48 protein-coding genes are annotated in these 53,839 nt (G+C 73.1%); 28 read left to right on the top strand and 20 right to left on the bottom strand.

The annotated features are described in order from the left end of the window. Positions 1-134 precede the first annotated feature (134 nt). Genes gatC through ACFU5G_RS08225 form a run of 4 tightly spaced genes read left to right on the top strand, consistent with a single transcriptional unit; the run spans position 135 to position 4,116 of the window. Positions 135-431: an Asp-tRNA(Asn)/Glu-tRNA(Gln) amidotransferase subunit GatC gene (gene gatC / locus ACFU5G_RS08240; RefSeq protein ID WP_020013625.1), complete on the top strand. Its 297-nt coding sequence runs from the start codon at positions 135-137 to the stop codon at positions 429-431. Position 432: 1 nt separating this feature from the next. Further along, positions 433-1,974: an Asp-tRNA(Asn)/Glu-tRNA(Gln) amidotransferase subunit GatA gene (gene gatA, locus ACFU5G_RS08235; RefSeq protein ID WP_377242603.1), complete on the top strand. Its 1,542-nt coding sequence runs from the start codon at positions 433-435 to the stop codon at positions 1,972-1,974. Then, positions 1,971-3,491, top strand: coding sequence for an Asp-tRNA(Asn)/Glu-tRNA(Gln) amidotransferase subunit GatB (gene gatB, locus ACFU5G_RS08230; RefSeq protein WP_377242601.1), 1,521 nt, complete (start codon positions 1,971-1,973; stop codon positions 3,489-3,491). The genes gatA and gatB overlap by 4 nt, the downstream gene beginning before the upstream one ends. 40 nt (positions 3,492-3,531) lie before the next feature. Continuing rightward, positions 3,532-4,116: a GNAT family N-acetyltransferase gene (locus tag ACFU5G_RS08225; RefSeq protein ID WP_377242599.1), complete on the top strand. Its 585-nt coding sequence runs from the start codon at positions 3,532-3,534 to the stop codon at positions 4,114-4,116. 90 nt (positions 4,117-4,206) lie between these two features. On the opposite strand, the gene ACFU5G_RS08220 is transcribed toward ACFU5G_RS08225, so the two are convergent. Then, a complete protein-coding gene (locus tag ACFU5G_RS08220; RefSeq protein WP_377242597.1) occupies positions 4,207-4,641 on the bottom strand; it encodes a CBS domain-containing protein in 435 nt (144 codons plus the stop codon). Between the two features lie 216 nt (positions 4,642-4,857). On the opposite strand from ACFU5G_RS08220, the gene ilvD reads away from it, so the two are divergent. The 5 genes from ilvD to ACFU5G_RS08195 all read left to right on the top strand — a co-directional run bounded on the left by ilvD (position 4,858) and on the right by ACFU5G_RS08195 (position 10,324). After that, positions 4,858-6,720 (top strand): dihydroxy-acid dehydratase, encoded by a 1,863-nt coding sequence (gene ilvD / locus ACFU5G_RS08215; RefSeq protein ID WP_377242595.1) that lies wholly within the window; start codon positions 4,858-4,860, stop codon positions 6,718-6,720. A 203-nt stretch (positions 6,721-6,923) separates the two neighbouring features. Further along, positions 6,924-7,595 carry a VOC family protein gene (locus ACFU5G_RS08210; protein ID WP_377242593.1) on the top strand — a complete coding sequence of 224 codons (672 nt, stop codon included), beginning with the start codon at positions 6,924-6,926 and terminating at the stop codon, positions 7,593-7,595. Between the two features lie 131 nt (positions 7,596-7,726). Continuing rightward, positions 7,727-8,545 (top strand): ABC transporter permease, encoded by an 819-nt coding sequence (locus tag ACFU5G_RS08205; protein ID WP_377242591.1) that lies wholly within the window; start codon positions 7,727-7,729, stop codon positions 8,543-8,545. Then, positions 8,538-9,362 carry an ABC transporter permease gene (locus ACFU5G_RS08200; protein ID WP_377242589.1) on the top strand — a complete coding sequence of 275 codons (825 nt, stop codon included), beginning with the start codon at positions 8,538-8,540 and terminating at the stop codon, positions 9,360-9,362. Before ACFU5G_RS08205 ends, ACFU5G_RS08200 begins: the two co-directional genes overlap by 8 nt. Next, positions 9,359-10,324, top strand: coding sequence for an ATP-binding cassette domain-containing protein (locus ACFU5G_RS08195; RefSeq protein ID WP_377242587.1), 966 nt, complete (start codon positions 9,359-9,361; stop codon positions 10,322-10,324). Before ACFU5G_RS08200 ends, ACFU5G_RS08195 begins: the two co-directional genes overlap by 4 nt. A gap of 24 nt (positions 10,325-10,348) precedes the next feature. Here ACFU5G_RS08195 and ACFU5G_RS08190 read toward each other — a convergent pair whose 3' ends face one another. The 4 genes from ACFU5G_RS08190 to ACFU5G_RS08175 are packed head-to-tail and all read right to left on the bottom strand — an operon-like array spanning position 10,349 to position 13,915. After that, positions 10,349-10,972, bottom strand: a complete 624-nt coding sequence (locus ACFU5G_RS08190) for a response regulator (RefSeq protein WP_377242585.1) — start codon at positions 10,970-10,972, stop codon at positions 10,349-10,351. Further along, positions 10,969-12,249, bottom strand: coding sequence for a sensor histidine kinase (locus ACFU5G_RS08185; protein ID WP_377242583.1), 1,281 nt, complete (start codon positions 12,247-12,249; stop codon positions 10,969-10,971). The genes ACFU5G_RS08190 and ACFU5G_RS08185 overlap by 4 nt, the downstream gene beginning before the upstream one ends. 6 nt (positions 12,250-12,255) lie before the next feature. Further along, on the bottom strand, positions 12,256-12,996 hold the full coding sequence (locus ACFU5G_RS08180) for an ABC transporter permease (protein ID WP_377242580.1): 741 nt from the start codon (positions 12,994-12,996) through the stop codon (positions 12,256-12,258). A gap of 10 nt (positions 12,997-13,006) precedes the next feature. Further along, positions 13,007-13,915 (bottom strand): ABC transporter ATP-binding protein, encoded by a 909-nt coding sequence (locus tag ACFU5G_RS08175; RefSeq protein ID WP_377242578.1) that lies wholly within the window; start codon positions 13,913-13,915, stop codon positions 13,007-13,009. A gap of 136 nt (positions 13,916-14,051) precedes the next feature. Here ACFU5G_RS08175 and ACFU5G_RS08170 point away from each other — a divergent pair, with 136 nt between their 5' ends. The 10 genes from ACFU5G_RS08170 to ilvC all read left to right on the top strand — a co-directional run bounded on the left by ACFU5G_RS08170 (position 14,052) and on the right by ilvC (position 27,520). Next, entirely contained in the window at positions 14,052-15,215 is a 1,164-nt protein-coding gene (locus ACFU5G_RS08170) for a 3-oxoacyl-ACP synthase III family protein (protein ID WP_377242576.1), read from the top strand. Beyond that, on the top strand, positions 15,209-15,988 hold the full coding sequence (locus tag ACFU5G_RS08165; RefSeq protein WP_377242574.1) for a glycosyltransferase: 780 nt from the start codon (positions 15,209-15,211) through the stop codon (positions 15,986-15,988). The genes ACFU5G_RS08170 and ACFU5G_RS08165 overlap by 7 nt, the downstream gene beginning before the upstream one ends. Next, on the top strand, positions 15,985-17,280 hold the full coding sequence (locus ACFU5G_RS08160) for a cytochrome P450 (RefSeq protein ID WP_377242572.1): 1,296 nt from the start codon (positions 15,985-15,987) through the stop codon (positions 17,278-17,280). The genes ACFU5G_RS08165 and ACFU5G_RS08160 overlap by 4 nt, the downstream gene beginning before the upstream one ends. Then, a complete protein-coding gene (locus tag ACFU5G_RS08155) occupies positions 17,277-19,193 on the top strand; it encodes a class I adenylate-forming enzyme family protein (RefSeq protein WP_377242570.1) in 1,917 nt (638 codons plus the stop codon). Before ACFU5G_RS08160 ends, ACFU5G_RS08155 begins: the two co-directional genes overlap by 4 nt. Continuing rightward, positions 19,190-20,164, top strand: coding sequence for an NAD-dependent epimerase/dehydratase family protein (locus ACFU5G_RS08150; protein WP_377242568.1), 975 nt, complete (start codon positions 19,190-19,192; stop codon positions 20,162-20,164). The genes ACFU5G_RS08155 and ACFU5G_RS08150 overlap by 4 nt, the downstream gene beginning before the upstream one ends. Positions 20,165-20,250: 86 nt before the next feature. Continuing rightward, complete coding sequence (locus tag ACFU5G_RS08145; protein ID WP_377242566.1) at positions 20,251-22,923, top strand: ATP-binding cassette domain-containing protein; 2,673 nt, start codon at positions 20,251-20,253, stop codon at positions 22,921-22,923. Continuing rightward, a complete protein-coding gene (locus ACFU5G_RS08140) occupies positions 22,920-23,684 on the top strand; it encodes a hypothetical protein (RefSeq protein WP_377242564.1) in 765 nt (254 codons plus the stop codon). The genes ACFU5G_RS08145 and ACFU5G_RS08140 overlap by 4 nt, the downstream gene beginning before the upstream one ends. 342 nt (positions 23,685-24,026) lie before the next feature. Further along, positions 24,027-25,904 (top strand): acetolactate synthase large subunit, encoded by a 1,878-nt coding sequence (locus ACFU5G_RS08135; protein ID WP_377242562.1) that lies wholly within the window; start codon positions 24,027-24,029, stop codon positions 25,902-25,904. 5 nt (positions 25,905-25,909) lie between these two features. After that, a complete protein-coding gene (ilvN, locus tag ACFU5G_RS08130; RefSeq protein ID WP_020013644.1) occupies positions 25,910-26,434 on the top strand; it encodes an acetolactate synthase small subunit in 525 nt (174 codons plus the stop codon). Positions 26,435-26,491: 57 nt separating this feature from the next. Next, positions 26,492-27,520, top strand: coding sequence for a ketol-acid reductoisomerase (gene ilvC, locus ACFU5G_RS08125; RefSeq protein ID WP_020013645.1), 1,029 nt, complete (start codon positions 26,492-26,494; stop codon positions 27,518-27,520). Positions 27,521-27,626: 106 nt separating this feature from the next. Here ilvC and ACFU5G_RS08120 read toward each other — a convergent pair whose 3' ends face one another. The 3 genes from ACFU5G_RS08120 to ACFU5G_RS08110 form a co-directional block, all read right to left on the bottom strand. Next, complete coding sequence (locus ACFU5G_RS08120) at positions 27,627-28,520, bottom strand: glycine betaine ABC transporter substrate-binding protein (protein WP_377242560.1); 894 nt, start codon at positions 28,518-28,520, stop codon at positions 27,627-27,629. A 64-nt stretch (positions 28,521-28,584) separates the two neighbouring features. Further along, the gene (locus ACFU5G_RS08115) at positions 28,585-29,508 is read right to left on the bottom strand and encodes an ABC transporter permease (RefSeq protein WP_377242558.1); all 924 of its coding nucleotides are present in this window, start codon (positions 29,506-29,508) and stop codon (positions 28,585-28,587) included. Further along, on the bottom strand, positions 29,501-30,769 hold the full coding sequence (locus ACFU5G_RS08110) for a glycine betaine/L-proline ABC transporter ATP-binding protein (RefSeq protein ID WP_377242557.1): 1,269 nt from the start codon (positions 30,767-30,769) through the stop codon (positions 29,501-29,503). Before ACFU5G_RS08110 ends, ACFU5G_RS08115 begins: the two co-directional genes overlap by 8 nt. Positions 30,770-30,973: 204 nt before the next feature. Here ACFU5G_RS08110 and ACFU5G_RS08105 point away from each other — a divergent pair, with 204 nt between their 5' ends. From ACFU5G_RS08105 to ACFU5G_RS08085, 5 genes are all read left to right on the top strand, one after another. Further along, entirely contained in the window at positions 30,974-31,720 is a 747-nt protein-coding gene (locus ACFU5G_RS08105) for an ASCH domain-containing protein (RefSeq protein WP_377242555.1), read from the top strand. A 188-nt stretch (positions 31,721-31,908) separates the two neighbouring features. Continuing rightward, on the top strand, positions 31,909-32,307 hold the full coding sequence (locus ACFU5G_RS08100) for a VOC family protein (protein ID WP_377242553.1): 399 nt from the start codon (positions 31,909-31,911) through the stop codon (positions 32,305-32,307). Positions 32,308-32,348: 41 nt separating this feature from the next. Next, positions 32,349-32,879 carry a pyridoxamine 5'-phosphate oxidase family protein gene (locus ACFU5G_RS08095; RefSeq protein ID WP_377242551.1) on the top strand — a complete coding sequence of 177 codons (531 nt, stop codon included), beginning with the start codon at positions 32,349-32,351 and terminating at the stop codon, positions 32,877-32,879. Between the two features lie 144 nt (positions 32,880-33,023). After that, positions 33,024-34,082 carry a 3-isopropylmalate dehydrogenase gene (locus tag ACFU5G_RS08090; protein ID WP_377242549.1) on the top strand — a complete coding sequence of 353 codons (1,059 nt, stop codon included), beginning with the start codon at positions 33,024-33,026 and terminating at the stop codon, positions 34,080-34,082. A 157-nt stretch (positions 34,083-34,239) separates the two neighbouring features. Beyond that, positions 34,240-35,370 (top strand): branched-chain amino acid aminotransferase, encoded by a 1,131-nt coding sequence (locus ACFU5G_RS08085; RefSeq protein ID WP_121384385.1) that lies wholly within the window; start codon positions 34,240-34,242, stop codon positions 35,368-35,370. Positions 35,371-35,389: 19 nt separating this feature from the next. Here ACFU5G_RS08085 and ACFU5G_RS08080 read toward each other — a convergent pair whose 3' ends face one another. After that, entirely contained in the window at positions 35,390-36,277 is an 888-nt protein-coding gene (locus ACFU5G_RS08080) for a GAP family protein (protein ID WP_377242547.1), read from the bottom strand. Between the two features lie 108 nt (positions 36,278-36,385). Between ACFU5G_RS08080 and ACFU5G_RS08075 the strand changes: the two genes are divergently transcribed. Together ACFU5G_RS08075 and ACFU5G_RS08070 are read left to right on the top strand one after the other, a co-directional pair. Continuing rightward, the gene (locus ACFU5G_RS08075) at positions 36,386-37,783 is read left to right on the top strand and encodes a sensor histidine kinase (RefSeq protein ID WP_377242545.1); all 1,398 of its coding nucleotides are present in this window, start codon (positions 36,386-36,388) and stop codon (positions 37,781-37,783) included. Continuing rightward, positions 37,780-38,460 (top strand): response regulator, encoded by a 681-nt coding sequence (locus ACFU5G_RS08070; RefSeq protein WP_377242543.1) that lies wholly within the window; start codon positions 37,780-37,782, stop codon positions 38,458-38,460. The genes ACFU5G_RS08075 and ACFU5G_RS08070 overlap by 4 nt, the downstream gene beginning before the upstream one ends. 1 nt (position 38,461) lies before the next feature. Here the strand turns inward: ACFU5G_RS08070 and ACFU5G_RS08065 are convergent, their stop codons facing one another. The 4 genes from ACFU5G_RS08065 to ACFU5G_RS08050 all read right to left on the bottom strand — a co-directional run bounded on the left by ACFU5G_RS08065 (position 38,462) and on the right by ACFU5G_RS08050 (position 43,319). Further along, on the bottom strand, positions 38,462-41,221 hold the full coding sequence (locus ACFU5G_RS08065; protein WP_377242541.1) for an FtsX-like permease family protein: 2,760 nt from the start codon (positions 41,219-41,221) through the stop codon (positions 38,462-38,464). Then, positions 41,218-41,955: an ABC transporter ATP-binding protein gene (locus ACFU5G_RS08060; protein WP_377242539.1), complete on the bottom strand. Its 738-nt coding sequence runs from the start codon at positions 41,953-41,955 to the stop codon at positions 41,218-41,220. The genes ACFU5G_RS08065 and ACFU5G_RS08060 overlap by 4 nt, the downstream gene beginning before the upstream one ends. Further along, positions 41,952-42,587 (bottom strand): PadR family transcriptional regulator, encoded by a 636-nt coding sequence (locus ACFU5G_RS08055; RefSeq protein WP_377242537.1) that lies wholly within the window; start codon positions 42,585-42,587, stop codon positions 41,952-41,954. The genes ACFU5G_RS08060 and ACFU5G_RS08055 overlap by 4 nt, the downstream gene beginning before the upstream one ends. A gap of 147 nt (positions 42,588-42,734) precedes the next feature. After that, positions 42,735-43,319 carry a DUF6069 family protein gene (locus tag ACFU5G_RS08050; RefSeq protein WP_377242536.1) on the bottom strand — a complete coding sequence of 195 codons (585 nt, stop codon included), beginning with the start codon at positions 43,317-43,319 and terminating at the stop codon, positions 42,735-42,737. Positions 43,320-43,518: 199 nt separating this feature from the next. Between ACFU5G_RS08050 and ACFU5G_RS08045 the strand changes: the two genes are divergently transcribed. Continuing rightward, a complete protein-coding gene (locus ACFU5G_RS08045) occupies positions 43,519-44,061 on the top strand; it encodes a hypothetical protein (protein WP_377242534.1) in 543 nt (180 codons plus the stop codon). 70 nt (positions 44,062-44,131) lie between these two features. Here the strand turns inward: ACFU5G_RS08045 and ACFU5G_RS08040 are convergent, their stop codons facing one another. Genes ACFU5G_RS08040 through ACFU5G_RS08010 form a run of 7 tightly spaced genes read right to left on the bottom strand, consistent with a single transcriptional unit; the run spans position 44,132 to position 51,744 of the window. Beyond that, a complete protein-coding gene (locus ACFU5G_RS08040) occupies positions 44,132-45,532 on the bottom strand; it encodes an alkaline phosphatase family protein (protein ID WP_377242533.1) in 1,401 nt (466 codons plus the stop codon). Next, on the bottom strand, positions 45,529-46,761 hold the full coding sequence (eboE, locus tag ACFU5G_RS08035; protein WP_377242531.1) for a metabolite traffic protein EboE: 1,233 nt from the start codon (positions 46,759-46,761) through the stop codon (positions 45,529-45,531). The genes ACFU5G_RS08040 and eboE overlap by 4 nt, the downstream gene beginning before the upstream one ends. 22 nt (positions 46,762-46,783) lie before the next feature. Then, the gene (locus ACFU5G_RS08030; RefSeq protein ID WP_377242529.1) at positions 46,784-47,668 is read right to left on the bottom strand and encodes a TatD family hydrolase; all 885 of its coding nucleotides are present in this window, start codon (positions 47,666-47,668) and stop codon (positions 46,784-46,786) included. Continuing rightward, a complete protein-coding gene (locus tag ACFU5G_RS08025) occupies positions 47,665-48,465 on the bottom strand; it encodes an EboA domain-containing protein (RefSeq protein ID WP_377242527.1) in 801 nt (266 codons plus the stop codon). Before ACFU5G_RS08025 ends, ACFU5G_RS08030 begins: the two co-directional genes overlap by 4 nt. Next, positions 48,462-49,355, bottom strand: coding sequence for a sugar phosphate isomerase/epimerase family protein (locus ACFU5G_RS08020; RefSeq protein WP_377242525.1), 894 nt, complete (start codon positions 49,353-49,355; stop codon positions 48,462-48,464). The genes ACFU5G_RS08025 and ACFU5G_RS08020 overlap by 4 nt, the downstream gene beginning before the upstream one ends. Then, positions 49,352-50,521 (bottom strand): SCO3242 family prenyltransferase, encoded by a 1,170-nt coding sequence (locus ACFU5G_RS08015; RefSeq protein WP_377242523.1) that lies wholly within the window; start codon positions 50,519-50,521, stop codon positions 49,352-49,354. The genes ACFU5G_RS08020 and ACFU5G_RS08015 overlap by 4 nt, the downstream gene beginning before the upstream one ends. Next, positions 50,518-51,744, bottom strand: coding sequence for an inositol-3-phosphate synthase (locus ACFU5G_RS08010; protein WP_377242521.1), 1,227 nt, complete (start codon positions 51,742-51,744; stop codon positions 50,518-50,520). The genes ACFU5G_RS08015 and ACFU5G_RS08010 overlap by 4 nt, the downstream gene beginning before the upstream one ends. A gap of 408 nt (positions 51,745-52,152) precedes the next feature. On the opposite strand from ACFU5G_RS08010, the gene cimA reads away from it, so the two are divergent. Continuing rightward, positions 52,153-53,784, top strand: coding sequence for a citramalate synthase (gene cimA / locus ACFU5G_RS08005; protein ID WP_377242520.1), 1,632 nt, complete (start codon positions 52,153-52,155; stop codon positions 53,782-53,784). The last annotated feature ends 55 nt before the right edge of the window (positions 53,785-53,839 follow it).

The following is a 53,839-nucleotide window of genomic DNA, read 5'->3' as shown; positions in this document are numbered from 1 at the left end:
GTGGAGCAGCAACCCGTCAGGGTTGTCTGCTCCACCCCCTACCTGCATTTCCAGGCCGTTTCCGGGGAAGATTTCACACCCGACGGCCGCGGATGCGGGAGATCGAACGCGCTCCGGCGACTAGACTTGCGGCCATGTCCACCATCTCCCGCGACGAGGTCGCGCGCGTGGCTGCGCTGGCACGGATCGACCTGCGACCGGACGAGGTCGACCGCCTAGCCGGCGAGCTCGACGTGATCGTCGAGTCGGTCGCTCGCATCAGCGAGGTCGCCACCGCAGACGTGCCCGCGACGAGCCACCCGCTCCCGCTGACGAACGTGTTCCGTGACGACGTCCCCGAGGCCCCGCTGCCCGTGGAGGACGTCCTGGCCGGAGCGCCGCAGCAGGAGAACGGCCGGTTCGCCGTCCCGCAGATCCTTGGCGAAGAGTGAGATGGGTACCAGCGACATGACGAACGACATCACCCGGCTCAGCGCGTCCGACCTCGCGTCCGCCCTGAGCAACAAGGACCTCACCAGCGTCGAGGCGACGCAGGCACACCTGGACCGCATCGCCGCCGTCGACGGCGACCTCAACGCGTTCCTGCACGTCGCCACGCAGGAGGCGCTGGCGACCGCCGCCGACGTCGACGCGCGGCGGCAGGCCGGCGAGGAGCTGCACCCGCTCGCGGGCGTGCCCATCGCGGTCAAGGACGTCGTGGTGACCAAGGGCCTGCCCACCACCGCCGGCTCCAAGATCCTCAAGGGCTGGGTCCCGCCGTACGACGCGACCCTCGTGGAGCGCATCAAGGCCGCGGGCCTGCCGATCCTCGGCAAGACCAACATGGACGAGTTCGCGATGGGCTCCTCGACGGAGCACTCTGCGTTCGGCAACACCAAGAACCCCTGGGACCTGGACCGGATCCCCGGTGGGTCCGGCGGCGGGTCCGCCGCCGCGGTGGCCGGCTTCGAGACGCCGCTCGCGATCGGCACCGACACCGGCGGCTCGATCCGCCAGCCCGGCGCCGTCACCGGCACCGTGGGCGTGAAGCCCACCTACGGCGGCGTCTCGCGCTACGGCCTGATCGCCATGGCCTCGTCGCTCGACCAGGCCGGCCCCGTGACCCGCACCGTGCTCGACGCGGCGCTGCTGCACGAGCTGATCGGCGGGCACGACCCGCACGACTCCACGTCGATCGACGAGCCGGTCCCCGGCGTCGTCGCGGCCGCCCGCCAGGGCGCCACGGGTGACCTCAAGGGCCTGCGCGTCGGCGTCGTCAAGGAGCTCTCGGGCGAGGGCTACCAGGCCGGCGTCTCCGCCCGCTTCGAGGAGTCGCTCGAGCAGCTGCGGGCGCTGGGCGCCGAGATCGTCGAGGTCTCCTGCCCCAGCTTCGCGCACGCGCTCGACGCGTACTACCTGATCATGCCCGCCGAGGCGTCCAGCAACCTGGCCAAGTTCGACGGCATGCGGTTCGGCCTGCGCGTCGAGCCCGCCGAGGGGCCCGTCACCGCCGAGCGCGTCATGGGCGCCACCCGCGGCGCGGGCTTCGGCGACGAGGTCAAGCGCCGCGTCATCCTCGGCACCTACGCCCTGTCCGCCGGGTACTACGACGCCTACTACGGCAGCGCGCAGAAGGTCCGCACGCTGATCCAGCGCGACTTCGCGGCCGCGTTCGCGCAGGCTGACGTGCTCGTCTCGCCCACGGCGCCCACCACGGCGTTCAAGTTCGGCGAGAAGCTCGACGACCCGCTGGCCATGTACCTCAACGACGTCGCGACGATCCCCGCGAACCTCGCGGGCGTCCCCGGCATGTCCCTGCCGAACGGCCTGTCGGACGACGGCCTCCCGGTCGGCTTCCAGATCCTGGCCCCCGCCAAGGCGGACGACCGGCTGTACCGCGTCGGCGCCGCCCTCGAGGCAGCCCTCGAGAGCGGCTGGGGCGGCCCCCTCCTGAACAAGGCACCCGAACTCAAGACCACGGAGCTCGCCCGATGACCGCACCGTCGACCGCCACGGCCAACAGCCTCGTCGCCTACGAGGACGCCGTCCGCCGCTACGACCCGGTGCTCGGCATCGAGGTGCACGTCGAGCTCGGCACACTCACCAAGATGTTCTGCGCGGCCGAGGTCGCCTACGGCGGCGAGCCCAACACCCAGGTGACCCCGGTCAGCCTCGGGCTGCCGGGCGCGCTCCCGGTGGTGAACGGCAAGGCCGTCGAGTACGCGATCCGGATCGGTCTCGCGCTCAACTGCAGCATCGCCGAGAGCTGCCGCTTCGCCCGGAAGAACTACTTCTACCCGGACGTGCCGAAGAACTTCCAGACGTCGCAGTACGACGAGCCGATCGCCTACGACGGCTGGATCGACGTCGAGCTCGAGGACGGCGCCGTGTTCCGCGTCGAGATCGAGCGCGCGCACATGGAGGAGGACGCCGGCAAGAACACCCACGTGGGTGGCGCGACCGGCCGCATCCAGGGCGCCGAGTACTCGCTGGTGGACTACAACCGGGCCGGCATCCCGCTGGTGGAGATCGTCACGCGGCCCATCGAGGGCGCCGGCGAGCGTGCCCCCGAGGTCGCGCGGGCCTACGTGCAGACCCTCCGCGACCTGTTCCGGGCGCTCGACGTGTCCGAGGCGCGGATGGAGCGCGGCAACGTCCGTGCGGACGTGAACCTGTCGCTGCGTCCGACGCCGGAGTCGCCCCTGGGCACGCGCACCGAGACCAAGAACGTGAACTCGTTCCGCTCGGTCGAGCGTGCCGTGCGCTTCGAGGTGTCCCGCCAGGCGGGCGTGCTCGACGCCGGCCTCCCGGTCATCCAGGAGACGCGCCACTTCCACGAGGAGGACGGCACCACGTCGTCGGGCCGCGTGAAGTCGGACGCCGAGGACTACCGCTACTTCCCCGAGCCCGACCTGGTGCCCGTGGCCCCGAGCCGCGAGTGGGTCGAGGAGATCCGCGCCGCGCTGCCGGAGCTGCCGACCGCGCGCCGCCGTCGGCTCCAGGGCGAGTGGGGGTACGCCGACGCCGAGATGCGCGACGTCGTCAACGCCGGCGCCATCGACCTGATCGAGGCGACCGTCGCCGCCGGCACGAGCGCGGCCGGCGCCCGCAAGTGGTGGATGGGCGAGCTGGCCCGCCGGGCCAAGCAGGACGAGGTCGCGCTGGAGGACCTGTCGGTCACCCCCGCGCAGATCGCACAGCTGCAGGGCCTCGTCGAGTCCGGCCGGATCAACGACAAGATCGCCCGCCAGGTGCTCGACGGCACCCTTGCCGGCGAGGGCGACCCGGAGGCGGTCGTCGTGGCGCGCGGCCTCGAGGTCGTGTCCGACGACGGCGCTCTGCTCACCGCGATCGACGAGGCGCTGGCGGCTCAGCCGGACATCGTCGAGAAGGTCCGCGGCGGCAACCAGGGGCCGGTCGGCGCCATCATCGGCGCGGTCATGAAGGCGACCAAGGGCCAGGCCGACGCCAAGCGCGTCCGGGAGCTGGTGCTGGATCGGATCGGCCAGTGACTGCCCCGGCTCTCACGACTCCGGCTGCGGGGCCGGGCCGGTGACCCGCGGGCCCCTCCTGCACGGCGACATGACCCGGTTGCGGCCCATCGAGGCACGCGACTCGGAGCGCCTGTGGGAGGCCGTCCAGGATCCGGAGGGCACCCGCCTGACGGGGACCACGGCCGTCTTCACGCGGGACCAGATCGACGAGTGGGCCAGCACGGTCAGCGACCGGCCCGGCCGGTACGACTGGGCTATCTGCCCGGGCGCGATGCGGGACGGCAAGCCGGTGAGCGACGACATGATCGGCGAGATCGTGCTCAACGACCTCGACGAGGCCGTCGGCTCGGCGAACCTCCGCCTCCAGCTCCTGCCGAACTACCGCGGTCGCGGCTACGGCCGGGAGGCCATCGACGAGGTCCTGCGGTTCGCGTTCGACGGCGTCGAGAGCGACGCGGGCCCGCACCTGCACCGGGTGAGCCTGGACGTGCTCAGCATCAACCCGCGTGCCGAGGCCCTCTACGAGTCGCTCGGGTTCCGGCAGGAGGGCCGGCTGCGGGACGTCTACCGCGACGGCGACACCTGGGCCGACGCGATCGTGATGAGCATCCTCGAGGACGAGTGGCGGGCGCTGCAGGGCTGAGCGTGCGCTGACGAGACAGGTCGGGACGGGCCGTGCGGCACAGCGCCGCGCGGCCCGTCGTGCCGTGCGGGACGGACAGCCCCGGAACCGCTACGGCCCGCCCGCGATGTACTCCGTGAGCTGGTCCCGCTCGGCCTGCACCTCGGCGATCCGGTGCTTGACCACGTCGCCGATGCTCACGATGCCGGCCAGCCGTGCGTCCACGAGCACGGGCACGTGCCGCACCCGGTGCTCCGTCATCACGGGCATGAGCTCGTCGAGCGTCGCGTCGGGGCCGCAGGTGTGCACGGCGGCCGTCATGATCGCCTCCACCGGGCCGTCCAGCACGGCGTCGCCGTCCGAGTGCAGCCGGCGCACGACGTCGCGCTCGCTGACGATCCCGTCGACGCCGACGCCGTCGTCGGACACGACCACCGCGCCGATCCGGTGCCGGGCCAGGAGGGCGAGCAGATCGCGCACGCTCCGGTCCCTGGAGATGGTGACCACCGAGCCGCCCTTGCGCCGCAATGCCTCTGTCACCCGCATCGGATACCTCCATCGAGTGCACGGCGGGGACCGCGTCCTTGCGACCCCCTGCTACGACGGTACGACACCGGGCGAAATTCAGACAGGGGCAATGCTCGTGCCAGGAGGGTCACCCTGTGGACGCTCGCTGTCGGACCCGGGGGAGCGGAGGTAGCGTGACGAGGCCGTTCGCCCGCATCGCGCACGGCCACCCAGCATCGAAGGAGCTGAACTGTCATGAGTCGTCCCCTGCGCTCCCGGACGTCCACCCACGGCCGCAACATGGCCGGAGCCCGCGCGCTCTGGCGTGCCACGGGCATGGGTTCCGAGGACTTCGGGAAGCCGATCATCGCGATCGCGAACTCGTACACGCAGTTCGTACCGGGGCACGTACACCTCAAGGACATGGGCGACCTCGTGGCCTCGGCCATCCGCGAGGCCGGCGGCGTCGCCAAGGAGTTCAACACCATCGCCGTCGACGACGGCATCGCGATGGGCCATGCCGGCATGCTCTACTCGCTGCCGAGCCGCGACCTCATCGCCGACTCCGTGGAGTACATGGTGCAGGCGCACACCGCCGACGCGCTGGTGTGCATCTCCAACTGCGACAAGATCACGCCCGGCATGCTCAACGCCGCGCTGCGGCTGAACATCCCGGTCATCTTCGTCTCCGGCGGCCCCATGGAGGCCGGCAAGGCCGTCGTGGCGAACGGCGTCGCGAAGACCCCGCTGAACCTGATCAACGCGATCAACTACTCGGCGGACGAGAACGTGGATGACGCCGCGCTCGGCCTGGTCGAGGAGAACGCGTGCCCCACGTGCGGCTCGTGCTCCGGCATGTTCACCGCGAACTCCATGAACTGCCTCACCGAGGCCCTCGGCCTGTCGCTGCCGGGCAACGGCTCGACGCTGGCCACGCACGCCGCCCGCAAGGAGCTGTTCCTCGAGGCCGGCCGAACCATCGTCGACCTGGCCCGCCGGTACTACGAGGACGAGGACGACTCGGCCGCGCCCCGCGGGATCGCCACCAAGGCGGCGTTCGCGAACGCGATGGCGCTCGACGTCGCCATGGGCGGCTCCACCAACACGGTGCTGCACGTCCTCGCGGCCGCACAGGAGGCGGAGGTCGACTTCACGCTCGCCGACATCGAGGACATCAGCCGCCGCGTGCCGTGCCTGTCCAAGGTGGCGCCCAACCACCCGGACTACCACATGGAGGACGTGCACCGGGCGGGCGGCATCCCCGCGCTGCTCGGCGAGCTCGACCGCGGCGGCCTGCTGGACCACGACGTCACCTCGGTGCACACGCCCACGCTGCGTGCGTGGCTCGACGACTGGGACGTGCGCGGGGGCAAGGCCACCGAGCGCGCGCTCGGCCTGTTCCACGCCGCGCCCGGCGGCGTGCGCACCACGAAGGCGTTCTCCACGAACAACCAGTGGGAGACGCTCGACACGGACGGCGCTGGCGGCTGCATCCGCGACATCGAGCACGCGTACACCGTCGAGGGCGGGCTGGCCGTGCTGCGCGGCAACCTCGCCGAGGACGGGGCCGTGTTCAAGACGGCGGGTGTCGACCCCGACGTCTTCCACTTCGTGGGCAAGGCGCTCGTGTGCGAGTCGCAGGACGAGGCCGTCGAGAAGATCCTGACCAAGCAGGTCGAGCCGGGCCACGTGGTGGTCGTGCGCTACGAGGGCCCGTCCGGCGGGCCGGGCATGCAGGAGATGCTCTACCCGACCTCGTACATCAAGGGCCGCGGGCTGGGCAAGGTCGTCGCTCTCATCACGGACGGCCGGTTCTCCGGCGGTTCCAGCGGCATCTCCGTGGGGCACGTCTCCCCGGAGGCGGCTGCCGGCGGCACCATCGGCCTGGTCGAGGACGGCGACGAGATCGAGATCGACGTCGACACCCGCAAGATCCACATCAACGTGCCGGACGACGTGCTCGCCGAGCGGCGCGCCAAGATGGAGTCCTCGGAGCGGCCGTGGCAGCCCGTCGCCCGCGACCGCTACGTGTCGCCGGCGCTGCAGGCGTACGCGGCCCTGGCGACGTCGGCCGACCGGGGCGCGGTGCGCGACGTGGCGCGGCTGCGGCGCGGTTGACCGGCACGGACCGCTGATGCTTCCGGCGGCGGACCCGACCAGGGTCCGCCGCCGGACGTGTCGTCGGTGGCCTGCCGTTGGTTGCCGGTTGCCAGTTGCCGGCTGCCGGCGGCGAGCGGTACCACGGGCCCTATCGGCTGTCGGTGTCTCGTGCCATGGTGGGGGTACCCGGACGAGACGCTGTACGAGGGAAGGCACGACCCATGAGCGACGCGATCACGCCTGCCGAGTTCACGGCGGCGGAAGGCACGAACGACTGGCGGGTGCTCAAGGACTCGGCGCTCGCGCGGTTCACCACGGGGTCGTTCGCCACCGGCCTGGTGCTGGTCGCCCGCATCGGCGAGCTCGCCGAGGCCGCGAACCACCACCCCGACGTCGACCTGCGCTACGGGACCGTGACGGTGCGCACCTGGTCGCACGACGTCGGCGGGCTGTCCGAGCGGGACCTCGGGCTCGCGCGCGCGATCTCGGCGGCCGCCCGCAACGTGGGCGTCGCGGCGGACGTCACCGGGCTGCGCGAGGTCGCCATCGCGGTCGACGCCGTGGTGGGACCCGCGGTGCAGGCGTTCTGGCAGGCGGTGCTGGGCCACGAGCCGCAGCCCTACCGGGGCGGGAACACCGCCGCGGGGCGGCTGCTCGACACGGACGGCAGGCTGCCGATGTTCTGGTTCCAGCAGAGCGACGAGCGCCGGGAGCAGCGCAACCGCATCCACGTGGACGTCTGGGTGCCGTACGACCAGGCCGAGGCCCGCGTGGCGGCGGCCGTCGCCGTCGGCGGGCGGCTCGTCACGGACAAGTTCGCCCCGTCGTGGTGGGTGCTGGCCGACGCCGAGGGCAACGAGGCGTGCGTCTGCACCTGGCAGGGCGAGTTCTGACCGGCGGCTGAGTTCCGCGGCCTGGTCCGAGCGGCCTGGTTCCGAGCGGCCCGGTTCCGGCCTGGTCGAGCGCGGGCCGGTCCCGGAAAAAAGATGTGCTCCCCCGCGCGGGCGGGTAATGTCTCGCCCTTGTGCGCCCGCTGACCCCACTCGCCCGGAACCCCTACTGGCGGTTCCTCCTGGCGGGCTTCCGCGGGCAGTCCGCCTACCCGCTCGCGATGCTCGCAGGGCTGGTCGCGAACGCGACGTTCGGCGTGCTCAAGGGCGCGATCATGGGCGCCGCCGTCGAGAGCTCCGGCGGTGAGCTCGCCGGGTACACGGCCGGCAGCATGGCCGCTTTCGTCTGGCTGGGGCAGGGGCTGCTCGGGTCGGTGAACCTGTGGGGCGGCAGCGACCTGCAGACCCGGATCAAGTCCGGCGACGTCGCCGTCGACTTCCTGCGGCCCGTGAGCGTCCAGGCCTCCCACGTGCTGACCGACGTCGGCAAGGGCCTGTTCGGCCTGCTGCCGCGCGGGCTGCCGAGCGTGCTCATCGGGGTCGCGATCGGCGGCATGGTGCTGCCGTCCGACCCGAGCGCGTACGCGCTCGGCCTGATCAGCGTGCTGCTCGGCATCGCCGTCTCGCACGCCTGTATCTACGCCGTGGGGACGTCGGGCTTCTGGCTCGTGGAGTCCCGCGGCGTCGCGGTGTTCTACATGTCGTTCTCCGGGCTGTTCGCCGGCCTGTACACGCCGATCTACCTCTTCCCGGACTGGCTGCTGACCCTCGCGCTGCTCACGCCGTTCCCGTCGATGATGCAGCTCCCGGTCGACGTGCTCTCCGGCCAGGTCACCGGGGCGGGGGCCTGGCAGCACCTCGGCGTGCAGGCGCTGTGGCTCGCGATCGTGCTCGCCGTCGGGCACCTCACTACGCGGGCCGGACGTCGCCGGCTGGAGGTGCAGGGTGGCTGAGCTGAGGACACGCGGCCGGGAGACCCTGCGCGCCTACCGGGCCGTCCTCGCGAGCCGGGCGCGCTCGCAGGCGAGCCACCGCGCCAGCTTCCGCATGGACCTGGTCGGCGCGCTGCTCGTCGGCCTCATCGAGTTCACCGAGATCTGGGTGCTGTACTCGGCGACCGATCAGATCGGCGGGTTCACGCTCGCGCAGATCATGCTCGTGTTCGGCCTGTCCGACCTCGCCTTCTCCCTGGCCGACCTCGTGGCCGGCCACTGCGACAACCTCCCGGTGTACGTCCGCGCGGGCACGCTCGACGTGTTCTTCCTGCGCCCGCAGCCGGTGCTGGCGCAGCTCGTCACCAGCGACCTCAGCCTGCGCCGCATCGGGCGCTGCCTGGTGGGCGCGACGTCGCTCACGGTCGGCCTGGTGCTGAACGACATCGACTGGACCGTCGGCACCGTCGGGCTGCTGGTCCTGGCGCTGGCCTGCGGGTTCGTCATCTTCACGGCGCAGTTCGTCACCGCGGCCGGGCTCCAGTTCTTCCTGGTCAACGGCGCCGAGATGACCAACGCGTTCGTGTACGGCGGCCGGTACGCGGCCACGCAGCCCCCGAGCGTGTGGCCGCGCAGCCTGCTCGTGGTCTTCGGGGCGATCTTCCCCGTGGCGTTCGCCGCGTTCCTGCCGGTCGCCACCCTGCTCGGCGCGCCGAGCATCGCGGGCCTGCCGGGCTGGGTGGGCTGGTGCGCACCGGTCGCGGCGCTCTGGGCGGTCGGGGTCGCGGCCCTGTCCTGGCGCTGGGGCCTTCGTCACTACCGAGGAGCGGGTGGATGAACGTCATCGAGACCGAGGGCCTGACCCGGGTGTTCACCGGGCGGCCGGAACGCGGGAACCGGCTGCGGCGCTCGCGGCACGTCGCCGTCGACGACCTCGACCTGACGGTCGAGGCGGGCGAGTCCGTGGGCTACATCGGCGCCAACGGGGCCGGGAAGTCGACCACCATCAAGATGCTGGTCGGCATCCTCGTGCCCACGAGCGGCACGGTCACGACCATGGGGCTGCACCCGCTGAAGCAGCGGCGTGCGCTCGCGCGCCGGATCGGCGTGGTGTTCGGGCAGCGCTCGCAGCTGTGGTGGGACCTGCCGGTGCGGGAGTCGTTCTCGATCCTGGCCGCGATCCACTCCCTGACCGCCGCCGACGAGCGCGTCCGCACCGCCGAGCTCGTCGAGATGCTGGAGATGGGGGAGTTCCTGGCCACGCCCGTGCGGCAGCTGTCCCTGGGGCAGCGCATGCGCGCCGAGGTCGCGGCCGCGCTGCTGCACCGCCCGGACCTGGTGATCCTTGACGAGCCGACGATCGGCCTGGACGTGCTCTCCAAGCAGCGCCTGCGCGAGTTCCTCGTGGCGCAGCGGCGCGAGCACGGCACCACGCTGCTGCTCACGACGCACGACATGGGCGACGTCGAGCGGCTCTGCGACCGGATCCTGGTCGTGGACCACGGCCGGCTCGCCTTCGACGGCACGCTCGACGGGCTGGCCCGCACCGTGGGCGCGCGCCGCGAGCTGGTCGTGGACCTCGCCGCGGCGAGCCCCGACCTGGTCGACGTCGGCGGCGCGGAGCACGTGCGCAGCGACTCGGACGGCCTGCGGCAGCGGTTCGCCTTCGACCCGCAGCGCACGACGGCGGCCCGGGTGCTCGCCGCGATCTCCGAGCGGGCCGAGGTGCTGGACCTGTCGATCGAGGAGCCCGACATCGAGGACGTCGTCCGCGAGATCTACCGCGCCACGCGGCGGTAGCCGGCTGATCGGGGCAGGGCGTGCTCAGCCGGACAGGTAGCCGCGGGAGAAGGCCGTGGCGACGGCTGCCGCACGGTCGTTGACGCCCAGCTTCGCGTAGATGTGCAGGAGGTGGGTCTTGACCGTGGCCTCGCTGATGAAGAGATGGGCCGCCGCACTGCGGTTGCTCGATCCGGCGGCGACCAGCCGGAGCACGTCGAGCTCGCGCGCCGAGAGCTGCTCCGCCGCGGGCTGACGGAGCTGCCCCATGAGGCGGGCCGCGACAGCGGGAGACAGGACGGACTCTCCCCGTGCGGCGGCCTCCACGGCGCGGAACAGCTCCTCCCGCGGTGCGTCCTTGAGCAGATAGCCCGTCGCGCCCGCCTCGATCGCGGGCACGACGTCCTGGTCGGTGTCGTACGTCGTCAGGACCAGGACGTGCGAGGTCACCTGCCGTGCCGCGAGCTCCTTGATGACGGTGACCCCGTCCGTCCTGGGCATCCGCAGGTCGAGCAGCACGACGTCGGGACGGTGCCGCTGCGCCGCCGCGATGGCCTCGTCCCCGTCGCCCGCCTCGCCGACCACCTCGAAGCGTGGGTCGGCGCTGAACATGCTGCGCAGCCCGTCGCGCACCACGGGGTGGTCGTCGACGACCAGGACGGAGATCATGTCGTGCCCTCCGCCGACGGGATGGCGGGGAGCGATGCGGACAGCGCGGTGCCCCCACCGGGCTCCGACTCGACGACGAGGCGCCCGGCCAGCCGCTGCACCCGCTGCCGCATGCCGGCCAGACCGAAGCCACCGCCGTCGGACACGTGGTCACCCACCTCGTGCGGGCGGAAGCCCACGCCGTCGTCCCGGACGTCAAGGGTCACGAGGTCCTCCATGTAGGACAGGGTCAGGACGACACGAGTCGCTCGTGCGTGCTTGGCGACGTTGGCCAGCGACTCCTGCGCGGTGCGCAGCAGTGCGGCCTCGATCTCGGCGTGCAGAGGGCGCGCATCACCCGTGGTGGTCAGCGTCGCGTCGGCCGTGTTCTCGAGCGCCCACCGAGCCGTGATGTCGTCGAGGGCTTCGGGCAGTCGTGCCTCGGCAAGGACCTGTGGCCGCACCGCGTGCACCGTCCGGCGGGCCTCGACGAGGCCGTCGCGGGAGAGGCCCATCGCGCTGAGCACGTGACGGCGTGCCGGGGCGCGCCCGTCCAGGGCCTGATCGGCGGCCTGGAGCTGGGCGAGGATGCCCGCGAGGCTCTGCGCGAGGGTGTCGTGGATCTCGCGCGCCACCCGCTGGCGTTCATCCTGCACGCCCGCCGCACGGGCCTGGACCATGAGCCGGGCATGCAGCTCAGCGTTCTCGTCCAGAGCGGCTTGCAGCCGGGCGTTCGCCTCGTGCAGCTCGGCCAGCGCGTACTTCTGCCGACGGCCCAGCGAGTAGGTGGCATCGGCCGAGTAGATGAACACACCTGCCAGCCCGGTGCTGACGAGGCTGATCGCTCCCCAGAGCCACCACTCCTCGTCCGCGCTGATGCTGGCAGGCCCACCCATGTAGGCCAAGGCCATCACCATGGACGTGGCCGCCACCCCGACGTAGCGCGGCACGCCCCTCAGCACCAGCACTGCATGGACGTAGCCGATGAAGGCGAAGATGCCGTAGTACGGCGAGAACGTCACCAGCACGGCGGCCAGCACGGTGAGTCCTGAGAAGTACAGGGCCATCGCACCTCTGCTGCCGTGCCACTGCGGGTGGAGCGGGCCGAACCACGTCACCCAGCCGGCGGTAGCGGCCGTGACCCCGAGAACGATCGGGAGCGGCACGGGAGCCACGGGCTGTAGCAGCGTGATGAGCGTGCCGGCGGCCAGGAGGACGTAGGGCAGGGCGGTGATCACCACCGTCTCGCGGCGCTCGGCGCGGTCGTACTCCTCGCGCAGTACAGCCTCGATGCTCACGAAGTCCTACTCCCAGCGGAAGTACCGCGCCGCGAGACCGCCGGCGAGGATCGTCCAGCCCACCAGGACGGTCACGTGGAGCAGCTGTGGCCAGTCTCCGGCGGTCGCGTCCTGCAATGATTGCACGCCTGCTCCGAGCGGGGAGAAGTCGCTGATGGTGCGCAGCACCTCGTGCATCGAGTCCCGCGGGATCCACAGGCCGGCGAGGAACAACATCGGGAACAGCAGGATCGTGCCGATCGTCCCGGCGCTCGGCCCGGTCGGCGCGAGGGAGGCCACGAGCAACCCGACCGAGAGCATCGCGGACGCGGTCAGGGCCAGCGCGACCAGATAGGCCCCCAGCTGCCGCGGCAGGTCGACACCGAAGCCCAGCCGCGCGATCAGCAGGACGGCCAGCGTGGTGACCAGCGACATCAGCAGGTACATCAGCAGCTGTGCCCCGAGCATCATCAGCGGGCGCACGGGGGAGACCCGCATGCGGCGCAGCACCCCCTTGTCCCGGTAGGTCGCGAAGTGCTGGGGCAGGGTCGCCAGGGCCAGCATCGTGATCGCCGTCGCCACGACGATCGGCGCGTAGAGGTCGATCACGCGCAGGCCTCCCAGGTCTTCCTCCGGGGTGCGGAACTGCGGCACCGCGCCCAGCGCCACGAGGATCACCGGCGGGAGGACGAGCGCGAACACCCAGTTCATCGGTTCCCGCAGGAACAGCAGCGTCTCGGTGGCGGTCAGTCGTCGTAGAGCGGTCATCAGGCTCTCCTCAGTCGGTGATCGGTCGGCCGGTCAACGCCACGAACGCGTCCTCCAGCGAGGTCTGCTCGATCCGGAGGCCGTCAGGGACCGCGCCTGCTCGGTCGAGGGTCTTCGTCACGGCGTGGAGCAGGTTGCCGGAGCCGCTCACGACGAGCTCGTCACCGGCGTGCTCGACCGACCGCACCTCGGGCAGCACGGCCAGCACCGCCGCGTCCAGCGGTACCGACGTCCGGAAGCGGAGGCGCTGCGGCTCGCCGACTCGGGCGATCAGCCCAGCGGGTGTGTCGATCGCGATCACCCGGCCCGCGTCCACCACGGCCAGCCGGTCACAGAGCCGCTCTGCCTCTTCCATGAAGTGGGTGACCAGCACGATCGTCGTCCCGTGGTCGCGGACCGCCTCGACCAGCTCCCACGTGTCGCGCCTCGCTCGAGGGTCGAGGCCGGTCGTGAGCTCGTCCAGGACCACCACCCGTGGGTTGCCCACGAGAGCCAGGGCGATCGAGAGCCGTTGCTTCTGCCCGCCCGACAGCCGACGAAACTGCGTGTCGAGCTTCTCGCCGAGGCCCAGCCTCTCGATCAGGTGCCGCCAGTCCGCCGGCGCACGGTAGAACGAGCTGTAGAGCCGCATCGCCTCGCCCACCGTCAGCCTGTCGGGTAGCTCGCTCTCCTGGAGCTGCGCCCCGAGCACCTGGCGCAGCTCGGCCTCCTGCCGCCGCGGGTCGAGACCACAGACGTGGATCGTCCCGCTGTCAGGTACGCGCAGTCCCTCGACGCACTCCACCGTCGTGGTCTTGCCTGCTCCGTTGGGGCCCAGCACGCCGAATATCTCGCCCTGCTCGACCGCGAAGCTGATTCCGTCCACCACTGGACGCTCGCCGTAGCGTTTGACCAGGTCCTCCACCTCGATGATCGTCATGCCACCAGCATCTCGGCCACCGTGCCGGCACGGATCGACCGGTCGGCCAGAGGTGTGGTCGACCGCGGTGGACCTTCGGGTCAACCGATCGGTTGACCCTCTTCCGGGCGAGAGGGGTGCCGCTAACCTGTGCCGGGTGCCTCACGAACCAGCCGCCGTGCTGAGCCCGGTTCCCGCCCGACCCGCCGAGCCCGCGCCGTCGACCCCGCGGTCGTCCCGGCCGGTGCCGCACCCCGTCGCCCGGATCGCCGAGGTGGCGGTCCACCTGCCCGAACGCACCCGGGACGTGGCCGAGGCCGAGCGCGACCTGCACTGCAGGAACCCGAAGGTCGCGCCGCGCCTCCCGATGGTGTCGCGCCTGACCGGCGTGCGCCGCGTCCACGTCGCCGACGCCGACCAGCAGGCCTCCGACCTCGCGGTCGCCGCCTCCCGCACCCTCCTGGACCGGGCGGGCCTGGGGCCGCAGGACGTCGACCTGCTGATCTTCGCGTCCGCGACCCAGGACATGATCGAGCCCGCCACCAGCCACATCACCGCGGCCAAGCTCGGCGTCCGGGCGCCCGTGATGGACGTCAAGAACGCCTGCAACTCGGTGCTCAACGGGATCGAGGTGGCCGAGGCCCTCATCGGGACCGGCCGGTACCGGCGCGTGCTGGTCGCGTGCGGCGAGATGCCGACGCGCGGCGTCCGGTGGGACGTGCCCGACCGGGCGACCTACGCCATGTCCGCGGCCGGCTACACGATGTCCGACGGCGGGGCCGCGGTGCTCGTGGAGGCGGCCGAGGCGCCGTCCGGCTTCGAGGACGAGCTGGCCGCCGAGCTGGCGGGCCTGGTCGCGTCCGGCGACCGCCCGTCGGGGATCCTCGGCTCGGCGTTCACCGCCGAGTCGCAGCACTGGGACGTCGGCATGCTGCCGGGCGGCGGCACCGTCAACCCGCGCGACCCGGAGCGCAGCTACTTCGAGATCGACGGGTCGCGGCTGCGCGAGGCGTTCCTCGCGCTCGGCCCCGGCCCCGTGGACCAGGCGCTGGAGCAGGCCGGCGTGACCATGGACGACGTCGCGCTGGTCGCGGTGCACCAGGTCGCCGTCGGTTATCTCGCCGACGTGCACGCGGCGCTCGGCGTGCCGGCCGACCGCACGATCGTCACGGTGGCCGACCACGGCAACCTGGCCTCGGCCACGCTGCCGCTGCAGCTCGTGACGGCCCTGGAGTCGGGCCGGCTGCGCCGCGGCGACGTGGTGCTGCTCCTCGGGCTCGCGGGCGGCATCAGCATGGGTGCGATGGTGGTTCGGTGGTGACCCCGGAGAGCAGAGCCCGCCTCGCCGTCGTCGTGCCGGCGCTGAACGAGGCGCACGAGCACGGGATCCTGCGCACCCTCGAGGCGTTGCACGTCCAGGAGGACGACGACTTCGACCTGGTCGTGGTGGACAACGGCTCCACCGACGGCACCCCCGACGTCGTCCGCAAGGCGATCGCCGAGTGGGGGCGGCTGCGCTGGCAGGTGGTGACCGAGCCCGAGAAGGGGACCGGGGCCGCTGCCGACACGGGGATGCGGACCGCGATCGCCCTGGGCGCCGGGCTGCTGGCGCGGACCGACGCCGACTGCCTGCCGCCGCCCGGGTGGACCCGCGCGGTGCGCGCGGCGTTCGCGTCGGGCGACGAGCTGGTCGCCGGGCGGCTCGTGCCGCGCGCGGACGACCTGCCGGTCTCCCGGTTCCAGCAGGGCGTGCTGTCGTTCGCGCTGTGGGTCTCCAGCGCGTTCGGCAAGGTGCGACCCGGTAACCAGGACGAGGGGTACCTGGGGCCGTACGTGATGGCGCCGGGCTGCAACATGGCGATCACAGCGTCCCTGTACGAGCGGGCGGGCGGGTTCCCGCGCACCCGGATCGAGGACGTGCACGAGGACCGCGCCCTGGTCAACGCGGTGCGCCGGCTGACCACGCGGTACGCGGAGCACCGCGAGGTCTGGGTGCGGGCGTCGACGCGCCGCGTGCACGCGTGGGGCCTGGTGCGCACGCTCGGCTGGTACGCCGACCACCGCTACCGGCCCGAGGTCGTGGACATCCGATGACGGCGGCCCTGCCCGTCGACGGACGCCCGGTCGACGGACGCCCGGCGGACGCCGTCGGGCGTGGTGGGTCGGCCGCGCCCGAGGCGCTCTGGGAGGAGCGGGTGCAGCGCGCCGCGCACCCGCTCGCGTACCCGGCGCTCCGGTCCGCGCGCGGACGGCCGGTGGTGCGGGTCCCGCGCATCGGCGTGGTGGTGAGCGACGCCGCGATCGCGCGCGAGGTGCTGCTCGACCTCGACCACTTCTCCAAGGTGGGCCCGGGAGCGCCGTCGGACCTGTGGACGCCCGTTCTGGGGCCGTCCGTGCTGCTCAACATGGAGGGCGCGGAGCATGCCGCGCTCCGGCGCGCGCTCGGGCCGCTGTTCTCGCCCCGGGCGGTGCGGGAGCTGGTGTCCGGGGGTGGCGGGGCTGACGTGGCGGATGACGTGGCGGACGGCGGCGCGGACGGCGGCGGCGTGCTGCCGGACCTGACGCGGCGGCTCGCCGCGGGCGAACGGGTCGACCTGGCGGCCGCCGTGACGGCGCAGGCCGGCGCGGTGATCTGCGGGATGGTCGGCCTGCCGCCGACGGACGACGCCGTGCGCTCCGCGATGTCGGCCGCGCAGACGATCACCGGGATGGTGCGGCTGCACCGCCACGGGCTCACGCGGTCCCAGGTGGTGCGGGCGCGCGAGGTGCTGGAGCGGCTGACCGCGCCCGCCCGGGCGGCCTACCGCGCCGGGGACCCGGCGACCGTGCCGGGGCGCATGCGCGACCTCGGGCTGTCCGAGCGGGAGGCGATGGGCGCCGTCGGCGCGTTCGTGCTCACCGGGACGGAGACCATCCAGTCGCTTGTGCCCCGGCTCGTCGCGATCGCGCACGACACCGGCTGGACCGCGCGGCTGCTGGCGGACGACGCCGCGCTGCGGCGCCGGGCCGTCGAGGAAGGGCTGCGCGTCACGGTGCCGACGCCGGCGATGCTGCGCTCGGTGCGGGCCGCCGCGTCAGTGGGCGGGCTGCCCGTCGCCGCGGGGGAGCGCGTGGTGATCGCCACCGTCAACTGCTGCCGGGCTGCCGGCGGCTTCGATCCCGACCGGCCCGTCGACCCCGCGGTGCGGCACCTGTGGTTCGGCGCGGGCCCGCACTTCTGCCTCGGCATGCCGCTCGCGATGGCGCAGGTGGACGCCGTCCTGGACGCGCTCGCGGCCGCGACGACCGACGGGCGCGTCCCGGTCGTGGGGCGGCGCCGGGCCGCGCGGGGCGTGCTGGTCCCGGCGTACCGGTCGCTGGAGCTGAGCCTGGGGGAGATCGCATGACCCACTTCCTGGACGCCCTGGCGTCCCTGGCCCGGGAGACGCCCGACGCCGTGGCGCTGCGCTGGTTCGGCGGCCGCGACGGCGCTCGCGTGCGCGAGGAGGTCACGTTCGCCGGGCTCGCGGAGCGCGTCGAGCGGACTGCGTCCGGGCTGCGAGCGCTCGGCATGGAGCCCGGCGACCGGGTGCTGTTCAGCATCCGGCCCCGGCCCGAGGGCGTCATCCTGTGCCTCGCGATCCTGCGCGCGGGCGGCGCCGTCGTCTTCGTGGACCCCGGCTCGACGCCGGAGCTGTTCGCCGCCCGGATCGCGGCGGCGCGGCCCCGCTGGGCGGCGACCGAGGCCCTGCTGTACGCGGCGTCGTCGGGGCCGCTGCGCGGCATCGCCCGGTCGCGCGGGCTGCTGCTGCCCGACTACGGGCGGCTGCCCGTGCGGCACCTGTACTCCGGCAGCTGGCTGCCCGGGGTCCCGCGGGGCGCGCGACGTGCCGCGCGGCTCCTCGCGGACAGGGTCCTTCCGACGGCGGTCCTTCCGACTGCGGCTCTGCCGATGGCGGCTCGCCCGACGGCGGACGGGGCGGACGGCGGGGCGGACGGCGGGGCGGACGGCGGCGACCCGGCGTTGATCGTCTTCACGTCCGGGACCACGGCCGAACCCAAGGCCGTGGTGCACACGGCGGGCACGCTCGGCGGCATGCTGGGCCTGTTCGCTCAGGTGGGCGGACTGCGGGCCGGTCAGCGGGCGCACACCGACCAGATGTTCCTCGGGCTCCCGGCGGTCCTGTCGGGCGGCACGTGGGAGATCCCGGCGCGCGCGCCCAAGGACGCCCCGGAGGCGTTCGCGCGTGGGGTCGCGGGCGCCGACTCCTCGTTCCTGGTACCCGCCGACGTGACCGCGCTGCTCGACGTCCTGGAGGCGCGGGGTGTTGGTGGCGGTGGCGGCGGTGCGGACCTCGCCGCGGGTCGGGCCGCGGGTCGGGCCCCGGGGAGTGCCGACGGCCCGGCCGTGCTGGCGGTCGGGGCCGCGCCGGTGACCGTCGCGCTGCTCGAACGCGGCCGGCGGGTCCTGCCGCGGACGCGCTGGATCGCCGTCTACGGCGCCACCGAGATCCTGCCCGCCGCGATGACCGACGCCGACGAGAAGATCGCGGCCGCCGGCGCATCGGGGACGGCCGGCGGAGCGTCGGGCGACCTCGTGGGCCGCCCGCTGGACGGCATCGGCGTGCGGATCGACACCGCCGTCATCGGGCTGGACGAGGACCCGACCGGCGCCGACACGGACGGCAGAGCAGACACGGACGCCGGAGCAGACGAGGACGCCGGAGCCGACACGGACGGCGGAGCCGGTGGGCCCGGCAACGGTCCCGCGGTGGGCGAGCTGGTGCTCACGGGGCCGTCCCTGATGGCGGGGTACCTGGCGGACCTCGACGCGGGCAAGCCCCGCGCGACCGAGCACCGCACGGGTGACCTGGCCTACCAGGACGCGGAGGGCCGGATCGTGCTGGTGGGCCGCAACCGGGACATGATCATCCGCGGCACGGTGAACATCTACCCGGGCCTCTTCGAGCCCCGGCTGCGGGACCTGCCCGGGGTCGCCGACGCCGTCATGGTGGGCGTCCCGATGCCCGACGGCGACGAGCGGGTGGTCCTCGTGGTGACGGCCGAGGGCGCACCGCGGGACCAGGGCGCCTCGCGGGAGCAGGGCACCCTCCGGAACCAGGGCACCCCGCGGGTGCGGGCCGGCACGGACCTGGCGCGGGCGGTCGAGGCCCAGGTGGGGCAGGTCCTGGACCACGGCGCGCTGCCCGACCTGGTGGTCGAGGCGTCGCACGTACCGCTGGCGGGCCGGTCCCGGAAACCGGACCGTCATGCCCTGGTCGGCCTGGTTTCACCTCTCGCGGGTACAGTGCGCGCATGAGGGTGGCAGTGACCGGTTCGTCGGGTTTTGTTGGTGGGGCTGTGGTGCGGGACCTCGCGGCGCACGGGCACGAGGTGATCGCGTTCTCGCGACGCGTCCCGCGTGTACCCGCCGAGCTCCTCGACCGGGTCGCCCACCAGTTCTGGGACCTGCGCGACGGCCCGCTGCCCAAGGAGGACCGGCCCGAGGACGTCGACGTCGTCGTGCACTGCGGAGCGGCCGTCGGCGACGGCGGCAGCCACGCCCGCGCCTGGGTGGTCAACGTCGAGGGCACCCGCGCGGTGCGCGAGACGTTCCCCGGCGCGCGGTTCGTCCACCTGTCGTCGGGCAGCGTGTACGACCCGCGGACGCCGAGCGTCGCCGCGACCGAGGCCGAGGCGCCTGCGCGCGGCTACCTGAACGCCTACGGCAGGACGAAGGCCGCCGCCGAGCGGTACCTCGCGGCTGACGCCGCGCGCGAGGACCGCGGGCCCGTCGTCGTGCTGCGGCCGCACGCGGTCTACGGCCCGGGCGACACGACGCTGCTGCCGCGGCTCGAGTCCGCGGCGATCGGCGCCTGGCTGCCGCTGCCGGCCGGCGGCCGGGTGCGCCAGCACCTCACGCACGTCGACACCCTGGCTCGCGCCGTGCGCGCCGCCCTGGACGTGGACGTCCAGCCCGAGATCGCCGCCGGGCGCCCGCTCGTCGCGAACGTTGCCGACGCCAGCCCCGTCGACCTCCACCAGACGCTCGAGCTGCTGATGTTCGCCCGGTTCCGCCCGGTCCAGGTGGTGGAGATCCCGCTGCGGCTGGCCAACGCGCTGGCCTGGGTGGGGGAGCGCGTCGCCCGGTGGACCGGGCGCGAGCCGCGCCTGACGCGCTACGCCATCAGCCACCTCGCGATGGAGCGCACCTACGACCTCACGGTGCTGCGGGAACGCCTCGGCGTGGACCCCGCGCCGACGTCACTGCACGGCGCGATGAGCTGGTAGCCCGACGTGTCAGACGTACAGGTCCCTCCCGTGACCTGTACGTCTGACACGCTCGGAGGCTGTCCGGAATGCCCTACCCTGTGCGGGTGATTCCAGGGAACGTCGTCGCGATCGAGACGCTCGAGCTGCGCAAGGCGTACCGCTCGGTACGCGGCCGCGCCGTGGGCGTGGACGGCATCGACCTGCGGATTCCGGCCGGCGGCGTGCACGCGCTACTCGGGCTCGCGGGCTCCGGCAAGACCACCACGCTGCGCCTGCTCACCGGTCTCGCCCACGCGGACGGCGGAGCCATGCGGATCTTCGGCACGCACGTCCCCGACGGCCTGCCCGACCTCGCGGGCCGCATCGGCGCCGTCGTCGGCGACCCGGGCTTCCAGCCCCGGCTGAGCGGACGCCGCAACCTGGCCCTCCTCGCGAGCGCGGCCGGCGTGCCCCGCGCCCGGGTCGACGAGCTGCTTACCCGCGTGGTCCTCGCCGACCGCGCCAAGGCGCCCTACGGCACCTACTCGGCCGACGAAGGACGCCGCCTGGCGCTCGCGGCCGCGCTGCTGCGCGATCCCGACCTCCTGGTGGTCGACGACCCCAGCGCGGGGCTCGACGCCGTGGGCACCCGCGAGATCCGCCAGGCCCTGCGCCGCCTCGCGGACCGGGGCACCACGGTGCTGATCGCGACCGGCGTGCTCACGGAGGCCCAGCAGATCGCGGACACCGTGACCGTGCTCGACGGCGGACGCGTCCTCGCGCAGGGGAGCGTCGCCGAGCTCCTGGGCGACGCCCGGGTCAGCGTCCGCGTGGGGGTGGACGAGCCGGCGAAGGCGGCCGCGGCCCTGAGCGCCGCGGGGTTCAAGGTGCGCGCCGACGGCGAGACCCTGCACGTGGACGACGTCGCCGAGCCCGCGGAGATCTCCCGCGCGCTCGCCAAGCAGAAGCTCTTCGCGGGCGAGCTGGTGCCGCAGCGGGAGGACCTGGCCGCCGTCGTCGGACGCCTGCGCCCGGTGGTGGTGCCGACGCCGGTTCCGCCGAGCCGCGCCGAGGAACGGGCGGCCCGCAAGGTCGCCGAGCGCAAGGCTGCGGAGCGGAAGAAGGCCGCCGAGCAGCGCAAGGCCGACAAGGCGGAGGCCGCTCGGCAGGCGGCTGCCGAGACCAAGGCGGCCGAGGACGCGGCGGCGAAGCAGGCCGCGGCCGACGAACGGGCGGCGGCGAAGCAGGCGGCGCTCGACGCGCGCGCCGCGGCGAAGGAGACAGCGCGGGCGGAACGGGCCGCCGCGAAGGAGTCCCGGAGGCCGGCGAGCCCGCAGGCGGTGGCCGAGGTGGTGGCTGCAGCGCGGGGTGCGGCGGGGGCCCTTGGCGCGAAGGGCAGCGTTGTGAAGGACAGTGCTGCGAAGAGTGGTGCTGTGAAGGGCGTGTCTGAAAAGGCCACAGCCGGGAAGCCTGCTGTCGCGAAGCCTGGTGCTGGAAAGTCTGCCGCCGCGAAGCCGGCTGCTGCGAAGCCTGATGCTCCGAAGCCTGGCGGCGGAAACCCCGTTGCCGCCAAGCCGTCTGCCGCAAAGCTGCCTGCCGCAAAGTCTGCTGCCGCAAAGTCTGCCGGCGTTTCGACGACGACCTCCGCGGTCGAGAGCCCGGGCGACGCGAAGCCCGGTGCCGCGAAGTCTGCTGCCGGGAAGCCCGGTGCGCCGGCCGCGGACTCGGCGCGAGCCACCTCGAAGCCGGCTCCGACGTCCGCGGCGGATGCGAAGGTCGCGGGAGCTGAGTCCGGCGAGGCCGACCCGTCGCCGAAGCTGTCGAGGTTCGCCCAGCGTCGGGCCGAGTTCGACGCCAAGGTTGCGGAGAAGCAGGCGGCCGAGGAGGCGCGGCTCGCCGAGCGGCAGGCCGCAGCGGACGCGAAGGCCGCGGCCAAGCAGGCCGCCGCAGAGACGAAGCGCGCCGCCGTAGAGGCCCGGCAGGCCGAGAAGCAGGCCGCGGAGGACGCCAAGGCCGCCGCGAAGCAGAGCAGGGCCGACGAGCGGCAGGCGAAGGCCGACGCCAAGCAGGCCAGGATCGACGACCGGACGGCGCAGAAGCAGGCCGAGGCCGACGCCAAGGAGGCGGCGTCCGCGGAGAAGGAGTCCGCGAAGGCCACCGCGGAACAGGCGCGGGCCGACGCCAGGCAGGCGGCGCTCGACGCCAAGCAGGCCGAGTCCGACGCCCGGGCCGCCCGGAAGCAGGAGGCCGCCGAGGCACGGACGACCCGGCTGTCGGCCCGGCAGGACGGGGCCCGGTCGCTGCTGGGCCGGCGTGCGGCGGAGACGTCCGGCGGCCAGGATGCGGCGAGCGACCCGAAGGGGCTTGAGTCGGGGGCGCCGGAGGCGGAGGATCGGGAACCGGACGACCTCGAGCTCGAACGGCTCGAGGCGGAGCTCGCCGGGCACGAGGACCTCGAACCGGACGACACCGAACCGGACGACACCGAACCGGACGACACCGAACCGGACGACAGCGATCTGGACGGCACCGCGTGGGACGACGTCGACCCCGACCGTGACGCGTGGGACGACACCGACCCGGAGCACACCGGCCGGGACGACGGCGACGCGTACGACGACTGGTCCGACGATCCCGACCCGGACGACACGGAACCCGACGACACGGAACCGGACGACGGGGCGGGCCCGGGACGGCCGCATCCTGGTCAGCAGAGGCCGAGACAGCAGGGTTCAGGGCAGGGTTCGAGCCGGCAGGGCTCCGGCAGGGGCAAGAAGCGTTCCAAGGGGAGGCGATGATGGGGCTGCTGTGGGCCGAGCTGCGCCGGTTCGCCGCGCGGCCGGCGATCCGGTGGATCGCCGTGGCGATGCTGGCGCACGTCGCACTCGCGGTCGCCATGACGGCGTTCGAGCCGGAGGCGTCGACGCTGGCGGCGATGCTCGAGCAGGGGCAGATCTCGTTCTACGCGATGACGTCGGTGTTCCTCGCCTACGTGGCGGGCGTGCTGCTGGTGACCGGGGCGGCGGCGTCGGGCGGGACCCGGGCGGTGCTGACCGTCGAGCCCCGGCGCGGCCGCGTCTACTGGACCAAGCTGGCGGCGGCCGGGCTGGCGGTGGTGCCCGGCATCGCGGCGGCCTGTGCGGTGCTCGCGTTCGGCATGTACTGGACGCACCAGCGCGCCGGGGTGCTGGGTGGCACGCCGTCGGACCTGGCGGAGGCCCTCGTCTGGTGCGGTGTGCGCGTGCTCGCCCTCGCGGTGTGCGCGGCGGTCAGCGGTGCGGCGCTCGGCCTGCTGGTGCGCCGCTGGTGGGTGGCGGTCGGGCTCGCCGTGGCGTGGTTCCTGGTCGAGGAGCAGGTGGTGCTGGGGGCGTCCTCCGGCGTCGGGAACTGGCTGCCGTTCAGCAACGCGGACGCCTGGGTGCGCGGCACGCGCACCGTCCCGTCCGGCGACGGTCTGCTGGCGGACCCCCTGCTGCACAGCGGGCTCCTGATGCTGGGGATCGCGGTGGTGCTGGCCCTGCTCGGCTCCGTGGTCTTCCGGCGCCGGGACATCCGCTGAGAGATACGCCCAGACGTACGCCCAGACCTACGCCCGGACGTAGGCTGGGGGCAGCGGGCCGAACTCCCCGCGAGCCCCGTGATTCCGCGGCTGGACAGCCGTGGTGTCTCGGATCGTGGGACCTTTGGCCCGCTGGGTGACACCGGCTGGTTTTCGGCGTAACGTGCGTGGCGTGCAGACGATCATTCTCGTAGTACTTCCTGAGCGCGCGGCCTAGGCCCAGCACAGGCATCGTCCGCGCGCTCACCCTGGCAGTCCTTCTCACCAAAGGACCCGGGGTTTTTTTGTTGTCACGAACGCTCGCTTTCGCCCCAGGACGGGGCGCGACGGCAGGAGATCCGTATGACCGGCACACCGACACCCGCACAGATCGCCGCGCGCGCCGAGGCGCGTGACCAGGTGCGCACCGAGCTTCGGTCCCGCGTAGGCGGCAGGGCCGAGACCGAGGTCGCGGCACCGCGCGTCGGGCCGGAGGAGGTGACGGGGGCGCAGTCGATCGTCCGCTCCCTTGAGGAGGTCGGTGCGGACGTCGTCTTCGGCATTCCCGGCGGCGCGATCCTGCCCACGTACGACCCGCTGATGGACTCCGCCAAGCTGCGGCACATCCTGGTGCGGCACGAGCAGGGCGGCGGCCACGCGGCGTCGGGCTACGCCCACGCGACGGGCCGCGTCGGCGTCACCATGGCGACGTCGGGCCCCGGCGCCACCAACCTGGTGACGCCCATCGCGGACGCGAACATGGACTCGATCCCGATGGTGGCGATCACCGGCCAGGTCGCGAGCGCCGCGATCGGGACGGATGCGTTCCAGGAGGCGGACATCGTCGGCATCACGATGCCGATCACCAAGCACTCCTACCTGGTCACGGACCCGGCGGAGATCCCGCGCACCATCGCGGAGGCGTTCCACATCGCCTCGACGGGCCGGCCGGGCCCGGTGCTGGTGGACATCGCGAAGTCGGCGATGCAGTCGCGCACCACGTTCTCGTGGCCGCAGGAGCTGAACCTGCCGGGCTACCACCCCGTGACCAAGCCGCACTCCAAGCAGATCCGCGAGGCCGCGAAGCTGCTGGCCACGGCCCGGCGGCCGGTGCTGTACGTGGGCGGCGGCGTGATCCGCGCGGGCGCGGCGGACCTGCTGCGCCAGCTCGTCGACCTGTCCGGGGCGCCCGTCGTCACGACGCTGATGGCGCGCGGCGCGGTGCCCGACAGCCACCCGCAGCACCTGGGCATGCCCGGCATGCACGGCACGGTGCCCGCCGTCGCGGCACTGCAGAAGGCGGACCTCGTGTTCGCGCTCGGCGCCCGGTTCGACGACCGCGTGACCGGCAAGCTGTCGAGCTTCGCGCCGCTGGCCGCGATCATCCACGCGGACATCGACCCCGCCGAGATCGGCAAGAACCGCGAGGCCGACGTGCCGATCGTGGGCGACCTCCGCGAGGTCATCGGCGACCTGCTGCCCGAGCTGGCCAAGGAGCACGAGGCGCACGGGAAGCCGGACGTCGAGGGCTGGTGGCGGCAGCTCGACGAGTGGCGCCGCACCTACCCCCGCGGCTACACCGAGCCCGAGGACGGCCACCTCTCGCCGCAGCATGTGATCCAGCGCCTGGGCGAGATGACCGGGCCGGACGCGATCTACGTCGCCGGCGTGGGGCAGCACCAGATGTGGGCCGCCCAGTTCATCAGCTACGAGCACCCCAACACCTGGATCAACTCCGGCGGCCTCGGCACGATGGGCTACTCCATCCCCGCCGCGATGGGCGCGAAGGTGGGCCAGCCGGACCGTACCGTGTGGGCCGTGGACGGCGACGGCTGCTTCCAGATGACCAACCAGGAGCTCGCCACCTGCACGATCAACGACATCCCCATCAAGGTGGCGCTGATCAACAACAGCTCGCTGGGCATGGTGCGGCAGTGGCAGACGCTCTTCTACGAGTCGCGCTACTCCAACACCGACCTGCACACCGGGCACGGCACCATGCGCGTGCCCGACTTCGTGAAGCTCGCCGACGCGTACGGCTGCGAGGGCATCCGCGTGGAGCACGCCTCCGACGTCGACGCCGCGATCAAGCGGGCCAACGAGATCGACGACCGGCCCGTGGTCGTGGACTTCACCGTCTCGCGTGACGCGATGGTGTGGCCCATGGTCGCCGCCGGCGTGAGCAACGACGACATCCAGTACGCACGCGGCATCTCGCCGGCGTGGGAGCGAGAGGACTGACCCCCATGTCGAGGCACACCCTGTCCGTGCTCGTGGAGAACAAGCCCGGCGTGCTCACGCGCGTCGCCGGACTGTTCGCCCGTCGCGCGTTCAACATCCACTCCCTGGCCGTCGGCCCCACGGAGCACGAGGAGATCTCGCGCATCACCGTGGTGGTCGACGTCGAGGAACACCCCCTGGAACAGGTCACGAAGCAGCTCAACAAGCTCATCCACGTGATCAAGATCGTCGAGCTCGAACCCGAGTCGTCCGTGCACCGCGAGCTGCTGCTCGTCAAGGTGCGGGCAGACGCCGCCACCCGTACCGGGGTGCTGGAAGTCGTCGAGATGTTCCGGGCGCGCGTCGTCGACGTCGTGCCGGACTCCGTGGTCATCGAGGCCACCGGACCGGCGGCGAAGCTCGACTCGCTCCTCGCGGCGCTGGAACCGTACGGCGTCCGTGAGATCGTCAAGTCCGGCACACTGGCCATCGGCCGGGGCGCCCGGTCCATCACCGACCGCGCGTTCGAGCGCGCGGTGAGGTCCGCTTGAGCGCGCGACCCATCGATACTTCTTTCCACCCGAGTAATCAACTGAGGAGCAAGAACCGTGGCTGAGCTGTTCTACGACGACGACGCTGACCTGTCGATCATCCAGCAGAAGAAGGTCGCTGTGATCGGTTACGGCAGCCAGGGCCACGCGCACGCCCTGAACCTGCGCGACTCCGGCGCCCAGGTGACCGTCGGCCTGCGCGAGGGTTCCTCCTCCCGCACCAAGGCCGAGAACGAGGGCCTCGCCGTGGCGACCGTGCCGGACGCCGTGCGCGACGCCGACGTGGTGGTCATCCTCGCGCCGGACCAGGTGCAGCGGCACCTGTACGCCGAGGACATCGCGCCGAACCTCAAGGAGGGCGCCGCGCTCGTCTTCGGGCACGGCTTCAACATCCGCTACGGCTACATCAAGCCCGAGGCCGGCCACGACGTGCTCATGGTCGCCCCCAAGGGCCCGGGTCACATCGTGCGTCGCGAGTTCGCCGACGGCCGCGGCGTGCCCGTGATCGTCGCGGTGGAGCAGGACGCGTCCGGCACCGCCTGGGAGCTGGCGCTCTCGTACGCCAAGGGCATCGGCGGCCTGCGCGCCGGCGGCATCAAGACGACGTTCACCGAGGAGACCGAGACCGACCTGTTCGGCGAGCAGGCCGTCCTGTGCGGTGGCGCGTCGCAGCTGGTCCAGTACGGTTTCGAGACGCTGACCGAGGCCGGCTACCAGCCGGAGGTCGCGTACTTCGAGGTGCTGCACGAGCTCAAGCTGATCGTCGACCTGATGGTCGAGGGCGGCATCGCCAAGCAGCGCTGGTCCGTCTCGGACACCGCCGAGTACGGCGACTACGTCTCCGGCCCGCGCGTCATCGACCCGCGCGTCAAGGAGAACATGAAGGCCGTGCTGGCCGACATCCAGAACGGCGCCTTCGCCGAGCGCTTCATCGCGGACCAGGACGCGGGCGCGCCCGAGTTCAAGGAGCTGCGCGCCAAGGGCGAGCAGCACCCGATCGAGGCCACGGGCCGCGAGCTGCGCAAGATGTTCTCGTGGATCAAGCCGGCCGACTCGGACTACGTCGAGGGCTCGGCCGCTCGCTGACCCGAGCTGTTGGCTGACCCGAGCCGGGTCGGCAGGCCAAGAACAGCGCCCCGCCCTCCGTACGGAGGGCGGGGCGCTGTCGCGTTCCGGGGAGTTCCGGGGAAGGTCAGCTCTTGAGCGAGTCGACCCAGTCCTGGTTGTCCGCGAGCCAGGCCTCGACGCCGGCAGCCGGGTCGCCCTCGTGCTCGTTGACGACCTGGTCCTCCAGGCTGCCGTACTGCTCGTCGTCCAGCTTGGCCTTGCCGATCATCTCGGCGACCTCGGGGTACTCCTCGCTGAACCCGGCGGTGGCCAGCTCGTGCAGGCCCTCCGCCTCGCCGAGGGCGCCCTTCGGGTCCTCGAGGTCGCGCACGGGGAACGTGTTGTTCGCCCAGAACGGCCGCCACAGCGTGACGACGATGTCCTCCTGGGCCTGGACGGCCTCGTCGAGGGCGTTCAGCATGGCCGGGGTGGAGGACGTCTGCAGCGTCCAGCCGTCGGCGTCCAGGCCGTACTCCGGGATGACCTGCTCCTGCGTGGCCTTGGTCAGGCCCGCGCCCGCCTCGATGCCGACGATCTTGCCGTCGTAGTCGGCGCTCTTGCCGATGAGGTCCTCGATGGACTGGAGCTCGGAGTACTCGGGGACGGCCATGGTCAGCTTGGCGCCGTCGTAGTAGGTGCCGAGGTCCTCGAGGTCGTCGCCGTACTCGTCCATGTAGGCGGCGTGGGTCACCTCGGGCCACGCGGACGGGAAGATGTCGATGTCACCTTCCGCGAGCCCGGTGTACAGCGGCGCGGCGTCGTTGATCTCGGTGATCTCGACCGTGTAGCCGTCCTCCTCGAGGATGTTCTTCCACAGGTACGCGGTGCTCAGGCCGTCGGTCCACGAGGGAATGATGCCCAGCGTGATGGTCTTGTCGCCGTCGCCGCTCTCGTCGCCCGAGGCGCATGCCGTGAGGCTCAGGCCCAGGCCGAGAGCCAGTGCGGCCGCTCCGATCCGCTTGCCGGTCGTGCCGATCATCGGTGTCCTTCCGTTTCGTATATCTGGGGTTCGTTATGTATGGAGGTAGGTCTGGGAAAAAGGGTCAGGAGGCGCTGGCGGCGGTCGCCGGGGTCCGGGTGAACCGCTCGCGCAGCTCGCGCAGGCGGCCGTGACCCGGACGGCGGGAGCCGATCGACGCCGTCAGGCGGTCCAGGAAGATCGCCAGGATCACCACGGAGATGCCGGCGTCGAAACCGCGGGCGAGGTTGAGGGTCGAGATCGCGCCGACCACCTCGTTGCCGAGGCCGCCGCCGCCGACCAGGCCCGCGATCACGGCCATCGACAGGGCCAGCATGATCACCTGGTTGACGCCGGCCATCACGGTCGGCAGGGCCAGGGGCAGCTGGATGTCCTTGAGGATCTGCCGGGGTCCGGCGCCGAAGGCCTGCCCGGCCTCGACGACCTCGCCGTCGACCTGGCGGATGCCGAGCTCGGTGAGCCGGACCGCCGGGGGCAGCGCGAAGATCACCGTGGCGACCAGGGCGCCGGCCACGCCGATGCTGAACAGCTTGAGCACGGGCAGCAGCCAGACCATGCCGGGCATGGTCTGCATGAAGTCCATGACGGGCTTGACGATGCGGCTGACCACGGGCGAGCGGGCCGCGAGGATGCCCAGCGGGATGCCGAGGACCAGGGCCACCACGGTCGCGACCACCACGAGGGCGAGGGTCTGGACGGCGGGCTCCCACATGTCCATCCCGATGATCAGGACGAGGCCCACCAGGGTCCCGACCCCGAGCTTCCAGTTGCGCAGGAGCCAGCCGAGCAGCGCGAGGATGATCGCGAGGACCAGCGGGTCCAGGGCCAGGAGCGGGTCGGCGATCCCGTTGATGGCGCCGGTGATCAGGTCGCCGATCACGTCGAACAGCGCGTCGAACGTCTGCTTGAACCAGGTGAAGCCGGTCTCGAGCCAGGTGCCGATCGGGATCGGCGGCACGATCGTCACGGGGGCGGCGCTCTCAGGCACGGGCGGCCTCCTTGGTCTCGTCGTCCTTGGTCTCGTGGTCCTTGGTCTCGTGGTCGGCGGTCACGGGAGCGTCCGCGACGTCGGTCTCTGCGTGCGCGGCGAGCGCCGAGAGCAGGGTGATGCGCGGGACGACGCCGCTGAGCCGCCCGGCGTCGTCGACCACGGCGATGGCCGGGGTCTCGGCCGCCGGGCCGAAGAGGTCGGCGAGCGAGGTGTCGGGGGACACCCTGGCGCCGTCCGGGACCGGGTGCAGCAGGCCGGTGAGGTCCTTCTGCTCCAGGTGCCGGCCGACCTCGTCCTCGGTCACGTACCCCTTCAGGGTGCGGTCGCGTCCGGTGACGAACATGGCCGGGATCTGGTGCTCACGCATCAGCTTGTGCGCGGCGCGCGGCCCCTGCTCGGCCCCGAGGACGGCGGCCGGCTTCTCCATGACGGACGCCGCCGTCAGGACGCGGGTCCGGTCGACGTCGGCGACGAACTGCGCGACGTAGTCGTTCGCCGGGTCCGTGAGGATCTCCTCGGCGGTGCCGACCTGGACGATCCGCCCGTTGCGCATCATGGCGATCCGGTCGCCGATGCGCATGGCCTCGTTGAGGTCGTGGGTGATGAACAGGATCGTCTTGCCGAGCTTCTGCTGCAGCTCGATCAGCTGGTCCTGCATGTCCCGGCGGATCAGGGGGTCCAGCGCGCTGAACGCCTCGTCCATCAGCAGGATGTCGGTGTCGGCGGCGAGGGCGCGGGCCAGGCCCACGCGCTGCTGCATGCCGCCCGAGAGCTCGCTGGGCAGGTTCTCGTCCCAGCCGCTCAGGCCGCACAGCTCGAGCGCCTCGTGCGCCCGCGCGCGACGCTCCTCCTTGCCTACGCCCTGGGTCTCCAGGCCGTAGGCGGCGTTGTCGATGACCGAGCGGTGCGGGAACAGCGCGAAGTGCTGGAACACCATGCTGATCCGCTGGCGCCGCAGACGGCGCAGGTCCTTGCCGGTGGCGGCGGTGATGTTCTCGCCGTACAGCTCCACGTGCCCGGAGGTCGGGGCGTGGAGCCCGTTGATCATGCGGATCAGCGTCGACTTGCCGGACCCGGACAGGCCCATGACGACGAAGATCTCTCCCTCTTCCACGGTGAACGACGCGTCGATCACCGCGGGTGTCAGACCCGCATCCTTCAGCTCGTCGGTGCCGGCGCCGGCCTCGAGGCGCTTGACGCCCTCGCGACCCTTGCGGCCGAACACCTTGTACAGGTGGTGTGCCTCGATAGCTGGCACGAAGCCCCCTTGTCTTGGCGGGAAATTGGTCTGGTGGCAGGAAAATTCCAGGAAAATATGTCGGTACAACGTGAACCGCCCTTCACCAGACCATGTCTAGTCACGCACATGCAAATTAGGTAAGCGTTCGTTATCGGATCGTTCAGTGTTCGTTACGGCTCCCCGGACGTCGTCCGGCACGGGCCGTTAGGGCAAGATGTCCCCGTGACCAACGACGCGAATCCGCAGGCAGCGGACGACAACGAGCCGACCGCCGCCGCCCGGGCGGAGTCCCGCGAGAGTGCGGAGCGTGAGGCTGCTGGGGCCGAGGCGGTTGAGGCGGAGTCTGCTGCGGCTCAGGCTGCTGGGGCTGAGCCCGCTGCGGCCGAGCCCGCTGGGGCCGAGGCGGAGGAGTTCGACCCGGCGACGTTCGATCCGGCGACGTTCGACCCCGAGTCGGTGCCGGTGGAGGACGCCGAGCTCGCCGCCGAGGTGCTCGACTTCTGGGGCGCGACCCGCCAGTACGCCGGCATGGCCAAGGCGAGCATCGTCGTCGGGCACACCGTGAGCGAGACCGTGCCGCCGCCCGCCTGGTCGTTCGGCGACGAGCCCGAGCTGGCGGAGACGCTCCTCGCCGCGGTCCTGTCGGGGGACAAGACGGCGACGTCGTCGGCCCTGTGGGACTACGACGACGAGGGCGCGCCGCTCCCCGTGGTCGGCGAGCTGTCGATCCTGCTGGACGGCGAGCGGCACCCGCGCGCGCTGATCCGCACCACGAACGTCGAGACCACTACGTTCGACGAGGTCGACGACGACTTCGCGGCCGCGGAGGGCGAGGACGACCGCACGCTGGAGTCGTGGCGCGCGGGGCACGAGGCGTACTTCCGCCGCACCCTGGCCGAGGGTCGCGAGTTCTCGGCGGACATGCCGATCGTGTGCGAGCGTTTCGAGCTCCTCTACCCGAAGCCCTGAGCCGACGTCTGGCCCCGGTGCTGCTCACCATGGCCAGGTAGAGCCGTCGAACGTAGTCTTCGTCGCCGCAAGGAAGGCTCTTGCGGCGACGAAGCCTACGTTCGGCGAACGGTGCGCGACGTCGGGGGCCCAGTGTCAGTGGCTCGGCCTACGGTGTGGGGCATCGGTCTCGACGAGAGGTGAAGGCGATGGCGCTGCGCTGGTACTCGAACGTGGTGGAGTCCACGGACCACCGGAAGCTGGCCCGCTGGTGGGCCGAGGCCCTGGGCTGGGAGGTCGTGTTCGACCTGGACTCGGAGGTGGTCGTGGTGCCGCCGTGGGCGCTCGAGCTCTCCGGCAAGCTGGACTTCCACCAGGTGCCGCCGGGCATGGTGTTCGTCCCGGTCGAGCACGAGAAGACCGGTAAGAACCGGCTGCACTGGGACTTCGCGCCGCACACGAGCGACGACCGGGACGCCGAGATCGCGCGGCTGGTCGGCCTGGGTGCCACCGTGATCGACGTCGGCCAGCCGGCCGAGGCGACCTGGACCGTGCTGGCCGACCCGGACGGCAACGAGTTCTGCGTGCTGTCGGCCCGGGACCAGTAGGCCGCCGATGAGTTCCGGCCGCCCGGGCGGTCGGCCAGGGTATGAAGACCAAGAATCTAGCGACCCTCTACGACCTGCCGACCCTGGAGTGGGCGCCCGTGGCGGCCAACCTGGACCGGCTCACGCAGGCTCCGGGCACCGGCGGCCCGGACCGGCACTCGCACTGGCTCACCACGGTCAACGCGGACGGGAGCCCGCACGTCACCGGCATCGGCGCCATCTGGTTCGACGGCGCCTACTGGTTGGTGTCCGGCCGCACGGCGCTCAAGGTCCGGAACCTGGAGCGTGACCCGCGGTGCGCCGTCGCGGTGGCGACTGCCGACTACGACACGGTCGTGGACGGCACGGCGCGCCTGGTCACGGACCGGGAGGAGGTGGCCGAGGTGTCCCGGCGGCTCAACGAGGGCGGCTGGCCGTGCGAGCCGGACGCGTCCGGCACGGCGCTCACCGCGCCGTACAGCGCCCCGTCCGCGGGTCCGGCGCCGTGGCACGTCTACCGTGTGACGCCCACCCGGGCGACGGCGCTGTACGTGCGGGAGGAGGGCGGCGCGACGTCCTTCGAGTTCGACTGAACCGGGCCGGTCGCTCTGCCCACGACCGAGCTCACTACCAAGCCCGCTGCCCAGCCCATTCCCCATCCGCCACACAGCCCCGGGTTTCGTCCATACCGTGAGACCCGCGTCTCAGCAGGGTGACGGCACGCGTAGGCTCCGGACATGGCACAGGTGGCTACTACAGACGGCATCAATCTCGCGGTCGTCGCGGGTGACGGCATCGGTACCGAGGTCGTGGAGCAGGGTCTCTCCGTCCTCGAGGCGGCGCTGGCGCCGTCGGGTACCAAGCTCTCCACCACCGAGTTCGACCTCGGTGCGCGGCGCTGGCACGCGACCGGCGAGACCCTCACCGACGAGGACCTCGCGCGGATCAAGACCCAGGACGCGATCCTGCTCGGCGCGATCGGCGACCCGTCGGTCCCGAGCGGCGTGCTGGAGCGCGGGCTGCTGCTCAAGCTGCGCTTCGCGCTGGACCACTACGTGAACCTGCGCCCGACCAAGCTGTTCGAGGGCGTCTCCAGCCCGCTCGCCGACCCGGGCGAGATCGACTTCGTGGTCGTCCGCGAGGGCACCGAGGGCCCGTACGTGGGCAACGGCGGCGCGCTGCGCGTCGGCACCCCCGCCGAGATCGCCACCGAGGTCAGCGTCAACACCGCGTTCGGCGTCGAGCGCGTGGTGCGGGACGCCTTCGCGCGTGCCGCGGCCCGTCCCCGCAAGCACCTCACGCTGGTGCACAAGCACAACGTGCTGGTGCACGCCGGCCACCTGTGGCGCCGCACGGTCGAGGCGGTCAACGCGGAGTTCCCCGACGTCACCACCGACTACGCGCACGTGGACGCCGCGACCATCTACCTGACGACGAACCCGAGCCGGTTCGACGTCATCGTCACGGACAACCTGTTCGGCGACATCCTCACCGACCAGGCCGCCGCGATCTCGGGCGGCATCGGGCTGGCGGCTTCGGCCAACATCAACCCGGACCGCACCGCGCCGTCGATGTTCGAGCCGGTGCACGGCTCCGCGCCCGACATCGCCGGCCAGGGCAAGGCCGACCCCACCGCGACGATCCTCTCCGTCGCCCTGCTGCTCGACCACCTGGGCTTCGCGGCCGAGTCCGCGCGCGTCCAGGACGCCGTCGCCGCCGACCTCGCGTCGCGCGGTGACGTAGTACGCACGACCGACCAGGTAGGCCGCGACATCACGGCCCGCGTGATCGGGTAGCACGCTCCACGAAGGCGGCGCCCGGGTCTCGCAGACCGATCCCCGGGCGCCGCTCTCGTATGTCGGGAGCCGTCCGGGCAGACGTCCGGCTCGGATCGCTCCGCCGCCTTGCCGGGCGTGGAAGACTGACAGCAGCATTCCGGTGAAAGGCATCGACATGACAACTACGACGGACCCCATCCTCCCGACCAGGCTCGAAGACCTGGTGGCGCTCTTCGACGTGCGGCCCACCGACGCGCCGACGTCGGACGAGGACCGCGTCGAGGCGCTCCGCGCCCCGAAGTTCGGGACCAAGTTCTCCGACCACATGGCGCGCATCTCCTGGAGCAGCGCCGACGGCTGGAAGGACCGGCGGATCGAGAAGTACGGTCCGCTGCTGCTCGACCCGGCCACCGCCGTCCTGCACTACGCGCAGGAGATCTTCGAGGGCCTCAAGGCCTACAAGCACGCCGACGGCTCGGTCTGGACGTTCCGCCCGGACCAGAACGCCGCGCGCTTCGCCCGGTCGGCGCACCGCCTCGCGCTGCCGTCGCTGAGCGTGGACGACTTCATCGGCTCGCTCGCCGCGCTGGTCCGCACCGACATCGACTGGGTGCCGGACGGCGAGGACTCGTCCCTCTACCTGCGGCCCTTCATGTACGCGTCCGAGGTGTTCCTCGGCGTGCGCCCGTCGCTCGAGGTCGAGTACCTCGTGATCGCCTCGCCCGTGGGCCCGTACTTCGCTGGCGGCGTGCGCCCCGTGTCGATCTACGTGTCCCAGGAGTACCACCGGGCAGGACCGCCCGGAGGCACCGGCGACGCGAAGTTCGGCGGCAACTACGCCGCGAGCCTCCTGCCGCAGCTCGAGGCCCAGAAGGAGGGCTTCGACCAGGTGTGCTTCCTGGACGCGGCCACCAACACCTACCTCGAAGAGCTCGGCGGCATGAACGTTTTCGTCGTGATGGAGGACGGCACGCTGCACACCCCGGAGCTCGGCTCGATCCTGGAGGGCATCACGCGCGGCTCCGTGCTGCAGCTCGCCGCCGACCGCGGCTACGACGTGGTGGAGCGGCGCATCCCGCTCGCCGAGGTCGTCGCGGGCCTCGAGTCCGGCGCCGTCAAGGAGTTCTTCGCGTGCGGCACCGCCGCCGTCGTGACGCCGGTGGGGCGGCTCGCCGGCTCGACGTTCGACCACGAGGTCAACGGCGGCGAGCCGGGCGAGCTCACGATGGCCATCCGCCAGGAGCTCACCGACATCCAGTACGGCCGCGCCGAGGACCGGCACGGCTGGATGCGGCGCCTGGCCTGATCGCTGTCGGCGCGGTCGGTCAGCCCCAGAGGCGGCCGATCGCGTCGCGGGCCACGAGGAACCCGACGATGCCGACTACCCACGCCGTCGTGCTCGCCGCGTTCCGCGTCAGCCAGCGGTCCAGGCGGCCGAGCGGCCGCTCCACCAGCCGCGACGCGAACACCCGCGCGGCGGTCAGCACGAGGGCCGGCAGGATCATGACCAGGCAGTAGCCCAGGACCCAGAGGCCCGACGCCGGCCACCCCGGACCCTGCGTGCCGATCAGGCCCAGCGCGGCGAGGTAGGGCAGCATCGACGCGACCTCGACCAGACCGGCCCCGACCGCCAGCCCGGCCAGCGCGGGCCAGCTGCCGGAGTCGCTCCCGAGCGCGCGCTCGCGCCAGCGGGTCAACCTGCCCGGGCGCGCCGGGAGGGCCGCGCCGGACGCGGTGTCCGCGGTGCCCGCGGTGCCCGAAGTGCCGACCGCCGGTGTGGCGGCGCCGGCCGGCGTCGGGCCCGCCAACGCTCCGCCTGCTGCCGCTCCGCCTGTTCCCGCCCCGCCGGCCTGCCCGGCAGCCGCCGCGTCGGCGGCCTTCCGCTCCTTGGACGGCTCGAGCTTGAAGCTCCACGCGAACAGGCCGACGCCGACCAGGAGCTGCGCGACCAGGAACGGGCGTGAGCTGGACAGAGACGACAGCGTGTCGCCCAGCGCGCCAGCCCCCAGGAGGATCGCCAGCCCGACCAGGGCGTAGAAGCCGGCGATCGAGCCGAGGTAGACGATCATCCGGCCCACGCGCACCCGGCCGGGCGACATGAGCAGCCACACGGGGATGAGCAGGGTGCCGAAGCTCGTCGAGTCGATGAGCGCGAGCACGGCCAGCGCACCGATCAGCGCGGCACCCGTGAGCTCGCCGGAGATGAGGTCCATGCCGTCCAGCCTGGTGCCCGCCGCGCACGAGCACATCCGCCGAACCGCCGAGACCCCGTACATCCTTCGGATGACCCGTCGCGCGCCGCGTCGTGCTGAGATGGACGCATGCCCCGCCTGTCCGAGCTGATCGCGCCCGTCGCCAAGGTCGTCACGGCCGAGGACCGGCGCGGCGACATGATCACCGCGGCGGGAATCCTGATCACCGCCCTGGCGCTCGACGCGCTCGGCCTGATCCGGACGTCCTGGAGCGGCCTGCCCGACGTACCGTCCTGGTGGTTCGCGATCCCGGCAGCCATCGGCTGCACCGCGCTGATCTGGCGCCGGATCCACCCGCTCACCGTGCTCGGCGTCGCCACCGTCGCCTTCGTGGTCGACGTCGTGCTCGGCGGCAGCGTCGGCCTCATCGTCGTCCTCTGGGAGGCGCTGTACGCCGTCCACCTGCACGGCACCCGGACCGCGCGGCGGGTCAGCATCGTCGGGGTCGCGATCCTGACCACGGCGCTGATGATCACCATCGCCGTCGTGACGGGCGGGCTCCGGCCGACGGTCCTCGTCGGGCTCCAGGCCCTGACCCTGCTGGTCACACCCATGTGGTGGGGCACCAACGTGCGGCAGGGCCGCGAGCTCACCGCCGCCGCCCGCGAACGGGAACGGCTCGAGCGCGAACGCGGCGCCGCGCTGCTCCGCCTCGCCGAGGCCTCGCGGCACGACGCCGTCCGCGCCGAACGGGCCACCGTCGCCCGCGACCTGCACGACGTCGTCGCCTCGCACCTCTCCGCCATCGCCATCACCTCGGGCGGGGCGCTCGCGGGGGCCGCCGAGCCGGAACGGGACCGGGCCGCGCTGCGCAGCATCCGCGCGGAGAGCCTGGCCTCGCTGCAGGACATGCAGGCGATGATCCGCGTGCTGCGGGCCGACGACGTGGGGCCGGAGGACGTGGCGCCGTCGCGGGCCGCCCAGCTCGCCCCGGTGATCGAGCAGGCGCGGCTCGCCGGCCTGGACCTGGCCGTCTCCGACCCCGACGGCGTCCTGACGGGCGCGACGCCCCTGCCCGCCGCGGTGGACCACGCGGTGTACCGGGTGGTCCGGGAGGCGCTGACGAACGTCCACCGGCACGGCGGCGCCCGGGCCGACCTGAGCTTCGCCGCCGGCGGGCGGCTCGAGATCGAGGTGCGCGACGTGGGGACGGGCCATGTGCCGGGACCTCACGTGCCGGGATCTCATGCACAGGGATCTCACGTGCCGGGGTCTCAGGTGCAGGGGGACGGCGGCGAGGGCACCGGGATCGGCCTGGTGTCGATGCGGGAGCGCGTCGAGTCCCTCGGCGGGTCGTTCTGGGCGGGTCCGGGTGACGCCGGCACCGACGCACCGCCGTCGCCCCACGCCACGCCCGGGGCGGCGTGGCTGGTCCGCGCCGTCCTGCCCCTTCCTGACCGGGCCGGGGCGGGCTCGGCTCCGGAGCGGCCGTTACCAGAGCGGCCGACGCCGGAGGTCCACGCGTGATCCGCGTCCTGCTCGCCGACGACCACGCGGCGATCCGGGCGGGCCTGCGCATGCTGCTCGCCACGGCCGGCGACATCGAGGTGATCGGCGAGGCCGGCGACGGCGCCGTCGCGGTCACGAACGCCCGCGCGCTGCGTCCCGACGTGGTGCTGATGGACGTGCGCATGCCGGGGACCGACGGCGTCACCGCGACCCGGCAGATCGTCGACGAGGGGCTGGCCGAGGTCCTGGTGCTCACGACCTTCGACCTGGACGAGTACGTGTTCGGCGCCCTCCGGGCCGGCGCCGCGGGCTTTCTGCTGAAGACCGCCGAGGCGTCCGCGCTGGTGGACGCCGTCCGGCACGTCGCCGCCGGGGACGGCGTCGTGGCGCCGGAGATCACCAGGCGGATCATCGCGGAGCTGTCCGCGCCCCGCGCCCGCCCGGGTGACCGGAACGGCGTCGTCGGCGCGAACGGGGACGGGACCGGTGCGGCGGGCCTGCCCGCCGACCTGACCCCGCGGGAGCGTGACGTGCTCGCGGGCCTCGGCTCGGGCCTGTCGAACGCGGAGCTCGCCGCCGCGCTGACCATCAGCGAGGCCACGGCCAAGACCCACGTGTCGCGGGTGCTCGCCAAGCTCGGCGTGACCTCCCGCGTCCAGGCGGCGATCGCCGCCCGGGACGCGGGCCTGGCCTGAGCTAGCCCAGCCGTCGGGTCAGCAGCCGCCCCGGTCGCGCGGCCAGCCAGGCCGACCCGATCGCGAGGACCGGGAGCGTGACCGCCAGCCCGAGCAGCCACAGCCACGGGACCTCGACGGCCCAGGCCCCCGTGACGTCCGCGGGGACCCACGGCCGCTGCAGGTGGACGAGCGCGGCGCCGAGAACACCGCCCGCCCCGATCCCGAGCAGCGTCCCGACCACGGAGATCGCTCCCGCGTGCGCCGCGACGACCAGGCGCCGCGTCCGCGGCGCCGCCCCGACGGCCTCGAGCGTCGCCAGGTCCGGCCGGGACTCCACGGCGGCCAGCCCGGCCGCGAGCCACGTGACGACCAGCGCCACGAGCGCTGCCACCAGGGCGATGAGCGGAGCACCGATAGCGTCGGCCGCGGGCTCGTAGCCGAGCTCGGTCCGGGCCGAGAGCTGTGTCCGGCCGTCCGCGGCAGAGCCGGTACCGTCCGCGATCGGATCGACTCCCGCTGGAATCGCGATCTCGCCGAGCCGGTGGGAGAGCGCCTCCGTCTGCGCCGCGGTGGGAACGTTGTCCGTCTCGACGACGAACCGTCCCACCCGTGGCTCGCCGCCCAGGGTGTCGACCAGAGCCGGCGGCACGAGGGGAAGGTTCGGCACGACCTCGGTACCGTCGCCCACCTCCGTGGCGGGAACGCGGACGGTGCGTTCCCTGGGGGGTGCGGGCATGCTGCCCGCACCGGTCACGTCGTAGGTCTGGATCCTCAGCCAGGCGGACCCGTCGGCGTCCGTGCTGCCGTGCGGGACGACTGCCCTGCCGTCGCGGAGGGCCGTCATCGCGGTGTCCGCGTCCGATCCGGTCAGGCCGAGCAGCGGTACGAGATCGCCGTCGTCCACCACGGGCGCCGCCAGCTCGCCGCCGCCGTGCCACGACCGATCGGCTTCGGTGGTGACGATGACCGCCGTCGGCCTTCCCTCGGACGTCTCGGTGAGAACGGGGACCGGAGTGACCGCGGTGACGTCCGGCAGCACGTCCCGCGCCGCCGACTCGATCTGCGCCCGGACCTCGTCCAGGTCCAGGGCGGTGTTCGCGTGGACGACCGTGGTGCCTGGTGTCGATACCGGCAGGTACGTGCGCTCCTCGTACTGCGCCTCCGACGTCACGAAGACGAGCCCGGCGGTCGCACCGGCGACGGCGACGAGGACCGCCGCGACGGCCGGTGACGTCCGCTGCCGATGTCTGGCGGCGTCCCGGAGAGCGAAGCGGGCGGGCAGCGGAAGCCTGCCCGACACCCTGGCGAGACCGGCGACGATGCCTCCGGTGGTCAGGACCAGCCCGATCTCGGCGACGACGATGCACCAGGCGAGGAGGACGCCGCCGTCGCCGGCGCTCGCGGCGGCGACCGCGCCGGTGAGGCCGGCTCCGGCGAGGACCACCCCGAGCACGACGGCCCACCCCTTGACGCCGTGCTGCCTGCGCCGCCCGGTCAGGGTGGCGACGACGTCGAGCCGGGCCGCGGCCCGCGCCGGCAGCCACGCCGCCGCGACGGCCACGACGGCGCCGAGGAGCACCATGGCGCCGACCTGGGGCCAGGGCACGACCAGGGCCGTGAACTCGAAGTACCGGAGCGGAACCGTGGCGACGGCGACCCCGGCGAGGGCCGCGACCACCGACGCGCCGAGCCCGATGACGATCGCCGGGATCATGGCGAGCGCACGGAGCGTCCGGGGCGAGGCGCCCTGCGCGGCGGCGACCGCGAGCGAGCGTTCCTGCCGCCGCGCGCTGACAGCGAAGGCCGGCCCGACGATCAGGATCCCCTCGAGCAGGGCGATGATCGTGACGGCCCCGCCGAGGGCGACCTCGTTCGTGTCCAGGGTGTCGTAGGGGTGGCCGAAGGTCTCGGCCTCCGGCGGCGGAAGATCGGTCAGCACCTCCTGGCTGATCACCGCGACGCCGTGCTCGTTGAGCCGTAGCACGTCGTCCCAGGTCACCGGGGTAGGACCGGAGACGAACCAGTTGACCTCCGCCGAACCGGTGCCGTCCACGAGCGAGGGCGACACGTCCTCGGGCGCCATGTGCACCACCGCTCCGGAGTTCTTGGGCAGGTGCCTGCCGAGCAGCCCGGAGACCGTCAACGTCTCCAAGCTGCCGCCGATCCGGGTCTCGACCACGACGGTGTCGCCGACGTCGACGCCGATCCGCCCGGCGACCTCACGCGAGATCGCGATCTCACCCGGTCCGGGGGCCGCGCCCGCGCGGAGCTTGAAGGCCGCCGTGACGGCGGCGTCGCTCAGATCGGTCTGCGCGACCCTGCTGGTGAGCTGCGCCCCGGGCCCGTGCAGCACCACGAGGGTGGTCTCGACGGGGACGAGGCGGTCGCCCGGGGGGAGCGCCGCGGTCAGCACCCGCTCGTGCTCCGTACGCGTCGGCTGCTCTCCGGTCGCCGTGCCGGTCTCTGTGCCGGCCTCCCTGTCGCTCTTCGTGTCGAGGCCCCAGGTGGCGTTCGTCGCGTCGAAGGTCTGCAGCACGCGCCCGCGGCCCAGGTAGTCGAGCGAGGCCTGCAGGTCGGGACCCAGCGACTCGTCGCGGACGGTCTCCGGGCTGTCCTTGCTCGACTCCAGGGCGGTGAAGGCAGCGCTCCCGGCCAGCACCGGCACCGCCACCATCACGGCGACCAGCGCGGTTCGCCCGACATGCCGCCGGGCGTCGCGCCGGGCGAGGCGCAGCCCGATCCGCCAGCGGGCGACCGCGCGGTTCAGCGCCTCGCTCATGCCTCCCACTCCATCAGGTCGGAGGGCTCGCCCAGCGGGTCGACGACGCGGCCCCCGGCGTCCGTGCCGGTGATCATGCCGTCGCGGAGGTGGATCGTGCGGTCCGCCCATGCCGCATAACGCGCGTCGTGGGTGACCAGCAGGCCGGCCGCGCCGGCATCGACCCGGTCGCGCAGCAGACGCAGCACGGCCTCACCGGTGACGGAGTCGAGCGCTCCGGTGGGCTCGTCCGCGAGGACCAGCCGGCGTGGGCCTACCAGGGCCCGTGCGATCGCGACCCGCTGCTGCTGGCCACCGGAGAGGTCCTCCGGGAACCGCTCCTGCTCGAGGTCGAGGCCCACCGCCTCGAGGGCGGCCTGGGCGAGCTGCCGCGCCGCGCGGAGGGAGGTGCCGTCCAGCTCCAGCGGTAGTGCCACGTTCTCCAGCGCGGTCAGCGCCGGGATCAGGTTCAGGTCCTGGAACACGTAGCCGACGTCGCGCCGCCGGACCTCGGCACGTCGCCGCGCGTCCATCTCGGTCACGTCCCGCCCGGCGACGAGCACCCGGCCCGCCGTCGCCGAGTCCAGGCCGCCCGCGACGTTCAGCAGGGTCGACTTCCCCGATCCCGACGGTCCCATCACGGCGACGAGCTCGCCCTCGCGGACCGTGAGGTCGATGCCTCCGAGCGCGTGAACCTGCGCCGGCCCCTGTCCATGGACGCGCGTCACGTCCATCAGCTCCAGTACCACGCTCATCGTCTGTTCCTCTTCGGTCGTTCGGTCCGGGGTGTGCTGCTGACGGTCGCCTCGACGTGGTCCAGCCACCGGGTCTCCGCCTCGATGGCGAAGACCTGGGCGTCCAGCACCAGGGCCCGCGCCCGATCGGTCACGGGATCCACGTCCCGCTTGGCCTGGGTCAGGGCGCGTAGCGCGCGCATGGTCTCGGACCGCTGCTCGCGCACGACCGCGGCGACGTCGACGCCGGGAACGGTCACGGCGAGCGCGACCTTGATCGCCAGCTCGTCGCGCTCCGCCTTGCCGCGGTGCACCGGCGTCGTCCACCAGCTCACCGCGGTCTCGCGACCGAGGTCGGTGAGGTGGTAGCGCTCGGCGGGCCGGCCGGCCGGAGGAGTCTCTCGCGGCTCGCCGTCCGGTGCCTGGTCGCTGCCCGGTGCCTGGGCGTCGACTGATGTCTGGTCCTCGACCGGTGTCTGGTCGTCGACCGTCCCGACGAGGCCGTCACGGTGCAGGCGGTTGAGCGTCGTGTACGCCTGGCCGATGTTGAGCGGCCAGGAGCCGCCGGTGCGGCGCTCGAACTCCTGACGGAGCTGGTAGCCGTTCATCGGCTGTTCGCTGAGCAGGGCGAGGAAGCCCTGACGGACGGACACGATGGCCTCCACTAGTTACTGGGTAAGTATCTGCGGGGCAATACTTACCGAGTAACTATCCGGGTGTCAACGAGTCCGGGCGAACTGGCCGGGACATGCGTCAGGCCCCTGGACCGCTCGAGCGGTCCAGGGGCCTGAACGGTGCGGTCAGCCCGCCGTCCGCTGCACCACCGTGCGGCTCAGAGTCCCGGTGAGCAGGGAGTACACGGCCGAGCCGATGATGATCCAGACCACGGCCGCGAGGATCGCCGGGACGAGGTCGGCCTGCCCGGCGAACGGCACGGCGGCGAGGATCACCGTGGCGAGGGCGACCACCCAGCCGAAGAACGACCGGGGGCGTGGCGTGCTCAGCACCAGCAGGTAGAGCACGATCGCGGCCAGCAGCGCGAACAGCGCGCCCGCCACGACCCACGCCATTGTGTCGGAGCCGGTGCCGAGGAGGTCGGCCTGCGGCTGGACGTCGAGGCCCAGCACCTCCTCGAGGATGAAGCTCGCGGCCAGGCCGATGAGCGCCGCCACCAGCATGGTCGCCAGGGCGCCGGCCCAGTAGCGGCCGACCTCCAGGGCGAGGCGCGGGTTCTCGGTGCCGGTCGTGACCGGCTGGGCCCGCGCGTCGGCGGGCGGCTGTCCCACGGGCTGCGTCGGCACACCGGGTGTCTGGGCCGGCGGCGGGTAGGCCGGCGGCGGCTGCTCGCCGTAGTCGGCGTCATAGGGGCGGTTCGGGTCGCTCATCGCGTTACCTCCCGGTTTGTGTAGCCCTATCTCCACTAGACCACGGATCGGTGCCAGCCGCACGGCCTACGACCTGCGGGTAGCGAGGCGCGCTCGCGGTGTCCGGCCGGTCGGCCGAGTGGCTATCGTCTGAGCAGGCACGACGGGTAACGGCAACGGCGCGCGGCGTGCGGGTCGTCGAGCTTCAGGGGAGACGTTGATGACCAGGGGCCGAGACAGGGTGCTCGTCGCGGGGTTCGGAGCCGTCGTGCTCCTCCTCACCGCGTGCGGCGGGCCGGGCGGCACGAGCACGAGCACGGGCAGCACGGGCACGAGCAGCACGGGCGGGCGAGGCAGCGGCATGTCCGAGGAGTCGGCGGCGGGCGAGAAGATCGGGGACGGCGAGCTGCGGACGGACCTCGAACCGCTGACCGAGCGGTTCCCGGCCCTGGGCACGCCGACGGGCGCCGAGTGGATGGGCGGCACCCTGGGCGACGCCCCCGGGCCCAGCACGTACTGGATCGACGCCGTGGTCGAGCTCGATCCCGCGGTCGCCGACGAGCTGCGCGCCACCTACGCGCCCGTGGAGGTGAGCACGCCGCCCGACGTCGTGAGCGCGATCGAGGAGAGGATCCCCGACGGCACGTGGTTGTCGTCCGACGAGCTCGACGCGGCGGTGTCCGGGAGCGGGTACAGCACCGATGTCTACCTCGAGCGGACCGGGTCGTTCGTCGTCCTGACGGCGATCGGCTCCTCGGGCTAGCCTCCCGTCCCACCTGTCAGACCCTCAGGTCACCCGGGTGACCTGAGGGTCTGACACGTCAGTGCAGGGGTCAGCGCAGGCCCTGGAGGTCCAGCACCAGGCCCTTCACGGCCGACGCCGGCACCTGGCCCGCGTCGTCCTCGACCCAGTCGGCGACCGACGTCGGCACCTGGCCGTCCGAGCACAGGACCAGCGGGGTGTCCTCGGCCGAGTCGGGCAGGCGGCCGTGCGTGCCGCGCACGTACGAGGCGTCGAGCGGGGTGGTGCCCATCGCGTACCGCAGGCCCAGCTTCTTGCGCACCAGGTTGAGGCCCGCCTTGGCCTTGGCGAGCGGGTCGGCCGGGTTGAAGAACAGCTCGGCGGGGTCGTAGCCCGGCTTGCGGTGGATGTCGACGCCGCGGGCGTACTCGGGCGCGCGGTCGTCGTCGAGCCAGAAGTAGTAGGTGAACCAGGCCCCCGGCTCCGCCACGACCACCAGCTCACCGGCACGCTCGTGGTCCAGGCCGTACTTGGCCTGCGCCTCGCGGTCCAGCACCTCGTCGACGCCGGGTACCTCGCGCAGCAGGCTCGCCACGCGGGCCAGGTCCGCTGCGTCGTCCACGTAGACGTGCGCCACCTGGTGGTCCGCGACGGCGAACGCGCGCGACGTCCACGGGTCGAGCTGCTCGCGCCCGTCCTGCACGTAGACCTCGAGCAGGCCCTCGCGGCGCAGGACCCGGTTGATGTCCACGGGCCGGTTCGCCGGCCCGATGCCGTACTCCGAGACGGCGACCACGGTGACGCCCGCCGCCTCGGCGTCGTCGAGCAGGGGTGCGAGGGCGGCGTCCAGCTCGGCCGCCGCCCGGTCGGCCTGGGGCGACGTCGGCCCGAACCGCTGCAGGTCGTAGTCCAGGTGCGGCAGGTACGCCGTGGTGAGGTTGGAGGTCCGGGTGCGCAGCAGGTGCCGCGTCACGTCCACGATCCAGCGGGTCGACGCGATCGACGCCGTCGGACCCCAGTACTGGAACAGCGGGAAGTCGCCGAACCGGCCCACCAGCTCGTCGTGCAGCTCGGGCGGCCGCACGTACCCGTCCGGCGACTTGCGGCCGTCGGCGTGGTAGATCGGGCGCGGCGTGATCGTGACGTCGGTGGACATGCCCATCGCGTACCACCAGCACACGTTGTCGGCCTGGTAGCCGGGGGCCTGCCTGCGGGCCGCCTCCCACACGTTCTCACCGCCGACGAGCCGGTTGTGCTGCCGCCACAGGTAGACGTCGCCCAGCTCGCGGAAGTACCAGCCGTTGCCCACCACGCCGTGCTCCGCCGGCATCAGGCCGGTGAGCATCGTCGACTGCACGCTGCAGGTCACCGCGGGCAGCACCGTGGCCAGCTCGGAGTGCCAGCCGGACTCCGCCAGCCGCCGCAGTCGCGGCATGTGCGCCAGGGCGCGTGCGGTCAGCCCGACGACGTCGAGCAGCAGGACGGGCTTCATGCGTTGACTCCCTCGGCAGCGGTGGTGGCGGTGGCGGCAACGGCGGCCGGCGCAGCGCTCAGCAGGTGCTCGGCGGCCCACCGCAGCTCGGCCGCGATCCCCGCGACGAGCTCGTCCGCGCCGTCGGGCCGCCGCGTGGGCAGCGCGTCGGGCGGCAGGACCGACCAGGTGTACGTCTCGACGTCGAGGTGCGCCTCGGCCCCGTGCGGCGCCTCCCGCACCGCGGCGACGGCGTCGCGCAGCACGTCGGTGGTCGCCGCCAGCGGGGCCGCCGGCTCGTGGTGCAGCGGCACGTGGAAGTGCACCCGCCACGGCCCGTCGCCCGGCAGGCCGGGCCGCCGGGCCTCGTCCCCGAGCGCCACGGGCAGGTCGTCGGAGGCCAGCACGTCGCCCGACGCCGTCAGCTCGCGCACCTGGTGCAGGTACCGCTGCTCGACGAACCGGCCGACGGCGTCCCGCGCGCCGGGGGCGGACGGGTCCGCGACCTCCAGCGCCGCCGACGCCTGCACCTTGACCACCCGCAGGCCCGCGTCCGTGATCCGGCGGACGGCACCCGCGGGGTCCGCGAACGAGACCGCCAGGTGGCACGTGTCCAGGCAGACGCCGACGTGCTCGGGGTCGATCCGCCGGTCGTCGGGGTACTCGGCGCCGGTCCGGGGCGCCAGCCACGCGACGACGTCCTCGACCGTGTCGAGCACGCAGCCCGGCTCGGGCTCGACGGCGACCCGAACGGTCCGGCCGGTGCGCTGCCGCAGCTCGCGCAGCTCGGCGGACAGCGTGGCGAACGCGCGCGTGGCCTCGTCGTCGTCGGCGCGGGTCCAGGGCGCGCGCCAAGCGAGCGGCAGGGTCGAGATCGACCCGGCGACTCCCTCGGGCAGCAGGTCGGCCAGCACCCGTGCGCACGCGAGCACGTACTCCAGCCGCGCCCGCTCGGCCCAGGTGGGGGAGTACACCGCGAGCTTGACGACCTCGCGGTGGAACCCGCCGTACGGGAAGGCGTTCAGCGTGTGCACCTGGAGCCGGTGCTCGGCGAGCGCCGCGCGCAGGCGGTCCCGGTCGGCGGCGGACGTGTCCAGGCGGTGCGCGAGCTCGGCGGGCAGCCACAGCCCGACGCCGAGGGTGTCGAGGCCGGCGGCCTCACGCACGGGCCCGGCGTACCGCGCGAGCTGGTCGATGACGCCGTCGAGGTCCTCGGCGGGGTGCACGTTGGTGCAGTAGGAGAGCAGCATCTGGGTATCCCTTCCGGTCCGCTCAGGCCCGCGCGCCGCGCAGCACGGACGATCCCTCGAACTCGACGCCGGGTGTCGGCGGCTCGCCCGCGCTGAACCCGGGGACCGGGTCGAGCACGAGGTTGCCCGACTGCGCGTAGAAGGCGACCGGGTTGCGCCACAGCACCTGGTCGACGTCGTCGTCCGAGAATCCGGCCGCCAGCATCGCCTCGGCGGTCCGGACCGTCTTGAGCGGGTCGGAGCGGCCCCAGTCCGCGGCGGAGTTCACGATCATCCGGTCGGTCCCGTACTCCTGCAGCAGGGCGACCATGCGGTGCTCGTCCATCTTGGTGTCGGGGTAGATCGAGAACCCGGCCCACGCCCCGGCGTCGCGCACCAGGGCGACGTTGGTCTCGTTGAGGTGGTCCACCAGCACCCGCTCCGGCGCGATCCCGGACTCGCGCACGACGTCGAGCGTGCGGCGCGTGCCGGCGAGCTTGTCGCGGTGCGGGGTGTGCACCAGGACGGGCAGCTCCGCCTCGTCGGCCATCTCGAGCTGGGCCGCGAACACCTCGTCCTCCTCGGGCGTCATGGAGTCGTACCCCACCTCGCCCACGGCCACCACGCCGTCCTTCAGCAGGTAGCGCGGCACCTCGGCGAGCACCTCGCGGCAGCGCGGATCGTTCGCCTCCTTGGGGTTGAGCGCGATCGTCGCGTGGTGCCGGACGCCGAACTGCGCCGCCCGGAACCGCTCCCAGCCCAGCAGGGAGTCGAAGTAGTCGGTGAACGAGCCCACGCTGGTGCGGGGCTGCCCCAGCCAGAAGGCGGGTTCGACGACGACGCGCACGCCCGCGGCATACAGGGCCTCGTAGTCGTCGGTCGTGCGGCTCGTCATGTGGATGTGCGGGTCGAGGATGCGCAACGTCACTCCTTCGTGGTGCTGAGCCGGGTGTCCGTGGTGGCCGTGACCGTGGGCCGGGTGTTTGCTGGCCGTGTGTTCGCTGGCCGGGTGTTCGCGGGTCGGGTGGCCGTGAGGCGGTCGAGGTCGTCCGGGACGGAGCGTCCCGCCGCGCGGCGTTCCGCGGCGAAGTCGCGGGCCATGCGGGCCAGCTCGTCGTCGGCCCGGCGGTCCAGGCCGCTCGCGGCGGCCAGGCTCGTGCCCTGGAACACGAGCTTGAGGATCGCGTGCCGCCACGTGTGCTGGTCCAGGTACCGCGCCCCGAACGGGCCGACGGCGGCCGCGACGAGGCTGGGGTCGTTCGCCCGCAGCGCGTCGGCGGCGAGCTCCAGCCCGGCGGCCACGAGGGGGGTGGGCTCGCCGCCCGGGCCGAGGTCGCCCAGGGTCGTGAGCGCGTCCAGCCCCCGCAGCACGCCGCGCCGTTCGGCGCCGTCGCCCTGCCGGTACAGGAGCACCAGGCGGTCCGCGAAGTCCTTGTCGGCGTCCGCACCCACGGCGGTGCCCACGCCCATGCCGACGCCCACGGTGTCGGCCAGCGAGACGAGGAGGGCGGTACGCGCGGCGTCGTCCACCGTCCCGTGCACGACGCCGCCCGGGTCGGTCTCCGGGCGCAGCGGCGCGCGCCCCACCCTGCGGGCCGCGAACGCGAACGCGCGGGTCACGCTGTCGGGATCACGCGCGACCTCGGCGCGCGCCTCGGCCAACCAGACGGCGCCGGGGGAGTCGCCCACGATGCGCTCCGGACCGGCGGTGGTGTCGACGTTCATGACAGGGCCCCCTCGCTGCTGTTGGAGTCTGTGCTGCTCACCCGCGCCCACGCCCGCATCAGGGCGGCCCGGCTGTCCCGGGCGAGCCGGGGCGCGTCGTGGGAGTGCCGGGGCAGCTCGACGGCGGCCACCCCGGAGTAGCCGATGTCGGCGAGCGTCGCGAGCACCAGCGGCAGGTCGATGTCGCCCTCGCCGAACGGGCGGTGCTCGTGGTGCGTGGTGGGCATGTCGTCGAGCTGCACGTTGCTCAGGTACGGCGAGGCGGCGCGCAGCGCCCCCACCACGCCGTCGGGCTCCACCACGAGGCAGTGCCCCACGTCGACGGTGATGCCCAGCTCGGGCGGCGTGCCCAGGTCGCCCAGGAGCCGCAGCGCGTCGCCGACCGTCTCGACGAGCATGCCCGGCTCGGGTTCGAGCGACAGCCGCACGCCGCGCTCCCCGGCGAACTCGACGAGCTCACCGACCCGCTCGCGGAGGCGGGCCCAGCCGTCGGCGGCGCTCGCGCCGTCGGGCAGGATGCCGGAGAAGAACGAGACGCACCGGGCGTCGAGGTCCGCCGCGATCTCGACCGCGCGCTCCAGGTACCGCATGCGCAGGGTCGCGTCCCGGTCCACGAGCGTGGGCCGGTGCTTGTGCAGCGGGTCGAGCAGGTACCTGGTGCCGGTCTCCACGACCGCGGCCGCCCCGGTGCCCCCGCGCATCCGGCCCAGGTGGGCGCGCAGGGCGGTGACGTCGTCGCCGGCCAGGGGCGCGAACGGGTCCAGGTGCGGAAAGCCGAGGGTGACCGCGACGGCGTCGTACCCCACGTCGTCGAGCACGTCGAGGGCACCGCGGAGCGGGTGGTCCCCGAAGCCGTTCGTGCCGTAACCGAGCAGGAACGGGGGCCTCACGTGATGCTCACCCCGGCCCGTCCGCGTCGGCGGCCCAGCAGACGCAGCCCGTGGCCGGCCGCCGCGACGCCGGCCAGGAGCGCGGTGGTGCCGAGGCTCCCGGACCGGGCCGCCCATGCGGCCTGCAGCGGGACCATCGCCTGGATCCCGGCCCGGGTCGCGGTCCGCGCGTTGGCGGCCGTCGGCCGGGCCGCGGCCCGGACCTGCCCCGGCAGCGTGGCCGCGGCGTAGGCGCCCGCGGCGGCGACCGTGATCCAGTTGGCAGTGGTCCAGCGAGCGGCGGTCCAGCGCGTACCCGGCGCCGTGGACCCGGTCGGGCCGGCGGCAGAGCCGAGAGTGGTGCCCGAGCCCGAGCCGGAGCCTGCGCCTGCGCCTGCGCCTGCGCCCGAGCCTGCGCCCGGGCGAGCCGCTGCCACGGCGATCGCGCCCGCGACCGTCCCGGCGGCGACCCCGCCCGCGACCTGCGGCGTGGTGCCGTGCACCTCGCCGCGCGAGAGCACGGTGACCCCGAGGGTGTGCGCCGTCAGGCCCGCCGCGGCCGGCAGCGCCGACCGCAGGCGGCCGGGCGTGGCGCCCAGCAGCACGTCGAGCCCGCGGCAGGCGGCCATGACGACCGGCCCGGCCGGCCGGTCCTTGGCGACCAGGTCGTAGGTCCAGACGCACGCGGCCAGCGGCACGGCGACGGCGAGCGAGCGCCGTCCGCCCGCGAGGCCCGCCGCCGCGATGCCGCCCGCGGTGAGCGTCGCGCCGATCGCCAGCGCCGTCCGCGGCGTGACCCGGCCCGAGGGGATGGGCCGCTCGGGCCGTTCGACGGCGTCGACGTGCCGGTCGGCGTAGTCGTTCAGCGCCATCCCGCCCAGGTAGAGGCAGGCGGAGGCGACGGGCAGCAGGGCGTGCCGGGCGCGGAGCGGCGTCGGTACCCCGGACGCGGCGCGCGCGCCGGCCCGGCCGGCCGCGAGCCCGGCCAGGGTGTCGCCCACGACGCTGAGCGCGGCGGGGGCGCGGACGAGCTCGGCGACGTCGGCGAGGCCAGGAAACCCGGCCGTCTGCTGCGTGCCCGTCTGCTGCGTGCCCGTCTGCCGAGCGCCCGCTTGCCGAGCGCCCGCTTGCCGAGCGCCCGCTTGCCGAGCGCCCGCTTGCCGAGCGCCCGTCGGCCGGGGGCTCATCGGCCGACCTGTGCCGCGGTGCCGCGCACCCACTCCTCGACAGCCCGGGCCTGGTCGGCGGCGTCGTGCACGTCGGAGCCCCAGGGGTCCTTGAAGAAGAAGCCCAGCTCGGGCACCGGACCGCTGATCCCCGCGGCGTGCGCGAGCGCGAGCAGGCGCGCCAGGTCGAGCACGAGCGGCGCGGCGAGCATCGAGTCGTGCGCGCTCCACGTGGTCTGCAGCGTGAGCCGCGACCCGAGGAAGCCCTCGACGTGCACGTGGTCCCAGGCCACCTTGGTGTCGCCCAGGTCGGGCACGTTGTCGATGTGCAGGGGAGTGGTGTCGCTGCCGGTCAGCGCCGTCAGGCCGCGGTTCTTGCTGGCCAGCTTGCTGCGCACGGCGTCCGGGTCGGCCAGGGTGGCGCCGTCGCCCCCGCCCAGCAGGTTGGTGCCGGCCCACGAGAGCACCTTGAGGCCGCGGGCGGCGAACGCGGGCGCCAGCACGGTGCGCAGCCACGTCTGCCCGGTCTTGCCGTCCTGCCCGGCCACGGGGATGCCCCGCTCACGGGCGAGCCGGGTCAGGGCGGGCAGGCCCATGCCCGCCGACGGCGTGAACGCGGCGTACGCGGCTCCGGCAAGGATCGCCGCGTACGCCGAGACGGAGGACGCCGGCAGCACCGCGCGGGCCGGGTCTGCCAGGGCCACGAGCAGCGCGTCGACGTCGTCGTGCTCGGGTGCCGGGACCACGGGCGGCTCGGTCGAGGACAGGTCGATGACGACGACGCGCGCGAGGTCGTGCCGGTCCTGGAACGACGCGATGTCGGCAGCGAGCCGCTCGGCGACGGCCTGCTGGGACTCGGTCTGCGGGCGGTCTGCGTGCGAGCCGTCCGCGTGCGAGCCGTGCGGGTCGTAGCCGGGGCGCACCTCGGCGTCCGCCCGTTCGAGGGCGTCGTGCGTGGCGGCGAACAGGCGCGGCCCGATCATGCCGGTCTCGACCAGGCACTCCGCGCGCTTGGTCATGGTGACCGAGGAGATGTCGTGCCCGCCCACGACGAGGTCGGCGAACGCCGGGAGGCCGGCCGAGGCGAACGGCTCCCGCGCGGTGACGCAGCCCGTCGGTGGTGCCTGACCGTCGGCGATGGCCGCGAGTCCTACGGTGGCGGTGCTCGCCACCGATCCGCGGGCCCCGACGAACCAGATACCGGTCCGTGCGGTTGCGTTGTGGCGTGCAGAGGCGTGGTGCATCATCGCTCCCCAGTCCGACGACGTCGTCGCGAGCACGCTAGTCCCACTTATGGCGATTAGCAAACAAAAGTTCTGAGATCGTCGGTTGAAGAGAGATTTCCGACAAGGCCGTCGGTACCGGACCGGCCGCCACCCGGCTGCCGGACCGGCTGCCACACCCGGCCCCCGGACCGGTTGCGCACGGCATCTGGACGCCACTACCGTGCCCTGCCGCGCTGTGGCACTATGACCCGCATGAACCAGTGCCTCACCCCGAGCTCCACCCTGCGACAGGTGATCATCATTTCGTAGCGCGTCCGGCGAGAACCGCACCGGACGCGCAGACCTTCCACACCCTGGAGGGTCTTTTTTGTTGGCCTGAAGATCTGACCTCAGCCACGCAAGCCAGACACATCGTTGGGAGCATCGATGACCACCGCCTCGTTCCAGGTGTACGACACGACGCTGCGTGACGGCGCGCAGCAGGAGGGTATGAACCTCTCCGTCTCCGACAAGCTCGCGATCGCGGCGCTGCTCGACGAGCTCGGCGTCGGCTACATCGAGGGTGGCTGGCCCGGGGCGGTACCCAAGGACACCGACTTCTTCGCCCGGGCCGCCACCGAGCTGACCCTGAAGAACGCGGTGCTCGCGGCGTTCGGCGCCACCCGGCGGGCGGGCGTCCGCGCGGGCGACGACCCGCAGGTGCGCGCGCTGCTCGACGCCGCGACCCCCGTGGTGACCCTCGTCGCCAAGTCCGACGTGCGGCACGTGGAGCGCGCGCTCAGGACGACTCGGGCCGAGAACCTCGCGATGATCGGCGACACCGTCAGCTTCCTCGTGGGTGAGGGGCGCCGCGTGGTGCTGGACGCCGAGCACTTCTTCGACGGCTACCGGTTCGACCGGGACTATGCGACCAGCGCCGTCAGCGCCGCGTTCGAGGCCGGGGCCGAGGTGGTCACGCTCTGCGACACCAACGGCGGCATGCTGCCCACCTGGGTCGGCGAGATCGTGAGCGAGCTGCGGGCCGGTACCGGCGTCGGGCCGGAGCAGATGCTGGGCGTGCACGCGCACAACGACACGGGCTGCGCCGTCGCGAACTCGCTCGCCGCCGTCGAGGCGGGCGCCACGCACGTGCAGGGCACGGTCAACGGCTACGGCGAGCGCACCGGCAACGCCGATCTCGTCACGGTCGTGGCGAACCTGGAGCTCAAGGCCGGCATGACCCTGCTGGCGGACGGCGGCCTGCGGGAGGCCGCCCGGATCTCGCACGCCATCAGCGAGATCACGAACATCTCGCCGTTCGCGCGCCAGCCGTACGTGGGGGCGAGCGCGTTCGCGCACAAGGGCGGCCTGCACGCCAGCGCGATCCGGGTCGACCCCGACATGTACCAGCACACCGACCCCACGCTGGTCGGCAACGACATGCGCATGCTGGTCTCCGACATGGCGGGCCGAGCCTCGATCGAGCTCAAGGGCCGCGAGCTGGGCTTCGACCTGGCCGGTCAGGGCGAGCTGCTCTCCCGCGTCACCAACCGCGTGAAGGACGACGAGGCCGCCGGCTACACCTACGAGGCCGCCGACGCCTCGTTCGAGCTGCTGCTGCGGGCCGAGCTGGGGCAGCGGCCGGACTTCTTCACCGTCGAGTCGTGGCGCACCATCGTCGAGACCGTCCCCGCGGGCGCGGCCCCGCCGTCGGTCCACGCGCCCGACGCCGCCGCGGTGGCCGAGGCGACCGTCAAGCTCCGCGCCGGCGGCGAGCGGATCGTGACGACGGGGGAGGGCAACGGCCCCGTCAACGCGCTCGACCAGGCGCTGCGTACGGCGCTCTCGCAGGTCTACCCGGAGCTGGCCCGGTTCGAGCTCATCGACTTCAAGGTGCGGCTGCTGGACACCGAGCTCGGCACCGACGCGATCACCCGGGTGCTGACCGAGACCAGCGACGGCGAGCGGTCGTGGTCGACGGTGGGCGTGGGACCCAACGTGGTCGAGGCCGCGTGGGAGGCCGTGACGGAGGCGTACGTGTACGGCCTGCTGAAGTCGGGCGTGGACCCGCGGCCCTGAGACCACCCCGCCGAAGTAGAACCAGGGCGAAGTAGAACCGCAGCGGTTCTACTTC

Source organism: Promicromonospora sp. NPDC057488, assembly GCF_042802395.1.
Taxonomy (GTDB): Bacteria; Actinomycetota; Actinomycetes; order Actinomycetales; family Cellulomonadaceae; genus Promicromonospora.
This window is presented reverse-complemented; position numbering and strand designations above follow the sequence as displayed.

What these genes read in the sequence shown, in the direction of transcription:
- gatC (WP_020013625.1), top strand. Translation starts at nt 135, where the DNA reads ATGTCCACCATCTCCCGCGACGAGGTCGCGCGCGTGGCTGCGCTGGCA.
- gatA (WP_377242603.1), top strand. Translation starts at nt 433, where the DNA reads ATGGGTACCAGCGACATGACGAACGACATCACCCGGCTCAGCGCGTCC.
- gatB (WP_377242601.1), top strand. Translation starts at nt 1,971, where the DNA reads ATGACCGCACCGTCGACCGCCACGGCCAACAGCCTCGTCGCCTACGAG.
- ACFU5G_RS08220 (WP_377242597.1), bottom strand. Translation starts at nt 4,641, where the DNA reads ATGCGGGTGACAGAGGCATTGCGGCGCAAGGGCGGCTCGGTGGTCACC.
- ilvD (WP_377242595.1), top strand. Translation starts at nt 4,858, where the DNA reads ATGAGTCGTCCCCTGCGCTCCCGGACGTCCACCCACGGCCGCAACATG.
- ACFU5G_RS08210 (WP_377242593.1), top strand. Translation starts at nt 6,924, where the DNA reads ATGAGCGACGCGATCACGCCTGCCGAGTTCACGGCGGCGGAAGGCACG.
- ACFU5G_RS08195 (WP_377242587.1), top strand. Translation starts at nt 9,359, where the DNA reads ATGAACGTCATCGAGACCGAGGGCCTGACCCGGGTGTTCACCGGGCGG.
- ACFU5G_RS08190 (WP_377242585.1), bottom strand. Translation starts at nt 10,972, where the DNA reads ATGATCTCCGTCCTGGTCGTCGACGACCACCCCGTGGTGCGCGACGGG.
- ACFU5G_RS08180 (WP_377242580.1), bottom strand. Translation starts at nt 12,996, where the DNA reads ATGACCGCTCTACGACGACTGACCGCCACCGAGACGCTGCTGTTCCTG.
- ACFU5G_RS08175 (WP_377242578.1), bottom strand. Translation starts at nt 13,915, where the DNA reads ATGACGATCATCGAGGTGGAGGACCTGGTCAAACGCTACGGCGAGCGT.
- ACFU5G_RS08160 (WP_377242572.1), top strand. Translation starts at nt 15,985, where the DNA reads ATGACGGCGGCCCTGCCCGTCGACGGACGCCCGGTCGACGGACGCCCG.
- ACFU5G_RS08155 (WP_377242570.1), top strand. Translation starts at nt 17,277, where the DNA reads ATGACCCACTTCCTGGACGCCCTGGCGTCCCTGGCCCGGGAGACGCCC.
- ACFU5G_RS08150 (WP_377242568.1), top strand. Translation starts at nt 19,190, where the DNA reads ATGAGGGTGGCAGTGACCGGTTCGTCGGGTTTTGTTGGTGGGGCTGTG.
- ACFU5G_RS08140 (WP_377242564.1), top strand. Translation starts at nt 22,920, where the DNA reads ATGATGGGGCTGCTGTGGGCCGAGCTGCGCCGGTTCGCCGCGCGGCCG.
- ACFU5G_RS08135 (WP_377242562.1), top strand. Translation starts at nt 24,027, where the DNA reads ATGACCGGCACACCGACACCCGCACAGATCGCCGCGCGCGCCGAGGCG.
- ilvN (WP_020013644.1), top strand. Translation starts at nt 25,910, where the DNA reads ATGTCGAGGCACACCCTGTCCGTGCTCGTGGAGAACAAGCCCGGCGTG.
- ACFU5G_RS08120 (WP_377242560.1), bottom strand. Translation starts at nt 28,520, where the DNA reads ATGATCGGCACGACCGGCAAGCGGATCGGAGCGGCCGCACTGGCTCTC.
- ACFU5G_RS08100 (WP_377242553.1), top strand. Translation starts at nt 31,909, where the DNA reads ATGGCGCTGCGCTGGTACTCGAACGTGGTGGAGTCCACGGACCACCGG.
- ACFU5G_RS08095 (WP_377242551.1), top strand. Translation starts at nt 32,349, where the DNA reads ATGAAGACCAAGAATCTAGCGACCCTCTACGACCTGCCGACCCTGGAG.
- ACFU5G_RS08090 (WP_377242549.1), top strand. Translation starts at nt 33,024, where the DNA reads ATGGCACAGGTGGCTACTACAGACGGCATCAATCTCGCGGTCGTCGCG.
- ACFU5G_RS08085 (WP_121384385.1), top strand. Translation starts at nt 34,240, where the DNA reads ATGACAACTACGACGGACCCCATCCTCCCGACCAGGCTCGAAGACCTG.
- ACFU5G_RS08080 (WP_377242547.1), bottom strand. Translation starts at nt 36,277, where the DNA reads ATGGACCTCATCTCCGGCGAGCTCACGGGTGCCGCGCTGATCGGTGCG.
- ACFU5G_RS08075 (WP_377242545.1), top strand. Translation starts at nt 36,386, where the DNA reads ATGCCCCGCCTGTCCGAGCTGATCGCGCCCGTCGCCAAGGTCGTCACG.
- ACFU5G_RS08065 (WP_377242541.1), bottom strand. Translation starts at nt 41,221, where the DNA reads ATGAGCGAGGCGCTGAACCGCGCGGTCGCCCGCTGGCGGATCGGGCTG.
- ACFU5G_RS08060 (WP_377242539.1), bottom strand. Translation starts at nt 41,955, where the DNA reads ATGAGCGTGGTACTGGAGCTGATGGACGTGACGCGCGTCCATGGACAG.
- ACFU5G_RS08050 (WP_377242536.1), bottom strand. Translation starts at nt 43,319, where the DNA reads ATGAGCGACCCGAACCGCCCCTATGACGCCGACTACGGCGAGCAGCCG.
- ACFU5G_RS08045 (WP_377242534.1), top strand. Translation starts at nt 43,519, where the DNA reads ATGACCAGGGGCCGAGACAGGGTGCTCGTCGCGGGGTTCGGAGCCGTC.
- ACFU5G_RS08040 (WP_377242533.1), bottom strand. Translation starts at nt 45,532, where the DNA reads ATGAAGCCCGTCCTGCTGCTCGACGTCGTCGGGCTGACCGCACGCGCC.
- eboE (WP_377242531.1), bottom strand. Translation starts at nt 46,761, where the DNA reads ATGCTGCTCTCCTACTGCACCAACGTGCACCCCGCCGAGGACCTCGAC.
- ACFU5G_RS08025 (WP_377242527.1), bottom strand. Translation starts at nt 48,465, where the DNA reads ATGAACGTCGACACCACCGCCGGTCCGGAGCGCATCGTGGGCGACTCC.
- ACFU5G_RS08015 (WP_377242523.1), bottom strand. Translation starts at nt 50,521, where the DNA reads ATGAGCCCCCGGCCGACGGGCGCTCGGCAAGCGGGCGCTCGGCAAGCG.
- ACFU5G_RS08010 (WP_377242521.1), bottom strand. Translation starts at nt 51,744, where the DNA reads ATGCACCACGCCTCTGCACGCCACAACGCAACCGCACGGACCGGTATC.
- cimA (WP_377242520.1), top strand. Translation starts at nt 52,153, where the DNA reads ATGACCACCGCCTCGTTCCAGGTGTACGACACGACGCTGCGTGACGGC.